The organism is Gilliamella sp. wkB72, from assembly GCF_001693745.1.
GTDB classification, from domain to species: domain Bacteria; phylum Pseudomonadota; class Gammaproteobacteria; order Enterobacterales; family Orbaceae; genus Gilliamella; species Gilliamella apicola_E.
Genome location: NZ_LZEI01000006.1, coordinates 288,358 through 346,028, shown reverse-complemented (window position 1 = coordinate 346,028; position 57,671 = coordinate 288,358). Strand labels below are relative to the sequence as shown.

General features: G+C 37.3%; 48 protein-coding genes and 1 CRISPR repeat array (2 of these 49 only partly in view). Of the genes, 23 read left to right on the top strand and 25 right to left on the bottom strand.

The features are described from left to right. Window positions 1–1,813, top strand: partial view of a pyruvate:ferredoxin (flavodoxin) oxidoreductase gene (nifJ, locus tag A9G07_RS02880; protein WP_065733949.1) — the 3' portion only. Its footprint begins 1,724 nt before the window's first position; the window shows 1,813 of its 3,537 coding nt (coding positions 1,725–3,537); the start codon falls outside the window, past its left edge; it ends in the stop codon at window positions 1,811–1,813. 122 nt (window positions 1,814–1,935) lie between these two features. Here nifJ and A9G07_RS02875 read toward each other — a convergent pair whose 3' ends face one another. From A9G07_RS02875 to zapB, 4 genes are all read right to left on the bottom strand, one after another. Continuing rightward, entirely contained in the window at window positions 1,936–2,460 is a 525-nt protein-coding gene (locus tag A9G07_RS02875; RefSeq protein WP_081299493.1) for a C40 family peptidase, read from the bottom strand. Next, complete coding sequence (locus A9G07_RS02870; protein ID WP_065733948.1) at window positions 2,408–3,766, bottom strand: DUF3482 domain-containing protein; 1,359 nt, start codon at window positions 3,764–3,766, stop codon at window positions 2,408–2,410. Before A9G07_RS02870 ends, A9G07_RS02875 begins: the two co-directional genes overlap by 53 nt. A gap of 1 nt (window position 3,767) precedes the next feature. Continuing rightward, window positions 3,768–5,069 carry a DUF2868 domain-containing protein gene (locus A9G07_RS02865; RefSeq protein WP_065733947.1) on the bottom strand — a complete coding sequence of 434 codons (1,302 nt, stop codon included), beginning with the start codon at window positions 5,067–5,069 and terminating at the stop codon, window positions 3,768–3,770. A 75-nt stretch (window positions 5,070–5,144) separates the two neighbouring features. Beyond that, a complete protein-coding gene (gene zapB / locus A9G07_RS02860) occupies window positions 5,145–5,390 on the bottom strand; it encodes a cell division protein ZapB (protein ID WP_065562652.1) in 246 nt (81 codons plus the stop codon). Between the two features lie 100 nt (window positions 5,391–5,490). Here zapB and tpiA point away from each other — a divergent pair, with 100 nt between their 5' ends. Next, window positions 5,491–6,255, top strand: a complete 765-nt coding sequence (gene tpiA / locus A9G07_RS02855; RefSeq protein ID WP_065733946.1) for a triose-phosphate isomerase — start codon at window positions 5,491–5,493, stop codon at window positions 6,253–6,255. Between the two features lie 64 nt (window positions 6,256–6,319). Here tpiA and A9G07_RS02850 read toward each other — a convergent pair whose 3' ends face one another. Further along, window positions 6,320–6,547 (bottom strand): helix-turn-helix domain-containing protein, encoded by a 228-nt coding sequence (locus A9G07_RS02850; protein WP_065562654.1) that lies wholly within the window; start codon window positions 6,545–6,547, stop codon window positions 6,320–6,322. A 155-nt stretch (window positions 6,548–6,702) separates the two neighbouring features. Between A9G07_RS02850 and A9G07_RS02845 the strand changes: the two genes are divergently transcribed. The 8 genes from A9G07_RS02845 (at window position 6,703) to A9G07_RS02810 (ending at window position 14,818) form a co-directional block, all read left to right on the top strand. Further along, complete coding sequence (locus A9G07_RS02845) at window positions 6,703–7,389, top strand: LexA family transcriptional regulator (RefSeq protein WP_065733945.1); 687 nt, start codon at window positions 6,703–6,705, stop codon at window positions 7,387–7,389. Window positions 7,390–7,601: 212 nt separating this feature from the next. Further along, entirely contained in the window at window positions 7,602–8,720 is a 1,119-nt protein-coding gene (mnmA, locus tag A9G07_RS02840) for a tRNA 2-thiouridine(34) synthase MnmA (protein WP_065733944.1), read from the top strand. A gap of 1 nt (window position 8,721) precedes the next feature. After that, entirely contained in the window at window positions 8,722–9,372 is a 651-nt protein-coding gene (gene hflD / locus A9G07_RS02835) for a high frequency lysogenization protein HflD (protein ID WP_065733943.1), read from the top strand. A gap of 28 nt (window positions 9,373–9,400) precedes the next feature. Further along, on the top strand, window positions 9,401–10,768 hold the full coding sequence (gene purB, locus A9G07_RS02830) for an adenylosuccinate lyase (protein ID WP_065733942.1): 1,368 nt from the start codon (window positions 9,401–9,403) through the stop codon (window positions 10,766–10,768). A gap of 112 nt (window positions 10,769–10,880) precedes the next feature. Continuing rightward, window positions 10,881–11,810, top strand: a complete 930-nt coding sequence (gene hemC, locus A9G07_RS02825; protein WP_065562659.1) for a hydroxymethylbilane synthase — start codon at window positions 10,881–10,883, stop codon at window positions 11,808–11,810. Further along, window positions 11,810–12,550, top strand: a complete 741-nt coding sequence (locus tag A9G07_RS02820; RefSeq protein ID WP_065733941.1) for a uroporphyrinogen-III synthase — start codon at window positions 11,810–11,812, stop codon at window positions 12,548–12,550. Before hemC ends, A9G07_RS02820 begins: the two co-directional genes overlap by 1 nt. 8 nt (window positions 12,551–12,558) lie before the next feature. Next, window positions 12,559–13,914 (top strand): uroporphyrinogen-III C-methyltransferase, encoded by a 1,356-nt coding sequence (locus A9G07_RS02815; protein ID WP_065733940.1) that lies wholly within the window; start codon window positions 12,559–12,561, stop codon window positions 13,912–13,914. 10 nt (window positions 13,915–13,924) lie between these two features. After that, window positions 13,925–14,818 (top strand): heme biosynthesis HemY N-terminal domain-containing protein, encoded by an 894-nt coding sequence (locus tag A9G07_RS02810; RefSeq protein WP_065562662.1) that lies wholly within the window; start codon window positions 13,925–13,927, stop codon window positions 14,816–14,818. Window positions 14,819–14,858: 40 nt separating this feature from the next. Here the strand turns inward: A9G07_RS02810 and A9G07_RS02805 are convergent, their stop codons facing one another. After that, window positions 14,859–15,182 (bottom strand): AzlD domain-containing protein, encoded by a 324-nt coding sequence (locus A9G07_RS02805; protein WP_065733939.1) that lies wholly within the window; start codon window positions 15,180–15,182, stop codon window positions 14,859–14,861. Further along, complete coding sequence (locus A9G07_RS02800; protein WP_065733938.1) at window positions 15,179–15,874, bottom strand: AzlC family ABC transporter permease; 696 nt, start codon at window positions 15,872–15,874, stop codon at window positions 15,179–15,181. The genes A9G07_RS02805 and A9G07_RS02800 overlap by 4 nt, the downstream gene beginning before the upstream one ends. A 163-nt stretch (window positions 15,875–16,037) precedes the next feature. On the opposite strand from A9G07_RS02800, the gene gmk reads away from it, so the two are divergent. Next, window positions 16,038–16,667, top strand: a complete 630-nt coding sequence (gene gmk / locus A9G07_RS02795; RefSeq protein ID WP_065733937.1) for a guanylate kinase — start codon at window positions 16,038–16,040, stop codon at window positions 16,665–16,667. A gap of 44 nt (window positions 16,668–16,711) precedes the next feature. Here the strand turns inward: gmk and gloA are convergent, their stop codons facing one another. Then, window positions 16,712–17,119 carry a lactoylglutathione lyase gene (gene gloA, locus A9G07_RS02790; protein ID WP_065733936.1) on the bottom strand — a complete coding sequence of 136 codons (408 nt, stop codon included), beginning with the start codon at window positions 17,117–17,119 and terminating at the stop codon, window positions 16,712–16,714. Window positions 17,120–17,341: 222 nt separating this feature from the next. After that, a complete protein-coding gene (locus A9G07_RS02785) occupies window positions 17,342–17,836 on the bottom strand; it encodes a glycine zipper 2TM domain-containing protein (protein ID WP_065733935.1) in 495 nt (164 codons plus the stop codon). 163 nt (window positions 17,837–17,999) lie between these two features. Here A9G07_RS02785 and A9G07_RS02780 point away from each other — a divergent pair, with 163 nt between their 5' ends. From A9G07_RS02780 to pgm, 3 genes are read left to right on the top strand one after another with little or no spacing between them, the layout of a single operon-like run. Then, the gene (locus A9G07_RS02780) at window positions 18,000–18,179 is read left to right on the top strand and encodes a hypothetical protein (RefSeq protein WP_065733934.1); all 180 of its coding nucleotides are present in this window, start codon (window positions 18,000–18,002) and stop codon (window positions 18,177–18,179) included. A gap of 21 nt (window positions 18,180–18,200) precedes the next feature. Then, window positions 18,201–18,713 carry a hypothetical protein gene (locus tag A9G07_RS02775; RefSeq protein WP_065733933.1) on the top strand — a complete coding sequence of 171 codons (513 nt, stop codon included), beginning with the start codon at window positions 18,201–18,203 and terminating at the stop codon, window positions 18,711–18,713. A gap of 57 nt (window positions 18,714–18,770) precedes the next feature. Continuing rightward, window positions 18,771–20,402 carry a phosphoglucomutase (alpha-D-glucose-1,6-bisphosphate-dependent) gene (gene pgm / locus A9G07_RS02770; RefSeq protein WP_065733932.1) on the top strand — a complete coding sequence of 544 codons (1,632 nt, stop codon included), beginning with the start codon at window positions 18,771–18,773 and terminating at the stop codon, window positions 20,400–20,402. A gap of 489 nt (window positions 20,403–20,891) precedes the next feature. On the opposite strand, the gene A9G07_RS02765 is transcribed toward pgm, so the two are convergent. The 4 genes from A9G07_RS02765 to ubiG all read right to left on the bottom strand — a co-directional run bounded on the left by A9G07_RS02765 (window position 20,892) and on the right by ubiG (window position 28,014). Next, window positions 20,892–22,205, bottom strand: a complete 1,314-nt coding sequence (locus A9G07_RS02765) for a hypothetical protein (protein ID WP_065733931.1) — start codon at window positions 22,203–22,205, stop codon at window positions 20,892–20,894. Between the two features lie 771 nt (window positions 22,206–22,976). Beyond that, complete coding sequence (locus A9G07_RS02760) at window positions 22,977–24,326, bottom strand: hypothetical protein (protein ID WP_141677459.1); 1,350 nt, start codon at window positions 24,324–24,326, stop codon at window positions 22,977–22,979. A gap of 642 nt (window positions 24,327–24,968) precedes the next feature. Continuing rightward, window positions 24,969–25,477: direct repeats of the CRISPR family, unit length 28 nt; unit sequence TTTCTAAACTGCCTACACGGCATAAACT. A gap of 246 nt (window positions 25,478–25,723) precedes the next feature. Next, window positions 25,724–27,187 (bottom strand): IMP dehydrogenase, encoded by a 1,464-nt coding sequence (gene guaB / locus A9G07_RS02755; RefSeq protein WP_065733929.1) that lies wholly within the window; start codon window positions 27,185–27,187, stop codon window positions 25,724–25,726. Window positions 27,188–27,309: 122 nt separating this feature from the next. Next, on the bottom strand, window positions 27,310–28,014 hold the full coding sequence (ubiG, locus tag A9G07_RS02750; protein WP_065733928.1) for a bifunctional 2-polyprenyl-6-hydroxyphenol methylase/3-demethylubiquinol 3-O-methyltransferase UbiG: 705 nt from the start codon (window positions 28,012–28,014) through the stop codon (window positions 27,310–27,312). Window positions 28,015–28,338: 324 nt separating this feature from the next. On the opposite strand from ubiG, the gene A9G07_RS02745 reads away from it, so the two are divergent. The 8 genes from A9G07_RS02745 to A9G07_RS02710 all read left to right on the top strand — a co-directional run bounded on the left by A9G07_RS02745 (window position 28,339) and on the right by A9G07_RS02710 (window position 39,409). After that, on the top strand, window positions 28,339–29,712 hold the full coding sequence (locus tag A9G07_RS02745) for a sodium-dependent transporter (RefSeq protein ID WP_218059985.1): 1,374 nt from the start codon (window positions 28,339–28,341) through the stop codon (window positions 29,710–29,712). Window positions 29,713–29,927: 215 nt separating this feature from the next. Beyond that, entirely contained in the window at window positions 29,928–31,796 is a 1,869-nt protein-coding gene (gene htpG, locus A9G07_RS02740; protein ID WP_065562674.1) for a molecular chaperone HtpG, read from the top strand. Between the two features lie 171 nt (window positions 31,797–31,967). Next, complete coding sequence (gene licT, locus A9G07_RS02735) at window positions 31,968–32,807, top strand: BglG family transcription antiterminator LicT (RefSeq protein ID WP_065733927.1); 840 nt, start codon at window positions 31,968–31,970, stop codon at window positions 32,805–32,807. Between the two features lie 185 nt (window positions 32,808–32,992). Next, window positions 32,993–34,861: a beta-glucoside-specific PTS transporter subunit IIABC gene (locus tag A9G07_RS02730; protein WP_065733926.1), complete on the top strand. Its 1,869-nt coding sequence runs from the start codon at window positions 32,993–32,995 to the stop codon at window positions 34,859–34,861. Window positions 34,862–34,864: 3 nt separating this feature from the next. Beyond that, entirely contained in the window at window positions 34,865–36,256 is a 1,392-nt protein-coding gene (locus tag A9G07_RS02725) for a glycoside hydrolase family 1 protein (RefSeq protein WP_065733925.1), read from the top strand. A gap of 66 nt (window positions 36,257–36,322) precedes the next feature. Continuing rightward, on the top strand, window positions 36,323–37,153 hold the full coding sequence (locus A9G07_RS02720; protein ID WP_081303325.1) for a histidine phosphatase family protein: 831 nt from the start codon (window positions 36,323–36,325) through the stop codon (window positions 37,151–37,153). Between the two features lie 136 nt (window positions 37,154–37,289). Beyond that, complete coding sequence (locus tag A9G07_RS02715) at window positions 37,290–38,630, top strand: OprD family outer membrane porin (RefSeq protein WP_065733924.1); 1,341 nt, start codon at window positions 37,290–37,292, stop codon at window positions 38,628–38,630. Between the two features lie 14 nt (window positions 38,631–38,644). Further along, window positions 38,645–39,409: a histidine phosphatase family protein gene (locus A9G07_RS02710; protein ID WP_065562679.1), complete on the top strand. Its 765-nt coding sequence runs from the start codon at window positions 38,645–38,647 to the stop codon at window positions 39,407–39,409. Between the two features lie 39 nt (window positions 39,410–39,448). Here the strand turns inward: A9G07_RS02710 and A9G07_RS02705 are convergent, their stop codons facing one another. Continuing rightward, a complete protein-coding gene (locus A9G07_RS02705; RefSeq protein WP_065562680.1) occupies window positions 39,449–40,732 on the bottom strand; it encodes an MFS transporter in 1,284 nt (427 codons plus the stop codon). A gap of 146 nt (window positions 40,733–40,878) precedes the next feature. Here A9G07_RS02705 and A9G07_RS02700 point away from each other — a divergent pair, with 146 nt between their 5' ends. Beyond that, window positions 40,879–41,403 (top strand): methylated-DNA--[protein]-cysteine S-methyltransferase, encoded by a 525-nt coding sequence (locus A9G07_RS02700; RefSeq protein WP_065733923.1) that lies wholly within the window; start codon window positions 40,879–40,881, stop codon window positions 41,401–41,403. Window positions 41,404–41,629: 226 nt separating this feature from the next. Here A9G07_RS02700 and A9G07_RS02695 read toward each other — a convergent pair whose 3' ends face one another. The 11 genes from A9G07_RS02695 to tsgA all read right to left on the bottom strand — a co-directional run. Continuing rightward, entirely contained in the window at window positions 41,630–43,015 is a 1,386-nt protein-coding gene (locus tag A9G07_RS02695; RefSeq protein WP_141677458.1) for a hypothetical protein, read from the bottom strand. A gap of 801 nt (window positions 43,016–43,816) precedes the next feature. Then, a complete protein-coding gene (locus tag A9G07_RS02690; RefSeq protein ID WP_141677457.1) occupies window positions 43,817–45,151 on the bottom strand; it encodes a hypothetical protein in 1,335 nt (444 codons plus the stop codon). A gap of 852 nt (window positions 45,152–46,003) precedes the next feature. Beyond that, window positions 46,004–47,335, bottom strand: coding sequence for a hypothetical protein (locus A9G07_RS02685; RefSeq protein ID WP_065733920.1), 1,332 nt, complete (start codon window positions 47,333–47,335; stop codon window positions 46,004–46,006). 906 nt (window positions 47,336–48,241) lie between these two features. Continuing rightward, a complete protein-coding gene (locus A9G07_RS02680; RefSeq protein WP_065733919.1) occupies window positions 48,242–49,144 on the bottom strand; it encodes a lysine exporter LysO family protein in 903 nt (300 codons plus the stop codon). A gap of 93 nt (window positions 49,145–49,237) precedes the next feature. Then, window positions 49,238–50,182, bottom strand: coding sequence for a VirK/YbjX family protein (locus A9G07_RS02675; protein WP_065733918.1), 945 nt, complete (start codon window positions 50,180–50,182; stop codon window positions 49,238–49,240). 206 nt (window positions 50,183–50,388) lie between these two features. Next, complete coding sequence (eno, locus tag A9G07_RS02670; RefSeq protein ID WP_065733917.1) at window positions 50,389–51,690, bottom strand: phosphopyruvate hydratase; 1,302 nt, start codon at window positions 51,688–51,690, stop codon at window positions 50,389–50,391. 46 nt (window positions 51,691–51,736) lie between these two features. Next, window positions 51,737–53,374, bottom strand: a complete 1,638-nt coding sequence (pyrG, locus tag A9G07_RS02665) for a glutamine hydrolyzing CTP synthase (protein ID WP_065563301.1) — start codon at window positions 53,372–53,374, stop codon at window positions 51,737–51,739. 196 nt (window positions 53,375–53,570) lie between these two features. Continuing rightward, entirely contained in the window at window positions 53,571–55,214 is a 1,644-nt protein-coding gene (locus A9G07_RS02660) for an IgaA/UmoB family intracellular growth attenuator (RefSeq protein ID WP_065733916.1), read from the bottom strand. A 246-nt stretch (window positions 55,215–55,460) separates the two neighbouring features. Beyond that, complete coding sequence (locus tag A9G07_RS02655; RefSeq protein WP_065733915.1) at window positions 55,461–56,132, bottom strand: IgaA/UmoB family intracellular growth attenuator; 672 nt, start codon at window positions 56,130–56,132, stop codon at window positions 55,461–55,463. 79 nt (window positions 56,133–56,211) lie between these two features. Beyond that, window positions 56,212–56,904 carry a Crp/Fnr family transcriptional regulator gene (locus A9G07_RS02650; protein ID WP_065734165.1) on the bottom strand — a complete coding sequence of 231 codons (693 nt, stop codon included), beginning with the start codon at window positions 56,902–56,904 and terminating at the stop codon, window positions 56,212–56,214. A gap of 150 nt (window positions 56,905–57,054) precedes the next feature. Then, window positions 57,055–57,671 carry the 3' portion of an MFS transporter TsgA gene (gene tsgA / locus A9G07_RS02645; RefSeq protein WP_065733914.1) on the bottom strand. The gene runs 556 nt beyond the window's last position, so 617 of the gene's 1,173 nt are visible here — the last part of the coding sequence; the start codon falls outside the window, past its right edge; it ends in the stop codon at window positions 57,055–57,057.

The window sequence follows — 57,671 nt, the reverse complement described above, 5'->3', positions numbered from 1 at the left end:
TGATTTCAGTATCACTCAACTGAAAGAAGTTATTGCCAAAAGTTATAGCAGTAAAGGGCAAGATATTGTTGAAAATAACTGGAAAGCACTTGATTTAGCCATCGCATCACTTGAACAAATTCCATTAAGTTGTGTTGATGAAAGTAGCCCATTGCGCCCATCAGTCGTACCAAGCAATGCACCTGATTTTGTTAAAATGGTTACTGCAACAATGTTAGCCGGCTTAGGTGATACTTTACCCGTTTCGGCGTTCCCGCCCGATGGAACATGGCCAGTTGGTACCACCAAATGGGAAAAACGCAACATTGCGGAAGAAATTCCAATTTGGAAACCCGAACTTTGTACCCAATGTAACCATTGTGTAGTAGCTTGTCCTCACGCGGCTATTCGAGCCAAAGTGGTTAGTGAAATAGTTAATGCACCAGAATCGTTAAGCTCACTAGAAGTGAAAGCGCGAGATATGAAAGGTCAACGCTACGTATTACAAGTTGCGCCTGAAGATTGTACTGGATGTAATTTGTGTGTTGAAGTTTGTCCTTCACGTGACCGCAATAACTTTGATATCAAAGCTATCAATATGCAGTCGCGCATTGATAATCTTGAAACACAGCGGACTAATTACGAGTACTTTACTGCACTACCAGATCGTGAAATAAAAACCCTCGAACGTATAGATATACGCACATCGCAACTATTAACACCATTATTTGAATATTCTGGTGCATGTGCGGGTTGTGGTGAAACACCTTACATCAAATTATTAACGCAATTATATGGTGATCATCTCGCTATTGCTAATGCCACTGGTTGTTCATCAATTTATGGGGGTAACTTACCGTCAACACCATATACCACCGATCATAATGGTCGAGGACCAGCATGGGCAAATTCATTATTTGAAGATAATGCCGAATTCGCCCTTGGCTATCGAATTACCTATAACCAACATAAAAAACGAGCATTACGTTTGTTGGAACATGTTGCAGGCGAAATTTCACCAGAAATTGTAATCAATTTACAATCTCCGGATCTTTCAATTGATGAAAAACGTACGCAAGTCAATTTACTTCGTCAACAATTAGCTCATTTAACCTCAGCGGAAGCTAAAGAGCTAATACAAGATGCTGACTACTTAATTGATAAATCAGTATGGGCAATTGGTGGTGATGGTTGGGCATATGATATTGGGTTTGGTGGATTAGACCATGTAATGAGTCTCACTGAAAACGTAAATATCTTAGTTCTTGATACTCAATGCTACTCAAATACTGGTGGTCAACAATCGAAGGCTACACCAATGGGTGCTGTATCAAAATTTGCTGATTTAGGTAAAAATAAAGCCCGTAAAGATCTAGGTGTGAGTGTGATGATGTATGGTCACGTTTATGTTGCTCAAGTGGCCCTAGGCTCACAACTAAATCAAACCCTAAAAGCATTACAAGAAGCTGAAGCCTATAACGGCCCTTCTCTCGTTATTGCTTATAGTCCTTGTGAAGAACATGGTTATGATTTATCTAAATCTCATGAACAAATGAAAGATTTAGTAAAATCAGGTTTTTGGCCACTATACCGTTATGATCCTCGTCGTATGCAAGAAGGAAAACCGGGTCTAGTGCTAGACTCAAAAGCACCAAACAGTGAATCATTAACTGATGTGTTACTCAAAGAACAACGATTCCGTCGTTTAGAAACACTTGAGCCAGTGATTGCTAATACCTTGCATGAACAATCTGCAAAAATGGTTAATTCCAAATTTAAATTCTTGCAGATGCTAGCAACCTATTCCGATATAGAAACGCCAGCTGACAGCTAAATCTAAAAACGGATTAATTGGTTAAATTAATCCGTTTAATCTCTTTAATGAAGATCCAATTTTTGGGAATAAAAAAAACTCTCTAAATATAGAGAGTTTTTTATTATATTTATTAAACTTTTTTAACGACCAGTCACACGACGTGTCATCCAGTAATGTTTTTTCCAGTAATCTTCATTCAGATTTGAATAGATAACACCTTTTGAAGTTGAAGCATGTAAGAATTTACCATCTGCATAATAAATACCAACATGTAATCCGCTACGACTACGTCCGGTTTTGAAGAAGACTAAATCACCCGCTTTAGGCGTGGTAACTTTATAACCTAATTTAGCTTGTTCAGCAGCACTTCTTGGAAGGGTCTTTTGTAATCTATTTTTGTAGAAGTTCATAACTAAACCAGAACAATCACTACCAGCTAAAGTAGTACCACCATAACGGTAAGGTGTTCTCTTCCATTTTGAGTAGTGCTGTTCAATTTTGGCTAACATCACAGGATCAGATTTAACTGATACTTGGCTATGACTGCTACTACAACCAAATAATACGAATAATGATAAAATTAGTGAGCTTACTAATAATCGCTTTTTAACGCTACCGCAGCTGCTGCGCAACTTCGTTAATAATCGATTGTCTTTTCTTGTCATTTCTTCTTGTTCCTTTATTCAACGTAGACCACTGCGAATAACGTCTTGCTACCTTTAAACTTTTAGGTAAAACGCCTTTTTGCCACTTATTCTCATCAAGTTTAGACAACTTAATTGGGCTAAGGTTCGCGTGGCTGCGAAAATTTAAACTCTCTTTAAGCTGAACTAATCGTAAAGAAAGAAAACAAATGATCACATCATCAACACTTAGTTTACTAAATCCAGAAAGCTGATAGCGCATTCTCGATCCATAATGCTTAGCAGTTTGCATTAAACTACCAACGGCTGCACCTATTAACGCAGCTGAACCAAATGATAATCCACCAGTTGCTAAATCAATGCTAGCACCGATTGTAGCGCCCGACACAAAACCTTTGGTCAAGTGAACCCCCATCGTTTTTAATGCATCAAGATTAAACAAGTCTGCATTATAACGGCCTTTGATTAAAGGCAAATTCTCTTCACTCTCTTGAGTTGAATCGAATTGATAGAGCTTCAATAAATCATTAATTGCTTTCTGTTCACGTTTCCTGACTTTATTTTGCATGTCAGCGACAGCTTGCTTATCATCAGATTTTGCCATTTCATAAAAAGCAGTCACATCAACTAATGCTTCTGCAATGATTTGGTTAGCTGTACGATTACGTGATTCACGAGTTTCAGCAATATTAACTAGCCAATTATCCAATATTTTTTTTGCTGGTTCAACCAATAACGCCAAGCTATTGTACAATTTTTCTTCACCGTCTAAGGGTGGAAAAACAGCGTTGAACCCAATGATAGCATGAATCCCCATTCTTGAAAGCAATCTTTTCCATTCCTTTTCATTCTGTTCCTCAGCTGAAATGAAGTTAAGTACTGCAAGAATCGGTTTATCGCTATTGGCTAAGATAGCTAATTCATCGTGATATTTAGGTAGAACGGGCTCTCGCACGTCGATCACATAGATAGCAGCATCACAATTTAACACCTGTCGGATTACTTTTGCTTCTTGATTGAAGAGGTTTTCAGCTTCTGGACTTTGTAAAAAAATCGTTAATTTATCGACTCCATCAAGCTTACTATTTGGCGATACAAGTTGATTGATATAGTCATAAAGCGCCAAACTGTCTTCAAATCCGGGTGTATCATAAAAAGTAATGTCGGTGTTATCCGCTAGAGGGAGTTTGATTGACTCTACATGTCTAGTTGTCCCTGGCTTATCAGAAACATCACCAAAATGACTATCTCTTATTAATGCACGCAAAAGTGAAGTTTTACCAAAATTTGCATGTCCAACTATCGCTAATTTCAATGAAGTTATCATATTAATTATCCTGATCTAACCAGCTAGGATTAGCTAACGGTAAAGATAACGATTGCCAATTATGTAATTGTTTACCATGATTAATAAACCATATTCGACTTTGCTGTGATTTATTCATTAATTGTTGAACAAAATTTAATACCCCGCGATCTGGTGCTCGATCAGTATCGATTGCAATTAACACTTTATACGCGGGTTTTAATTGCAAAAGATCTAATATTGCATTTCGCTGCTCACGAGTATTTAAAAATCCGTAAAAATGCCCGTCATGCGGTGGATTCCAACTCTCATCTACATCCACAGCCACTAAATAGACACCACTTCCTTCTTCAATCTGTGAGATTGGTAGTTGCCATTTAGGTTCGCCTAACTTATCTTCATCCACCATTTGGGTTAAAAGTGGCTGTAATTGTTGGGATAGGATTTGAAAGTCAGGATCATCCAAATTTAATTTAATTTTTCGGCTACTCACAATCCAAGCGATGCCACAAAACGTCATTAATAGAAATCGAACGGCTAATCCATAACAGATAAAAACACCTAATAGCCAAATTGCCCAAGAAGAACGAATGTCACCCTCACTTAAAGCGTGTTCACTAAGCTTAATCACATCATCATTTGGAATCGGAAAACCAAACAAAGATGGAACATAACCTAAATAATGCGTTAACTTAATAATGGTATCAGAACTTAATAAAGTAGTTTTCCACTCAAAACTGTAGTGCTGAGTTGAAAATAGCATCAATAAAACGAATAAAGCACTACATAAAATAACGACCCAAAAAAGATTCAGAACAAAACCAAGCAACCAACGGATTGAAGAACCAAATAAAGTGATAAAAGCCGGTACAAGCTGTTGCACGGTCTTTTTTTGATAAAGCTTTTGGGCTATCCATAACCAACAATGGATTAATAAACTACCACCAAAGCGAGAAAAGAAAAAAAATGAACCAATCCAAATAATGAGCGTAATAAAATGAACACCTAATAAGCACAATAGCGCCCAATACAAATTGATTGGATTTTGACTCAAAGCGCTAAATGTTAATGAACCACCTAAAAAAATCGAAATTAACAGTAATAAACAGAAAGAAATTTTAATAGAACGTAAAATAACCTTTTGCGCAGAATATAAACCATTTTGTTTAGACAGTATTGTTGCGCGGGTAATGATACGGTTAACCAAAGAGGTTGGCATAGCTTTAACTTGTCGATTAATATCTTGATCAGCAAATCGACCTGATTCGGATTCTATTAAATGGATGGTTTGAGTAAGCCACAAAGATTTTAGCTGTTCGCGCATTTAAATATCATCTTCACATTAATTAGTCGTCATAAAAGAAACGCGACCTAAGTCGCGTTAAAAAAATTGAATCATTTACTGGGTTATTTCACCAATTTTGCTTAAAAGGGTTTGAATACGTTGTTGCCAAACTTGTTGATCTTGTTTTAACTTCTCATTTTCGTCACGTAATGCTTTCATCTCATCTGAACTATCATTAATTAATTGTTCAAGTTCATGATTGCCTTGCTTTAATCTCGAAATCTCTTCTTTCAAGGTATTAATAGTGTTTACAGTGTTTTGAATTTTAGTTTCTAATTGATTCAATATTTCTAATGACATATTTTTCCTCAAGCTCAATTTATTTGGTGTATAATAAGGAGTATTATAACGAATTCATTCTGAAATCAACACCATTTTAAATCTTAAGTTGGAGAAAATTATGCGAAAACCACTCGTAATGGGTAACTGGAAACTCAATGGAAGTATCGAAATGGCTAAAGACTTAGTTGCAGGACTAAGAGCTGAGCTATCAACTGAAGCAAACTGCGATATTGCAATTGCACCACCGACTGTGTACTTAGATTTCGTTAAACATCAATTAGGTGGCTCAACTATTCTTTTAGGCGCACAAGATGTTGGTGTTCATCTTTCAGGTGCTTATACTGGTGAAGTCTCAGCCACTATGTTAAAAGAAATCGGTGTGACTCACGTGATCATTGGTCACTCTGAACGTCGTACTTATCATAAAGAATCAGATGAATTTATCGCTCAAAAATTCGGCGTATTAAAAGAAGCTGGACTTGTTCCTGTACTATGTATTGGTGAAACAGAAGCTGAAAACGAAGCCGGTCAAACTCAAGCAGTATGTGCTCGACAAATTGATGCAGTAATTAATGCATTAGGTGTTCAAGCATTTAATGGTGCAGTAATTGCTTATGAACCAGTTTGGGCAATTGGGACTGGAAAATCTGCAACTCCAGCTCAAGCGCAAGCAGTACATAAATTTATTCGTGACCACATTGCAAAACAAGATGCCGCTGTCGCTAAACAAGTTATCATTCAATACGGTGGTTCTGTAAATGACAAAAATGCAGCAGAACTATTCACTCAACCAGATATTGATGGTGCATTAGTTGGTGGAGCTTCATTAAAAGCTGATGCTTTTGCAGCGATTGTTAGAGCAGCAGAACAAGCTAAAAAATAAGCATTAAAATAAAAAAGACGCCTATAAAAGGCGTCTTCTTTTTAACTAAATTAAATTTTGTAACTTATTTTTTAACCTTATTTTCATACCTAGATGGCCAAATTTTCTCAACAGGCACTTGCAAATATTCAGAGATAATACGTTCATATTTAGGACAATGACGATATAAAGCATTACGTAAAGTATCAGCCTGTAAACCACTTGATCGTGAAAGCGCCCTTAAATTTCCGCCTCGAATTTTAATTTCACCTACAACTCTTGATGGTGTCCAGTCTTGATCTTGTTCTCTCATTATGAGATCCTCTATTGGTTAAATTTTTTGCTATTGTAAAGATTATCGGTGTTACGATTCTAGATCGATAAAAAGTTACCGGCAAAGAATAGCACATAAAAAAACGAATTAAAACAATAAAAACAAAAAAACAGCCACAAATGGAATAAAATATAATGGAAACGAAAGAAAAAAAACCTAAAACCAAAGAAAAAACACGAACTTTTAACGATACTTGTGTTGAAACTTTTAAAAACCGATTAACGCTCCTATTAGAAGGTCGTTCAGGCAATGCATTTGCCAGAAGTGTTGGTATGTCCGAAGCGGTAATCCGTGATTACTTAAGTGGAAAAACCTATCCATCACTCAGTCGATTAGCTACTATCGCAGATAAATGCGATGTATCAATTGAATGGTTAGCAACAGGTAAAGGTGAATGTCGCTTACTACCTGAAACGCTAAGCCGAGGTACAGTGAATGTTCCGTTTCTTAATAAGAACGAAACTATTAACGCATTCACAATTTTAGATACGATCCCATTTGATCTCACCTTAACTAAACATCAAGGTTGTGAAGCAGATGATCTTGCTGCGGTTTGGGCTAAAGGTGATTGTATGGAACCAACTATATCCAACCATGATATAGTCATTATTAATACAGCAAATAATAAACCAGTTGATGGTTTCCTTTATACTGTACAATATGATGATCAAATTACTATCAAACGAATTCAAAATCAAGGTTCAAATCTGTTATTGATTTCAGACAACCCAAAATACCCGACTATTACGAAAGCTAAAAATGAGCAAAAAGATTTTAAAATAATTGGTCATGTAATCTATTTATTGAAAAATCTCAATTAATATTGCCATTGTGCTTTTTTTATTTTTACTCCATTGATGCAAATCAATGGAGTTTTTTATCACTTGATATTGCATTTTTTTCTGCGAACAACATAAAAATGTCATTAACAAAATTAAGCAATCTAATCACATTCCATACAGCATAACCTTATACATTTAGCCTTAATTATGCTAAAATCACCACAAAATTTTTGCCCATTAATTTAGTTATTATGCCAAATGTAAACACTCGAAAAAAAGTCGTTGTCGGCATGTCTGGCGGCGTAGATTCTTCCGTTTCTGCTTATTTATTACAACAACAAGGCTATGATGTTGTTGGTCTATTTATGAAAAATTGGGAAGAAGATGACACAGAAGAATATTGCTCTGCAGCTATCGACCTCGCTGATGCACAAGCAGTCTGTGACAAATTAAATATCAAACTCCATACCATCAACTTTGCTGCAGAATATTGGGACAATGTCTTTGAACATTTTTTATCTGAATACAAAGCAGGCCGAACGCCGAATCCAGATATTTTATGTAACAAAGAGATCAAATTTAAAGCATTTCTCGAATATGCAGCAGAAGATTTAAATGCCGATTATATTGCAACAGGTCATTATGTCCGTAAACGCGAAAATGGTGACAAGGTTGAATTACTCCGTGGAATCGACAACAACAAAGATCAGAGTTATTTTTTATATACGCTTAGTGAAGACCAAATTCGTCAAAGTTTATTTCCTGTTGGCGAACTTGAAAAACCACAAGTAAGAAAGATAGCAGAGCAACTTGGCTTAGCAACCGCAGCCAAAAAAGACTCAACAGGTATCTGTTTTATTGGAGAACGAAAATTCAGTGACTTCTTAGCGCGTTATTTACCTGCACAATCAGGCGTTATTCGAACCGTAAATGGTGAAGTTATTGGTCAACACCAAGGATTAATGTACCACACATTAGGTCAACGCAAAGGGCTTGGCATTGGTGGTCTAAAACAAGCCGACGACACTCCATGGTACGTAGTTGATAAAGATATTAAAAATAACGAATTAATTGTTGCTCAAGGGCATGACCATCCAGCACTATTTTCAAATGGTTTAATTGCCCAACAACTGCACTGGGTTGATCGTAAAATTGTTACCCAACCATTTCATTGCACAGTTAAAACGCGCTATCGTCAACAAGATATCTCTTGTTGTGTTACACCACTAGGTGAAGATAAAATTGAAGTCATGTTTGACAAACCTGTTGCATCTGTCACACCAGGACAATCAGCAGTGTTTTATCAAAATGAAGTTTGCCTTGGCGGTGGAATTATCGAGGAACGAATTATAAGCAGTAAGGAGCATTAAAGTGAACAATAAATACCATCATATTGCAATAGCTCTTGCCGGCGCGACACAAAGCGCAACACTTATCCCCCAGCTTGCTAATACTGGGGTTTGTAATACGACAATTTATCAAGTATCGATAAAAAGCATATTCAACACATCACCAAAAACCACTGATGATGTTTATGATGGTATAAACAATATCAAAACAGGGTTAGAAACACTGATTACCCTACTCTCCTCTAACCAAAAACAACATGTTGAACTGATTCGTTACCTTTTTGGTACCTTAAGTATTACCAGCAAATTATTAAAAAATAATGAAGCGTTAGATAAAATAGATCAACGTTTACAACGAATATCAGGCTTGTATCCTGAAATGAATAATGAAACAATCGACAATCATATTGACGATCTCTCTTATTCATTAGCTGGAATCTATTCTGATATCATCAGCCCGTTAGCAACAAAAATCAAAGTGGTAGGTAAAGCTGAATATCTACAAAATTCATTAGTTCAAGCCAAAGTCAGATCTTCACTATTGAGTTGTGTTCGCTCTGCCATTTTATGGTATCAAGTTGGAGGAAGTCGCTTCCAATTCCTATTAAGTCGCAAACGAATAGCTAATGCAGCGCAAGAGTTATTAAAAGAAATTAATCAACAAAGTTATTAAATTAAAAAATAGCAACGGAGTAAAACCGATGGAATTATCTGCTCTAACCGCCCTATCACCAATTGATGGTCGTTATGGTGACAAAACAACAGAATTACGCACAATTTTTAGTGAATATGGTTTATTAAAATATCGCGTTCAAGTTGAAGTACGTTGGCTACAAAAATTAGCTAGCCAAGCAGATATTCTGGAGGTTCCAGCTTTAAGTGAGCTTGCCACTAAACACCTTAACCAAATTGTAGAAAACTTTGATGAACAAGATGCATTACGCATTAAAACCATCGAAAAAACCACAAACCATGATGTTAAAGCGGTTGAATATTTCCTAAAAGAGAAAGTAAACAGTAACGAAGAGCTACAAGCTATTAACGAATTTATCCACTTTGCCTGTACCTCAGAAGATATTAACAATCTATCTTACGCATTAATGCTAAAAACAGCGCGAGATACAGTAATCGTTCCTTATTGGAATAAATTGATTGATATTATCACCGCTCAAGCTAAAGCTTATCGTGACCTTCCATTGCTATCAAGAACGCACGGACAACCCGCTACACCATCTACCATTGGTAAAGAGTTTGCTAATGTAGCCTACCGTTTAAAAAGACAACTTAAACAACTACAGTCAATTGAAATACTAGGTAAAATCAATGGTGCGACAGGTAATTATAATGCACACATGGTGGCTTACCCACAAATCAATTGGCACAAATTTAGTGAAGAATTTGTCACATCATTGGGATTACAATGGAATCCATACACCACGCAAATTGAACCACATGATTATATTGCCGAATATTTTGATTGTGTAGCGCGTTTCAATACCATCATGATCGACTTTGATCGTGATGTTTGGGGTTATATTGCACTAAATCATTTCAAACAAAAAACCATCGCTGGTGAGATCGGCTCTTCCACCATGCCACACAAAGTGAACCCAATTGATTTTGAAAACTCTGAAGGTAACTTAGGTATAGCTAACGCTATTATGAGTCACTTGGGTAGCAAACTACCTATTTCTCGTTGGCAACGAGATTTAACTGACTCAACAGTATTACGTAACCTTGGTGTAGGTATTGGTTATGCGATCATCGCTTATCAATCGACCCTAAAAGGCTTAAACAAGCTTGAAGTCAATCAAGAATATCTACTTGAAGAGCTTAACCGTAATTGGGAAGTGCTAGCCGAACCAATTCAAACCGTAATGCGCCGTTATGGTATCGAAAAACCATACGAAAAATTAAAAGAACTCACTCGCGGTAAACGTGTTGATGCACAAGGAATGCAACAATTCATTGACTCGTTAGCTTTACCTGAACATGAAAAAGCACGATTAAAACAATTAACTCCGGCAAATTATATTGGTTATGCAATTAGTTTTGTCGATGAACTTTAAGCGTCACATTTAAACCGTAAAAAAATAAAAATGTCTTCATGCCTAAAGCACTCAAGACTTTAGGCAAATCGACTCAAGAGTTAAAGAAAAGATAAACAAAGATTTGAAAGGAATGGAAACACCATTGAAAATTCGCATCGCCACACGTAAAAGCCCCTTAGCACTTTGGCAGGCTAACTATGTAAAAGAACAACTGACAGCTATCCATAGCGATCTGACTGTGGAACTGCTTCCTATGGTAACCAAAGGAGATGTGCTTTTAGATAGTCCACTGTCAAAAATTGGTGGAAAAGGATTATTTGTAAAGCAACTAGAGCAAGCCATATTAAACAACGAAGCTGATATTGCTGTTCACTCAATAAAAGATATTCCCGCCCAATTCCCGGAGGGACTAACCCTATCAACCATCTGCCAACGCGATGACGTACGTGATGCACTCATATCAAACCAATATCAAAGCTTGGACGATTTACCGCAAGGCGCCATTGTAGGCACCTCAAGTCTAAGACGCCAATGTCAATTGCGAGCAAAATATCCACATCTCATCATAAAAGATTTACGTGGAAATGTAGGCTCTCGTCTAGCAAAATTAGACGATCAACAATACGATGCAATCATCCTCGCTGCTGTCGGTTTAAAGCGATTAGGATTACAAGAACGAATCAAACAATATATAACAACAGATTTAATCTTACCGGCGGTTGGGCAAGGTGCGGTTGGCATTGAAACCCGATCAAATGATGACACGATTCTTAAATTACTTGCACCTCTAGACGATAAAAACAGCCGAATTTGTATCCAAGCAGAAAGAGCAATGAATCAAGCCTTACAAGGTGGTTGCCAAGTGCCAATCGCCTGCTATAGTCAATTAACGAATGATTTATTAACTTTAACCGGGTTAGTTGGTAGTATTGATGGGAGCAAAATCATTAAAGCGACGCTAACCAAATCAGCAACCGAGCCTGAAACCTTAGGTCAACAACTGGCATCAGAATTGTTAGCCAAAGGAGCTGATAAAATTTTAGCGGAAATAATTGATTGATGATTTATATTACTCGCCCTTCCCCCGAAGGGGATAAGCTAACCCAGCAATTAAATCAAGCAAATATTCCGGCAACCCATCTCCCATTATTCAAAATCTTAGCAGGTCACGGACTAAATAGCCTTCAACAACAGCTCAACCAACTTGCGCCATCAGATATCGTAATTGTGGTATCGCCACAAGTCAGCTATATGATAAAAGAACATCAACCTAATCTAAGCTTTCCTAAACATCTACGCTATTTTGCCATTGGCAAAAAGTCAGCTCTATTGTTTAGTCAACAAGCTGACGTTCACGTTGATTATCCAAATGAAGAACATAGTGAGGGATTATTACCACTATTGACTGACTTGCAAGGCCGTTCCGTTTTAATTTTGTGTGGAAACAATGGACGGCAATTTCTCTCTCAAGAGTTGCAACAAAAAGCAAACGTGACCTCAATACAATGTTATTTTCGTCAACCAATTCAATATCCAGCCAACATACTAACTGATGATATTGCTCAACAAATCCTACTCGTAACAAGTGTCGATCACCTACTCCAACTCGACACATATTGCCAAAATAAACATAAATATGAAGCACAATTGGTGGTAACTAGCCCACGGATATTCGAAAAAGCCAAGCAACTAAATTGGCATAACGTTTTACAAATTGTTAGCGCAAATAATGAATTTTTATTTAAAACAATGATAACTCTATGTCATAATGCGGAAAATATTTCTCAAAAATCTAAATGAGGTAATTTATGCCATCTAGATATTATGGTGCCAATGCAACACTATCAAACATCAGCACCACTTCATTTAGCCAAATAAAAAAGACAGAAGCGAATAATATGATGAATATAAATAAAAAAGAGCCAAAACCTTCTAGTCCTCAACCTGAGCCATCAGTCAATACGCTAAAAGCGCCAGTATCAAAACTCTCAATACTCGCCATCGGATTAACAGTTTGCTTAGGTGGATTGATCTATTTTCAAGGTTATAGACAGCTCCAAAACCAAACACATGAAATCTCAACGCTACAAACTGAAATTGCCAATTTAAAACAAAATACCAAAGCAAGTATAATTAAAGATCTTCAAAGTAATATTGATGATGCCATCAATAAACAAAACCAACAGTTTTCATTATTAACACAACGCGTTGACCGTCAATTAAGCGACAACCAAAAAGCTCAACAGCAACTTACTGAACAAGTTAATGATACTAATAAATTAAACGAGCAAAATCTAAATAGCCTTAACGAACGTTTAGCAGCCGTATCGACTCTGGATAACAACGTTTGGCTCATCTCGCAAGCAAACTACCTAGTGCATTTAGCCGGTAGAAAAATCTGGAGCGATCAAGACTACACCAGCGCCCGTTTATTACTCAAAAGTGCAGATGAAAGCTTAGCGAAAACAAATGATCCAAGCTTACTCCCTGCTCGACAAGCCATCACCAAAGATATTAACTCACTATCTCAAGTCACTTTTGTTGACGCTGATGGCATAATCCTAAAATTACTTGGTTTAACTGAATCAATAACAGAATTACCATTAGTTGGAAACTATAAAGATATCGATCTGGGCATGAATCAATATGACGATACTCTTGCTAACAACGCCAATACTTCAGCAGATAATGTCACCCATTCAACAGATGATTGGTCAGATAATTTACTTGCTAATGCTTCAACATTTATGGATAAATTCATCAAAATTGAAAAATTAGATGTAAAAGATAACCATTTTTCTGAGTGCCTAGACAAAGCTGGAAGTGACGAAAAGCAAATTGTTAAATGCCAGATCCTAAAAACACCACTTAGTGCAGAACAATCACTTTACCTGCGCGAAAATATCCGTTTCCGTCTATTAATTGCTGCTCAAGCAGTACCAAGACATCAAGAACTCATTTATCAACAAGCGCTCAATGATACAGCAATTTGGGTCAATGCATATTTTGATGGTAATGCCCCAGGCGTAAAAGCATTCATAGATGAGCTTGAAAACTTACAAAACCAACCAATCAGTAACCAAAATATACCTGATAAACTCGACAGCATTACTGAACTTGAAAAATTAATGCAAACCCGCGTTAAATCGATATTAGGTAAATAGGAGAATAATAATGTTCAAAATACTCATTATATTCCTAGTATTAGTTGGTGGATTTTTCCTTGGGCCATTGTTTGAAGGCCACCAAGGTTCTGCGGTATTCGAAGTTGCCAAATATCGTATCAGCATGTCATTTAACTCATTTATGATATTGCAAATCATTGGCTTGCTCTGCCTATACCTAATCTATAAATTATTCTCTAAAATCTTCAATACCAAATTAGGTAATTGGTTTAGATTACGATCGCCAAAAAAATCAATTAAACGTATTGAACAAGCGCAATTTTATTTATTAGAAGGTGATTACCGACAAGCAGCAAAACTATTTATGAAAAGTGCCAAAGGAGCAAAAAGTTCGACACTATCTTATTTACTTGCTGCTCAAGCACAAATTGATGATGATCAACTTATTGCCGCTAATCAATCTTTAGAGCAAGCAGCTAAAAGTTGCCAACCAAATGAATTATTTGCTTTTCAGCTTGTACAAATTCGGTTACAAATCAAAAATCACGAATATAGCTCAGCCAAAATCACAATCGAAAAACTGCTAAACGAAAAACCGCGTAACATTGAGCTCTTAAAATTAGCAGACCAGCTATATTACGAATCACAAGATTATCAAGCGGTGATAGAACTGTTACCAATCTTATACAAAACCAAAGCTTACCCTGATTCGCAACTCGATCAGTTCAAACAAGCAGCTTATATTGGTCGTATAAAACAGTTATCTACGGATATTGATCCTTTAGCTTTAATAAAATGGTGGAAAAAACAACCAAAATCTATCATTAACAATCTTGCCAATCAAAAAGCAATGGCAAACTACCTAACTCAATTAGGTCAAACGGCCGAAGCTGAAAGACTAAAAAGAAACATCATGCGATTAGAGCAAAAAGAACAATGTTGACATAAAAAAACAGGGCAATCGCCCTGCTTTTTATTTATCGCTAGAGAATAAAATACCGAATCAAAGCCATACAACTCATACCCGTAATCACCACCCACATCAGATTTCGTGTCAATATCGCCACGACAATAGTTGGCACAGCGGCTAAACAATATTCCAAATTAAAAGTAGGAAACTCACCTTGCTTAACAATAAACAAATTTTGCACAAATAACGCAGTTAAAATACAGATAGGAACATAAGATAAAAAACGAATCACGATTTCAGGTAATTGCAATTTTCTAACTAATAAAAATGGTATAACTCGCGGTAACCAAGTCACCACGCCACTACCCAAAATAATCAAAAAACTATATAAACTCATGCCTTACGCTCCACAATAATACCTATAAAGCAGCCAGCAAAAGTACTAAATAATATTGCCATTTCTGACGATACAAATCGCAATAAAAAAACCAGCACCACAGTTACAGTTAACATTGCAATAATCAGATTTCTAATGGTTTTGGTTTTATCTCCAGTTAACTGCAAATATAATAAACCAATAAACATCGCAACTAATGCATAATCTAAACCAAACTGAGCAGGATTTGGCAACCACTCGCCAATCAATGCACCGACTAAACAGGACAAAATCCACGCCAAATAAGCAGTAACATTCAGCCCATGCATCCAAGGTGGATTGATCGGCGTTTTATTGGCAATAGCATTCATCGCAACCGCGAAACTCTCATCGGTTAATAAGCTACCAATCCCAATATTATTTAAAAGCGAAAAACGCCGAAAAGCAGGCGCAGTAGCCATACTCATCAAAAAATGGCGTGAATTAACCAAAAAAACAGTAAATATCACAGCCGAAATCGGGGTCGCGACAATCATTAAACCCGTAATAATAAATTGTGATGCACCTGCATAAATAATAATAGCCATCAATGTAACTTCTAACACTGACAAATTAGAGGCTTTACCCACTACACCGGCAGCAATACCAATTCCAATATAACCCAATAAAGTGGGAATACAGGCGCGCACACCATCTTTAAATGTTAATGACATCTTTCTTTCCTTCCAACTGCCATCTTAGATAAATATGAAGAGTAGATTGCAGATAATTAAATCGACCTAAAATAATAAGCCACATTCTATAATCAAATTTTGGTATAATAGCGCTTAACAACACGATATTAAAATCATTAATTGTATTACGGTAAAATTATTTATGTATACAGGCACTTTATTTATCATTTCAGCACCAAGTGGTGCAGGCAAATCAAGCCTGATCCGCGCCTATTTAGCGCAAACTAATCACCATCCGGCTAAAGTATCAATCTCTCATACAACCAGAAACCCAAGACCGGGCGAAAAACAAGGTGAACACTACTATTTTGTAGACAATCAAAAATTTGAATCACTTATAAAACAAAATGCCTTTGTTGAATATGCTCACGTCTTTGACCACTACTATGGCACATCCAAAGCTGAAATCGAACAATCATTGCAGCAAGGAATAAATGTCTTTCTTGATATCGATTGGCAAGGTGCACAGCAAGTAAGACAGCAAATGCCTGAATCAAAAAGCATCTTCATTTTACCGCCATCACTAAAAGAGCTTGAAAATCGACTGATTAAACGCGGTCAAGACGACGCGAATATCATCAGCAAAAGAATGCACAAAGCCCAATCTGAAATATCGCATTATAACGAATATGACTACATCATAATAAATGATGATTTTGATGAATCATTAACAGCACTTAATGCCATTATGACAACAGCGAGTCTTGAGCAAGCAAAACAAACCATCACACACCAACATCTTATTGATGACCTGCTTGCACCAAAATACTAATCGATTTGAAAAAAATATCGCCGAAAAATCGGCGATATAACGTATTAATTACCTAACGCTTCAGACGCTTGGCTATTTTGAATTAACTCCAGCTTATAACCATCTGGATCTTCAACAAAAGCAATAATCGTCTTACCACCTTTAACCGGCCCCGCCTCACGAGTCACACGACCACCCGCTTGACGAACGTCTTCGCACATCTTAGCCACATCATCAACCCCGATAGCAATATGACCAAACGCCGTACCATGATCATATTTATCCGTTCCCCAATTATAGGTCAATTCAATCACCGAACTGTCAGACTCATCACTATAACCAACAAAAGCAAGAGAGTATTGATATTCAGGATTCTCACTTGTTCTAAGCAACTTCATTCCCATTATACGAGTATAAAAATCAATTGAACGTTTTAGATCACCGACGCGGATCATAGTATGTAAAATACGCATTGCAGTACTGTTCCTTATTACAATTAAACATCTAACTTGAGTTTATCTATTTGCACCAAACCAAGCAAATTTTTATGCTGACAAAATAATCAATTAAGAGAATTTAAAAATAGGTAAAATGGGAAAAAAGGAAAAAATGGAAGAAAGAGAAGAAAAAAAATGCCTTCACGAATCATACAATAAGTGAAGGCGAACAAATCAGTAAGATTTGAAAAGGAACCTTTAATATCTTGAATTATATTTTGGTGCTGCACTAATACGTTTACCGTTAGAGATCAGTTTCACTTTTTGACCAGGATAAAACTGCTTAGCATCACCTTTTTGAACAATAACAATCGTTGAACCTTTATCTTGTTTGATTTCTAATTCAACCGCTGCAGCTTGGCTTGCTTTGTTTTCAATAGCATCACCTAAAATTGCACCACCTACAGCACCGGTAGCTGCAGCTAAAATTCGCCCAGTACCATTACCAATTGTATTACCTAATACTCCTCCGATGACTGCGCCGCCTAAAGGACCCGCAACATTGCCACCATTTTTGCCATCAGAGTTAGCTTGAATCTTAACCGCTCTTACAGCAACAACTGTACCATAACTTACTTGTTGAACTTGTTTCGCTTGATCGGTTGTATAAACATCGCCAGAATAAATATCACTATTACTGCACCCAGATAAAATTGCTGCTAGTATAGTTAATGTGACGATTTTTTTCATAATTTATTCCTCATATATTGAGTATAAAATTTTATACCTCTAATAGCATAATATTCTTTTGCAAAAACGACAACATCATTTTCACAATTTTATCATTTGATAATACAATTTATAATCAACTTAGGTTATACTCAGCTCAATAGTTAATCTACCATACAATAAGTACATGAAACGGTTATTTTTTCCTTTAATATTATCAGTTATGATAACTGCCTGTCATGATGAAAATCAAAAAGCAACGACGAAAAATGAAACCGTCACTCATCAATCTAAGCTTGATTGTATGAATGACAAACCGAATTTAAATCTTGACGCCATCGCAGCTGATGGATGTCCAGTAAAATAATTTTATAGGCAAAATAACAGCATGAAAACTATCGAAATCGACGAAGAACTTTATAACTTTATCGCAGGCCAAACTAAATATATCGGTGAAGATGCCTCAAGTATTTTAAGACGATTATTAAAGTTTAACCAATTGTCAGCAATCGAAATTGCCCCATCAGAACTCATTGAAAACAATTATTCAGTTATTGAAAACCTGATTAAAAGTGAAAGATTTACTAAAGAAAGATCCACCATCAGTCGATTTTTAATGGTATTAAACGCGCTATACAACTACAACTCTGCACTATTCTCCATTGCAGCGACCTCACTCCATGGTAGAAAGCGTCAATACCTAGCAAAAGACCCAACAGCACTCGAAACCTCAGGTAAAAACACCAAACCACGAGAAATCATTGGAACCCCATATTGGGTCATTAGCAACACCAATACTGCTCGTAAAATACTCATTATAGAATCGATTATGAGCGACATGGGAATATCAGAAAGCATGATAAACCAAGTGACTCATGCATTCTCACCATCAAGTAAATAAAAATTCACTCAATGAACACAAAAGTGAATAAAACGAATTGTGAAAGAGGAGTAAAAAATGGATAAGCCAAGTCGTGCGGGATTGTTAGCGCAACCGACAGACCTAATAAATGTCGAAACATTAAAAAACAATTACTACCAAATCAAACCAGATACAGACAATATCAGCCAACTGGTCATCTTTGGTACATCGGGTCACCGTGGTAGCTCAAACAAAGGCACCTTTAACGAAGCTCATATTCTAGCCATTGCACAAGCGGTGGCGGAATACCGCAAAGCTAACAACATCACTGGTCCTTGCTTTATTGGCCAAGATTCCCACGCCTTATCCGAACTTGCGCTAAAATCCGTATTAGAAGTCTTTATTGCTAACGAACAAACCGTAGTCATCGCTCAAAACTGGGGTTACACACCAACGCCGGTAATATCGCACGCCATCTTAACTTACAATAAACAATCACAATTAGCTGACGGCATCGTTATCACGCCATCACACAACCCACCTGAAGATGGCGGAATCAAATACAACCCAACTAACGGCGGGCCTGCTGATACTGACATCACCAAACAGATCGAAAATCGCGCTAACGAACTACTCAAAGCCAACCTAAATGGTGTCAAACGCGTCACGATCGAAAAAGCGATAAAATCTGACTACCTGCATACTAAAGAATATGAAACCGATTATGTTAATGACCTACAAAACATCGTCGATCTATCGCTTATCAAATCATCATCACTCAAAATTGGGGTTGACCCGCTGGGTGGCGCCTGTATTACCTATTGGCCACGCATTGCTGAAAAATATGGCCTAAACCTTGAAATCGTTAACAACAAAATCGACCCAACATTTAGCTTTATGCATCTTGACCATGATGAAATTATCCGCATGGATTGCTCAAGCCGTTGGGCAATGGCAGGATTACTAAATCTAAAAGACAAATTCGATCTGGCCTTTGGCAACGACACCGATGCTGACCGCCACGGTATCGTCACCCCAAAAGGACTAATGAACCCAAATGCCTACTTATCAACCTGTGTAAACTACCTATTCCAAAACCGCCCACAATGGCACAAAGATATCGCAATCGGTAAAACACTCGTAACTAGCTCAATGATCGACCGCGTAGCTAACAGCTTAAACAAAAAATACCTTGAATATCCGGTTGGTTTTAAATGGTATGCTGATGGACTCTATCACGGCAAACTCGGATTTGCTGGTGAAGAAAGCGCAGGCGGATCATTTTTAAGAACCAACGGCAAAGTCTGGACAACTGATAAAGATGGCATCATCTTATGTCTGCTTGCTGCAGAAATGACGGCCAAAATTGGCAAAAACCCACAAGAACAATATCAAGAGCTTGAAGACAAATTTGGTGTCTCATACTATGGACGCATTCAAGCTTCGGCTACATTTGCTGAAAAACAAAAACTGGCCAAACTTGATGCAAGCCAATTAACCACAGACAAGCTAGCCGGTGAAGAAATAACCCAATGCCTCACCACCGCGCCAGCAAATAATGCGCCAATTGGTGGATTGAAAGTGATCACCGAAAACGGCTGGTTTGCAGCTCGCCCATCGGGAACGGAAGACGCATATAAAATCTATGCCGAAAGCTTTATCAGCAACGAACACCTTGCCACCTTACAGCAAGAAGCTCAACAAATAGTGGCAAAAGCAATAAAATAAAAAGCTGATAAGTTAACAGATAAACGGGGTAATAAGGCTAAATATAATTATTTATTAGCCCCAAAAACCCCGCTCCTCAATTTTTTTGATGGAAAAACATCTAGTAAAAAACGCCATAGTTTAAAGCGGAATTATTTATTTGAGATAACATTGCAAAGCAGAATTTAAAACCCCAAAAACCCCGTTCCTCAACTTTTTTTGATGCAAAAAAACAGCTACTAAAAAGCGCTACAGTTTAAAGCAGAATTATTTATTTAAGACAACATTGCAAAGTAGAATTTAGAACCCAAAAACCCCACTCCTCAACTTTTTTTGCGATAAAATACCTAAAAAATAAACCCACCTAAGCGGGTAATTCAAACGTCGCTTAGCCACAAAATCGCTTTTTATGGCTAAACGACGTTGACTCCTTGAGTCAGCTTGCTTTTAATCACCTAATACTATTTTTTATCACCCCCGCCCTAAGGATTAAGGACGAAGAAATAAAAACTAAGGATGGGAGCAAAGTCCGTAGGAGCCGTCGGAGGTGTAGATCCTATACACGTAACCGTCGTCAGTGCTCAGGACATACTGGCTACTACCATAAGAAGGGTCACTAGTCCAGTACCACTGGGTGACGAAGCCAACGCCTGAATAATCAGGCATATTACCCCACTCAGTGAAAAAACCTGAACCTATATGACGCATGTAATAATTACCAGACGAGGAAGGGGTGGCGCCTAAATTATATTCTTTTGTATTTGTTAAATCCTTTACGCGAGGCATTCGATAACCAAGACTATTACACCAAGATAATGTATTAGAATAATCTTTATACACAGAACCACGGTTCACGAACCACTGCTTCAAAGTAAAACCATATTTGACGACTGGAGCACCATTACTATCACGACCGACCAACTCGAAGGTCTGAGGCAAAGTAGGTCTGGAAATAAGACCAGGACTGGATGAATCCTTCTGGGATTGAGTAGCAGCAGGACCTGTTAAAGTAACACGTACCCCTGTATTAAATGGTAAATTTGTCATGGTAGCAGTAATACCACCATGAGATACCGGAGACCAAAACAATGGCTGACTGACACCACTAATGAGTAAATCAAAGTACAACCCATTAGCGCCAGTTGTAGGAAAGTTTCTACCGTAAAGTGACGGGTCAGTTGACTGAGGGATAAAACCATTACGAAGGTCCCACATTGAAGCTGGGCCAGCAAAATAACCTGTACCGTAATTAAAACTAGGTCGAGCAAAACAAACCACAGGCCCAACCTTAGGATTGACGTAATAAGTCACGCTACTTTCACGGAAAGTACTACGATTAGGAAAACCATAACGTGTAGATAATGTACCGTCAGTACTAGATAACGTAACCTCATAAGGTGCAGAATCAGTACATGTCGTTAACACTGTATCACGTGATACAGGCCGATTGTATTTATCGACGATAGATAAACTTAAAGAACCTGTAGCAGTAACGCCAGAATCTCCATCATCATCACCCCAATAATTATTAGGAGGACCGATAAGAGTACTCAAAGCGACTGAAGTAGTATCAGTAGGAACGAACATACGAATATCAGCAAAACTCTGACCCTCAACGGGCAAGGAGATTGGGGTTGTAGATGATAAATTGGTAGAAGGCGTGTACCTAGTTCCGTCAGATAAAGTAATCCCAAGCAGACCGTTAGTATCAACCGCACGTGTACGACCACCGTCGAAAGTCAGATAAGGCGGAGTACCCTGTATCGCATTCCTAGTTGTCTGTGATGTCAATGCGTGACCCGAAAAAGGAAGAAAAAAAGCCACGAAAAAAACAATCTGCCGGGATAATTGGGAAAAGGATCGAAAACCTGATCTGAAACAGGATCCGGAAAACGATCGGAAAAAGAATCGAGAAGAGGATCGCGGAAGCGATCGCGCGAAAATTCGCAGAATTTCACTTGATTGCGTGGAAAAATAAGTTTCAGTGAAAAATTTAAACTGGGTGTTGGACTTAGACGAATTTAAAAGATAGGTTGGCCAGGTTGCCTGTTGCCTGTTGAAAATTATAATGCATTTTGGACTACCCTGTCAAGTAATTTTTTGATTAATTTACAATTTTATACTTTTCTATCAAATTTTAGCCTTGTAGCTAAAACCGTGTAAAAAGTATAGTGATTGGAAAAACACGATGCAACACTTTTTTTCGCTCATTTACGTTAGCTTTTGTAAATAGGATCTAAAAAGGATCTAAATTATAACCTATTAACTATTGTTTTAATAAAATATATTGCAATTACAAATCTTTAAAATTAGAGAGATTGATCCTTGAAAATTTTATTTTAGGGCTTTGAATTAGAAATTTAGTGATTTGGATCATTTAAAACCTCAAAAACCCCGCTCCTCAACTTTTTTTGCGATAAAATCGCCTCAAAAATAAACCCACCGAGGCGGGTAATTCAAACGTCGCTTAGCCCCAAAATCGCTTTTTATGGCTAAACGACGTTGACTCCTTGAGTCAGCTTACTTTTAATCACCTAATACTATTTTTTATCACCCCCGCCCCCGCCCTAAGGATTAAGGACGAAGAAATAAAAACTAAGGATAGGCGCAAAGGCCGGAGCTGTAGTAGTCGTAGTCCCAAAGCACGTGACCGTTGTCTGCGTGCACGAAAAACTGGTAACTACCATGCGGGTCACTAGTCCAGTAAAAAGTGTCGTAGAAGCCAACGCCTGAATAATCATACATACGACCCCACTCAGAGAAAAAACCAGAACCTATATGACGAATGTAATAATTATTAGGCGAGGAAGGGGGGGCGCCGACTGAACCCTGACACCAAGTGCCTGAATTTTGACCACGACAAGATGCGTTGGTTAAATCCTTTACCTTAACAAGACGATAACCAATACGACTACACCAAGATAAGGCTTGAGGATAAGTTTTCTTCACAGAACCAGTGTTCACGAACCACTGCTTCAAAGTAAAACCATATTTGACGACTGGAGCACCATTACTATCACGACCGACCAACTCGAAGGTCTGAGGCAAAGTAGGTTTAGAAATAGGAATAGGATTGTCTAAACTATGCTGGGATGGAGTAGCGTAAGGACCAGTTAAAGTGACACCAACGCTTGTAGCAGTAGGATTAGACATTGTGACTGTGATACCACCCAGAGAAACTGGAGACCAAGACAATGGCTGACTTACACCACTAATGAGTAAATCAAAGTACAGCCCATTAGCACCAGTTGTAGGAAAGTTTCTACCGTAAGAGGATGGGCCAGTTGACTGAGGAATAAAACCATTAGCAGGGTCCCACATTGAAGCAGGGCCTTGGAAATCCACACCCCAACCATTCTCATTAGGCTTACCATTCCTTAAATTAGGTCTGGCGAAACAAACCACCGGCACAGCCTTAGGATTGACGTAATAAGTCTCACTACGGGCACTGAAAGTACTACGATTAGGAAATCCGTAACGAGTCGATAATGTACCGTCAGTACTGGATAACTTAACCTTATAAGGTGCCTTACAAATCTCTGGCACGGTACTACGTGATACCGTTTGACCACTTTTATCGACGATAGATAAACTTAAAGAACCTGTAGCAGTAACGTCAGCATCACCATCATCATCACCCCAATAATTATTAGGAGGACCAATAAGAGAACTCAAAGCGACTGAAGTAGTATCAGTAGGAACGAACATACGAATATCAGCAAAACTCTGACCCTCAACCGGCAAGGAGATTGGGGTTGTAGATGATGAATTGTTAGAAGGCGTGTAATTAGCTCCGTTAGATAGTGTAATCCCAAGCAGACCGTTAGCATCAACCGCACGTGTACGACCACCGTCGAAAGTCAGATAAGGCGGAGTACCCTGTATCTGATTTGCTGTTGTCTGTGATGTCAATGCGTGACCCGAAAAAGGAAGGAAAAAGACCACGAAAAAAACAATCTGCCGGGATAATTTGGGAAAGGATCGAAAACTGGATCCGAAAAAGGATCGCGGAAGCGATCGCGCGAAAATTCGCAGAATTTCACTTGATTGCGTGGAAAAATAAGTGTCAGTGAAAAATTTAAGTTGGGTGTTGGACTTAGGCGAATTTAAAACATAGGTTGGCCAGGTTGCCTGTTGCCTGTTGCCTGTTGAAAATTATAATGCATTTTAGACTACCCTGTCAAGTAATTTTTTGATTTATTTACAATTTTATACTTTTCTGTCAAATTTTAGCCTCGTAGCTAAAACCGTGTAAAAAGTATAGTGATTGGAAAAACACGATGCAACACTTTTTTTCACTCAATTACGTTAACTTTTGTAAATAGGATCTAAAAAGGATCTAGATTATAATTGATTGGCTATTGTTTTAATTGGATATATTATCATTACAAATCTTTGAAAATATGATTAAAGATCATCGGAAATTTTATTTTAGGGCTTAGAATTAGAAATTTAGTAAGTTTGATCATTTAAAACTTTTTAAGTGAAATTTAAAACCTCAAAAACCCCGCTCCTCAACTTTTTAAGAAACGGGATATTATCTGCACTGAATAAACTGACTGATGTTAATTGATTCGAAAATTATATTTTATTAACTGCCTACACGGCATAAACCTGCGCACCTCGGAGTTCTGTCAATAACTGTACTTTCTAAACTGCCTACACGGCATAAACCGGTTTCCGTTTTGCGTTGATGCGTTGTTTTTGATTTCTAAACTGCCTACACGGCATAAACCTGTTACAATTATGTTCTTTAGCAATTTTATCATTTCTAAACTGCCTACACGGCATAAACCACAAATTATCATTGTATTCAAAATACCCATTTTTTCTAAACTGCCTACACGGCATAAACTGCTTTTTTGTAGCGAGTGAATCCATAAGCAAATTTCTAAACTGCCTACACGGCATAAACTACCCCGTTGGCGACCGCGGGATATGAGCCATCTTTCTAAACTGCCTACACGGCATAAACTCTGCGATTTGGTTTGCTATTCGATACGTCACCTTTCTAAACTGCCTACACGGCATAAACTTAACATTTTGTTTTATTTCATCATCCAAATTTTTTCTAAACTGCCTACACGGCATAAACTTAGAACAAGACATACTATAATCGTTGTTTGTAAAAAGGCAAAGGGCATTTGGCGTTTTAAAAACCCTTTTTTTTATTATCTTTTTAAAATAATGATTTTTAATTATTTTATTTTTTGATTAAAAAAGGGTTATAAAAATAATATTTTTTGAGGCTTAGAAAACCCCGCTCCTCAACTTTTTTTAAAGCAAATTTTATTCATAAAAAAAGGATTACACTGAATCCTTTTTTTATTTATATTTATTGATTAACCCGCTCGATAATTAGGTGGCTCTTTAGTGATTAGAACGTCATGAACATGACTCTCTTTCATACCTGCGCCAGTAATGCGGTAGAACTTCGATTTTGTGCGTAACTCATCGATAGTTCCACAACCCGTTAGCCCCATACATGAGCGTAATCCACCCATTTGTTGGTGGATGATTTCTTTTAATAAACCTTTGTAAGCAATTCGGCCTTCAATACCTTCTGGCACTAGCTTATCGGCAGCATTATCTGATTGGAAGTAGCGATCCGATGATCCTTTTGCCATCGCACCGAGTGAACCCATACCGCGATAAGATTTATAAGCACGGCCTTGGAATAGTTCGATTTCGCCAGGTGCTTCTTCAGTTCCGGCAAACATTGAACCAACCATAACGCAAGATGCACCAGCGGCAATAGCTTTAGCAATATCACCTGAAAAACGAATTCCACCATCAGCAATAACTGGAATATTGTGTTGTTTAGCTACTTCAACAGCGTCCATAATGGCACTAATTTGCGGTACCCCTACCCCAGTGACGATACGCGTGGTACAAATTGAACCCGGTCCAATACCCACTTTTACCGCACTCACGCCTGCATCAATTAGCGCTTTTGCGCCTTCACCCGTAGCAACGTTGCCACCTATAATTTGTAAATTTGGATAGGCTTGTCTTGCTTGGCGAATGCGTTCAAGTACCCCTTCTGAATGGCCATGTGATGAGTCGATAAGTAAAACATCAACGCCGGCTTCAACCAAAGCAGCAATACGCTCTTCGTTACCCGCACCCGCACCCACTGCTGCGCCGACACGTAAGCGACCTTTTTCGTCTTTACATGCATTAGGTTTTTGTTCTGCTTTATTGTAATCTTTAACGGTTATCATGCCTTTTAAGTGGAATCTATCATCAACCACTAAAACCTTTTCAACACGATGTTCATGCATTTTTTGCAGTACACTTTCTCGAGATTCGCCCTCTTTAACGGTGACTAAGCGCTCTTTAGGTGTCATTACCGCAGTTACAGATAGTGATAAGTCAGTTGCAAATCGAACATCTCGAGCAGTGATAATACCGACTAACTCTTGTGATTCTGTCACAACCGGAAACCCTGCAAAACCATATTCTTTAGCAAGATCGATTACTTGTTGAATAGTTGCTGTTGGTAGTACTGTTACGGGATCTTGAACAATTCCGCTTTCATGTTTTTTAACACGCTTTACATGCTCAGCTTGAACTTCAATTGGCATATTTTTATGGATAAAACCAATGCCACCTTCTTGAGCAAGGGCAATAGCCAGTTCAGCTTCGGTTACCGTATCCATGGCAGCAGATAGCATTGGAATGTTTAATTTGATGGTTTGCGTTAGTTGAGTTGTAATATCAGCAGTATTAGGTAAAACAGTTGAATGGGCTGGAACTAATAAAACATCATCGAACGTGAGGGCTTCTTTAACTATACGAGACATGACAATATTCACCATTGAGTTGGATTGTTGATAAAATATTGCCGATGTATTCTACTCACATTCGATATAAAAGACTAGTAGAATTTGATATTTATTTTTAGGCGATAATCAATCGCCCACTTTTAATTGAGCTCGTCTTTTTGTGCCATCAAGATGTAGTTAACATCAACATTACGACCTAATCGGAACTGATTGCTGAGTAAGTGATATTCCATTCCAATAATATCTTTAACCGTTAAATGCGCTTGTTCAACCCAAGTCATTAATTCAGAAGGACGGATAAAGCGATTAAAATCATGAGTCCCTTTTGGCACTAAGCGTGCAATATATTCAGCGCCATAAATCAACATAAGTTTTGCTTTATGGTTACGGTTGATGGTCGATAAGTAGAGTTTTCCATTCGGTTTGAGCAGTTTTGCGCAGGCATTAATAATAGAAAATGGGTCAGGCACATGCTCTAACATCTCCATACAAGTTATCACATCATAGTGTGATGGATACTGTGTGGCGTGCTCTTCAACGGTTTGTTTTTGGTAGTTGATAGAAAGACCATTTTGCTCGGCATGTAATTTTGCTACTGCTAATGATTCATCAGCCAGATCGATAGCGGTTACATTTGCACCTAACTTGGCTAAACTTTCAGACAATATTCCCCCACCACAACCAACATCTAATACATTTTTTTGATTCAAATCGTTTGATTTAATGTAATCAACTCGCAATGGATTGATGATATGCAATGGTTTGCATTGGCCATTTGGATCCCACCATTGTGCAGCCAACTTAGCAAACTTATCTATTTCGTTTAAATCGATGTTTTGTGTCATGGGTATTCTTATCAAAAAGGGGAATTGATGTAATATATGCGATGAGTTGATGATTAGCAATATCAAACCGTTTTAAAAACCCCGCTCCTCAACTTTTTTTATTACTCATAATTTCTATACTCAACCACTCAAAAATTCCGTTTTACTTAGCGATATAGGCTAAATTTTTTCATTGGCTATAACTATAAATCGTAATGTTTTCTTGTCTATAGGCTTAATTCATGGCATGATTTAGCACTTTATTTATCTAATAAAAAAATAGTTCAGCCTAGGCTGATGCTAGAAATTAAATATTTAATCAAAAACTCAAGGGAAAATATATTCATGAGTACAGGTACTATGAAGAAAAGTCATTCACAGTGGAGCTCTCGCATGGGATTCATGCTTGCAGCTGCGGGTTCTGCTGTGGGTTTAGGTAACATTTGGAAATTTCCATACATGGCTGGAGAAATGGGTGGTTCAGCATTCGTGCTTACCTATTTGCTATTTATGTTTGTTATTGGTCTGCCTATTCTAGTTTTAGAGTGGTTAATTGGCCGTCGCGGGCAAAAAAATCCAATTCATACCATGGAAGATGTTGCTGTTTCAGAAGGTCGCTCAAAATTGTGGCGCTGGGTTGGGATTATCGGCGTACTTGGCTCATTTTTAATTCTCTCGTTTTATAGTGCAATTGGCGGTTGGGCTACCGATTATATCTTTTTAGCTATCAATGGTACATTTAATGGTGCGAATGGTGCCGTAACGGCGCAAATCTTCAAAGGTTTTCTTGGTAATACCTCTAGCTTGTTGATTTGGCATACGGTGTTTATGGCAGCCAATACCATTATTGTTGCGATGGGCGTTGGCGCTGGTTTAGAGCGTGCTTGTAAGGTAATGATGCCTGGCCTTGGTATTTTATTATTGGTTTTAGTTGCTTATGCAGCCATCGTTAGTGGATCATCATTTGGTCAAGCGTTTGACTTTTTATTCACACCAAACTGGTCAGCATTAAATGGTACTGCCATTTTAGCGGCTTTAGGTCATGCATTCTTCAGCTTATCATTAGGTATGGGGATTATGATGGCTTACGGTTCATATCTTGGTAAAGATGTGAACTTAATCTCTACTGCTCGCACCGTTGTTATCTTAGATGTTATCGTTGCGATGTTGTCAGGTATGGCGATCTTCCCATTAGTATTTGCTAATGGTTTAGAAGCAGGTTCTGGTCCTGGTCTGATCTTTGTAACGTTACCTATTGCTTTTGGTAATATGGCAGCAGGTTCAATTTTAGGTTGTTTATTCTTTATCTTCCTAACTTTTGCTGCGTTAACCTCATCAATATCATTACTTGAGCCTACGGTAGAGTTATTAGAAGAAAAAACGCACATGGGTCGTAAAACCGCAACAGTGGTTAGTAGTGTATTAATTTGGGCATTGGGTATCGCTTGTATTTTATCATTCAATGAATGGGCAGACCTGAAACTATTTGATAAAAATATTTTCGATCTGCTTGATTACCTCACAAGTAAGATTATGTTACCTGTGACAGGATTAGGTACTGTTATCTTTGGTGCTTGGATGATGAACCAAAAAGTCATTCGTAAAGAGCTTAACTTAAATAGCTTCTGGTTTGGCGTTTGGACGATTTTAACTCGCGTAATTATTCCGGTTGCCGTTGTTCTTATTTTAGTTTGTGGCTTTTTACCAGAAACTCGATAATTAAATTATCATCAATAGCCCTGATACATTATCAGGGCTTTTTTTAATCAATTAAAAAATCACCAATCAACGGTTTATCATAACCTCTCCTCTTGAAATTCTTTTTTTAATTCCCATATAGCAATACAACAATTAATCAAAACATTATGTCAAAGTTAATCAATTAAAATGTATCGATCACTTTTAATTGGTAAAAATAGTTGAGGTATTAGTCAATGAGTAAGCAAGGAACAGAAACGCGTGGATTTCAATCCGAAGTTAAACAAATTCTGCATTTAATGATTCACTCTTTGTATTCAAACAAAGAGATTTTTTTAAGAGAACTTATTTCAAATGCATCTGACGCAGCCGACAAGCTCCGTTTTAAAGCACTTGAAAATGCAGATTTATATGCGGGTGATGCTGAGCTTGGTGTTCGCATTTCAACAAATAAAGAAGCTGGCACATTAACCATTGCAGATAATGGTATTGGGATGACTCGTGATGAAGTCATTGAAAATTTAGGTACGATTGCCAAATCAGGTACCAAAGCCTTTTTAGAATCCATTGGTAGTGATCAAGCGAAAGACAGCCAATTAATTGGTCAATTTGGTGTTGGATTCTATTCTGCCTTTATTGTTGCCGATAAAGTGACAGTAAAAACCCGCGCTGCAACAGCTAAAGCCGATGAAGCAGTGATGTGGGAATCAGCTGGTGAAGGTGAATACACGATTTCTGATACAGAAAAAGAGAGTCGCGGTACTGAAATCATTTTACATTTAAAAGAAGATGAAAAAGAGTTTTTAGATGATTGGCGTCTACGTTCAATTATTAGCAAATATTCAGATCACATCTCATTACCGGTTGAAGTCCAAACTACTGAAGAAAATGAAGTTAAGTGGGAAAAAGTCAACAAAGCTCAAGCACTTTGGACACGAAGCAAATCAGAAGTGAGTGATGAAGAGTATAAAGAGTTTTATAAACATATTTCACATGATTTTGCCGATCCACTAAGCTGGAGCCACAACCGTGTTGAAGGTAAACAAGAGTACACTAGTTTGCTCTATATTCCATCTAAAGCACCTTGGGATATGTGGAATCGTGACAATAAACACGGTTTAAAACTCTATGTACAACGTGTGTTTATTATGGATGATGCTGAACAATTTATGCCTAATTATTTACGTTTTGTAAAAGGCTTAATTGATTCAAATGATTTGCCATTAAATGTATCACGCGAAATATTACAAGATAATAAAGTGACACAAAACCTTCGTAATGCATGTACTAAACGTGTTTTACAAATGCTAGATAAACTTGCCAAAGATGATAAAGAACAATATCAACAATTTTGGAGTGAATTTGGTTTAGTCTTAAAAGAAGGTACTGGTGAAGACTATGCTAACCGTGAAGCGATTATGAAATTATTACGCTTTACAACAACACAAAGTGATAGCGAGGCGCAAACTGTATCATTAGACGATTACATCAGCCGTATGCAAGAAGGCCAAGAGAAGATCTATTACATCACTGCTGATAGTTATGGCGCAGCGAAAAATAGTCCTCACCTTGAGCTATTCCGCAAAAAAGGCATTGAAGTCTTATTATTATCTGATCGTATTGACGAGTGGATGATGAGCAATTTAACTGAATTTGATGGTAAACAATTCCAATCAATCAGTAAATCTGACGAGTCAATCGAGAAGTTAGCTGATCAAAATAGTGATGAGCAAAAACAAGTCGAAAAAGAACTTGAGCCATTTATCGAACGTGTTAAAAAAGTATTAGGTGATAAAGTTAAAGAAGTTAAATTAACACATCGTTTAACTGATACGCCAGCAATAGTCACTACCGCTGCCGACGAGATGTCTACGCAAATGGCAAAACTCTTTGCAGCAGCAGGACAAAAAGCACCAGAGATAAAATATACCTTTGAAATCAATCCTGATCATCAATTGGTTAAACGTGTCGCTGACACACAAGACGAAACCGCATTTAGTGATTGGATTGAATTACTATTAGATCAAGCATTACTAGCTGAAAAAGGATCATTAAATGATCCAAGTAAATTTATTCAAACAATGAATAAACTACTTGCACAATAATTAATTTATTCACCCAAACCCGATATGGCTCGCCTATCGGGTTTATTTTTTGAGAAAAATCAATTTATTTTTCTCAAAATTATGAAGTCAGTCACACTTTTTTATATTCCTCCTTTCCATTTTCGTTTTGCGATAGATAATAAATTAATCTTAAAATTTAGACAGAGTCAGATGAAAGTTCATAAAATATTAAATAATAATGTTGTAGTGACTTTGGATTCCAAAGGGAATGAATTGATTGTTACGGGTCGAGGAGTGGGATTTAAAAAACGGGAAGGTGATGAGATCGACCCAAAACTTATCGAAAAACAGTTTTCTTTAAATAACCAAGAAATACTGCCCAAATTTGCTGAACTGCTTTCTGAAATTCCAATCGAAGTTCACACCACATCCGATATTATTATCAATCATGCCAAACAATTTTTAGGCAGTAAATTACAAGATAGTATCTATATTTCATTAACTGACCATATCTATTTTGCCATTGAACGGCATAAGCAAGGATTTGATATTCCGAATAATTTTATTTGGGAGATAAAAAAATTCTATCCTAAAGAGTACGAAATCGGATTATATGCTTTAGATGTCATTAAAAAACGTCTGGGTGTTGAGCTTCATGAAGATGAAGCGGGGTTTATTACGTTTCATATTGTCAATGCTGAGCTTAACGATACCATGCCCAATATTGTTAATATGACCAAAATCATGCGTGAAATTTTAAATATCGTAAAATATCATTTTCGGTTCGAATATGACGAAAACAGCCTTTCTTATCAACGATTTGTTACCCATTTAAAGTTTTTTGCACACCGCATTTTGAGTAAAGGTAAATCCGCACAGCAAGATACCTCGTTGTATGAGATTATCCGTGAAAAATATGAACAAGCCTATCTTTGCACTAAACAGATAGACCTTCATTTAATCCAACAATATCAACATCCGCTATCTGATGATGAAAGTTTATATCTCACTATTCATATTGAACGATTGAGGTCGGAATTAAAAAAATAATTATGTGATATACATCACAAATTAACGAATGAATTGTCAACAAGCTAATTTATTTTATGTTAATTTAATAAGGAATCTTTTTTTGGATTGTTATTGCATTGGTTAATTTTATCGATGCAAGCAAAACCTAAATCCCGTATTTATTGGGGTTTAGGTTTTTTTTTGCGCTTAAATAAGGATAAGCTATGAAAAATAAACAACTTGCTGAATCAATTATTGAGAACGTAGGTGGTCAAGATAACATCGTCAGTCTAGTACACTGTGCTACCAGACTTCGCTTTGTATTGAAAGATGAATCAAAAGCAGATGCCGAAATAATTAAAAAACAAACTGGCGTCATTACTGTCGTTCAAAGTGGTGGACAATTCCAAGTCGTTATCGGCAATAATGTTGCTGACGTATTTAATGCAATTATGGATATCACTAGCCTTAATAACACCCCCGCCCCTCAAGAAGCGGGACCTAAAAAAGGGATTGTGTCACGACTGATTGATTTAGTATCAAGTATTTTTATTCCAGTTTTAGTGGTACTGGTTGCTGGCGGTATTTTAAAAGGGATTGTGTCTCTATTACAAGTATGTGACATTGTTCAGGAAAAAACGCCAACATTTACTTTTTTAAACGCTATTGCTGATGCGCCATTTTATTATTTACCGATCATTTTAGGTTTTTCAGCGGTTAAAAAATTTGGTGGTAATCCTTATGTTGGAATGGCGATAGGTGGCGCATTAGTCTATCCGGATATCACCGAGATGCTAGGAAAAGCAATTGAATTACAAACTGAATTTTTCAATATCCCTATTAAATTAATTCCTTATAAATCTTCAGTCTTCCCGGTAATTTTAGCAGCATGGTTTTATTCATTGCTTGAACGTAACTTCAACAAAATCATGCATGACTCATTTAAAAAATTCATTTCGCCACTACTCGGTATTATCATTACTGTGCCATTAACGTTTGCGCTTATTGGTCCAGTCGTTGCATTTTTATGTAACATTGTTGCTAGTGGCATTATTTATGTTTATGAACTTAATTCTGTTATTGCCAGTATGATTTTAGCAGGACTTTGGCAAATAATGGTTGTGTTTGGTATCCATTGGGGCTTGGTACCTTTTGCGATAAATAATATTACCGTATATCAGCAAGACTTTATGTTACCAATCTTATTCCCAGCGGTATTTGCCCAAGTCGGTGCGGTATTGGCGGTGATGATGCGCAGTAAAGATCCGCAAGTTAAAGCGTTGGCAAGTTCGTCAGCTCTCTCAGGTGTATTTGGGGTAACAGAACCAGCAATTTATGGCGTTAACTTACCATTAAAACGCCCATTTGTGATCGGTTGTCTCTCAGCCATGGCTGGCGGTGCAATTATTGGTTATTTCAAATCGGTTATCTTCTCATTTAGCTTCACCAGTATCTTTGCATTTTTACAAATGATTCCAAGCGATGGTTTGGATGATAAATTCTTTGCTGCCATAATCGGTTCGATAGTCTCATTTATCATTGCATTGGTGGTAACTTACCTATTTGGTATCCCTAAAGATAAAAAAGCGGATAATGCCGATCAGGCGTCAATAAACAGTGAAACACAAATCGATACTATCTCAAGTCCAATGACCGGCAAACTTATTGATTTAAATCAAGTCAATGATCCAACTTTTGCCAGCGGATTGATGGGTAAAGGTGCCGCAATTATTCCAACCATTGGCGAAACTGTCGCGCCTGAAGATGGTGAAGTTGTTTCGCTATTTAGAACTAAACACGCCATCGGATTTCAAACTCAATCAGGGGCAGAAATCCTTATTCACATTGGTATCGATACAGTTAAATTAGATGGGCAACATTTTGAAGCGCATGTTGAAGCCGGCCAAAAGGTGAAAAAAGGTGATCGACTTGTTAGCTTCGATATCGACGCGATTAAACAAGCTGGCTTTGAAGTCACCACGCCAATTATTATTACCAATAGTGATGACTATATCGATGTGCAGTGCATATTTAAACAAGATGACGTTCAACAAGGTGACGCGCTATTAGCGTTAAGTGCAAAAAAGGAGTAAAACATGGCAAATACATTTCCTAGTGATTTTTTATGGGGTGGCGCTATTGCTGCCAATCAAGTTGAAGGTGCATATCGTGAAGATGGCAAAGGGCTATCAACATCTGACTGCACGCCTAATGGTCTATTTGGTGATATTGTCGATCGCAATAAAGTCGATATTACCAGTATTAAAGATCGGGCAATCGACTTTTATCATCGCTATCCAGAAGATGTTGCCCTGTTTGCTGAGATGGGATTCACCTGTTTACGAACATCTATCGCGTGGACCCGAATCTTTCCAAATGGTGATGAAGAGCAACCAAATGAAAAAGGACTGGCGTTTTATGACAAACTATTTGACGAAATGTTAAAACACAACATTACGCCACTTGTCACCTTATCGCATTATGAAATGCCCTACTACCTTGTCACAGAATATGGTGGATGGGGAAATCGTAAAGTCATCGAATTTTTTACTCGTTATGCCAAAACAGTATTTGAACGCTATAAAAATAAAGTGAAATATTGGTTAACTTTCAATGAAATTAATATGTCACTCCACGAACCTTTTACTGGCGTTGGTCTAGATCGTAACAGTACTAAAGCCGAAATTTATCAAGCGATTCATCATCAATTAGTTGCCAGTGGCCGTGCGGTAAAATTGTGTCATCAAATCATTCCAGATGCCAAAATCGGTAATATGCTACTTGGCGCTATCGCCTACCCGCTTACGCCAAAACCAGAAGATGTTTGGGCGACACATGTAGAAAATCATGGTTGGTTATTCTTTGGGGATGTTCAGGCTCGTGGTTACTACCCAACTTATATGAATCGTTACTTTAAAGAGAACAATATTGAACTAACCATTACCGATCAAGATCGTGAAGATTTAAAAGAAACCATCGACTTTATCTCATTTAGTTACTATATGAGTTGTTGTGGCACAGCCGACGATTCACTCCGTCAAAAAGGTAATATTCTTGATATGGTCCCAAATCCTCACCTTAAAGCATCTGAATGGGGCTGGCAGATTGATCCGGTTGGTATTCGTTACTTATTAAACCTACTTTATGAGCGTTTTCAAAAACCACTGTTTATTGTTGAAAATGGTTTAGGCGCCAAAGACAAACTTGAAGCAGATGGCACGGTTAATGATGATTATCGTATTAACTATATGAACGATCACTTAGTGCAAATTCGCGAAGCTATTAACGACGGCGTTGAAGTAATGGGATACACCAGTTGGGGACCAATTGACCTCATTAGTGCATCAAAAGCAGAAGTCACCAAACGTTATGGTTTTATCTATGTTGATCTAAACCAAGATGGCTCAGGCTCATTAAAACGCTATAAAAAGAAAAGCTTTTATTGGTATCAGTCTGTGATTTCATCCAAAGGTGCAACTTTAAAATAATGATCATGCAGGTAATGTCTGCTCGGCATTACCTGCAAATGTACTGAGCAGATTACGAGGATAAAGATGATTAATAAAATAATTAAAATCATCACCAGTTTACTGTTGCTAACCGCACTCTCGACTGGATGTAGCAATCAACCAAGCAGTAGGTTTAATGCTAATCGTGATGATGTGGTTACCATCTATTTTGCAAGGCATGGTAAAACGTTATTCAATACCTATGATCTAGTACAAGGCTGGGCCGATTCACCCTTAACCGACAAAGGAATAGAAACGGCGCGTTATTTAGGTGAAGGCTTTAAAAAGAAATACATCAAATTTGATGCTTATTACACCAGCGATTCAGGTCGTCAACGGGAAACCATGCAAGTGTTGTTAGCTCAAAAAGGGGTAAAAAACTACAAAATACAAGAGTTAAAAGGTCTACGCGAAGTTTTTTACGGTGGATTTGAAGGCGGTACTAATGCGAAAATGGTATCCGCAGCCATGAAATCACTGGGTTACAAATCGGTTGATGCCTTTTATAAAAGTTATGTACAAGGGCATATCCCAGTAACAACACTAACCGAAGCGATTGCCAAAAGTGACCCTAGACACGAAGCGGAAAACTTTACCCAAGTTAAAGAGCGCACTCAAAACGCACTCCACACTATTGTAGAGACCGCACTGGCTAAGCATCAAAAAAATATATTGGTGATCTCATCAGGCATGTCGATTCAAGCAATGATTTATGACTTAACTGATAATCCTGTTAAAAACAGACCATTAGCGAATGCAACTGTCGTCAAAATTGTTTACCAAAATGGTAAATATAAGGTCGTTGAAATTGGCAGTATGGACTATGTTAATGAGGGTAAATCATCATTAAATATCGGTGAAAATCGTCAAAATTAGAAACAATTAGTAAAATTTAGTCGAATAGGATTGTTACTGCTTTTGCAGGCAAAACCTAAATATGACTCAAGCTGGATAGCTTGGGTTGTGTTTAGGTTTTTTTTGGAAAAAAAATTTATAAAAATAGGAAATAATAATGAAAATAAAGTACGTCTCCTTAGCATTACTTAACATCATGTGTTTTTCAGCTATTGCCGCTGATTCAAATTCAATCAATAGTGAAAATGGCTTTTTGAATAATGCCTTTTTCAAAGATACTAAATTTGAATTTTCAACACGTAACCATTGGAAGTATTTAAAAGAAAACGCATCCCAACCTAAAGAAGTACATAGTGCATGGGGTCAAGCATTTACGCTCAATTATAAATCGGGTTATTTATTCGATACCCTAGGTTTTGATTTCACCTATGATAACGTTATAAAACTTGGTGCTAGTGACTACTTTGCAACTCGTAACCTACTCTATAACTCAGGCAAAAAACCAAACAAACACAATGCGCATGGTTTTAACAAATTTACTCAACGTTATGCCAAAGTCAAACTCGGTGATAAAAATATCAACTTTAATGGTAAAGTCGGATGGCATAGCTTAAAAGATACGGGGGTAATGAGTTCATCACAACATTTAACTCGTTATAGTTATTTGGGGTACAGTGGCGTATTAAAATATTCAAACTTAGCGCTACAACTTGCTTACATCGACAGCGCCTTCCCGCGTGAATCATCGAAAAAAGTGCATTTTTATAGCTTAGATAGAAAACACGTCATTGATAATATCAAAACGGCCGGTATTGCGTATAATGACAAAATAGTAAAACTTGATTACTCCTATGGCGTTGCTAAAGACTACATCAAACGTCATGCAATCGAGTTCTCTTATAAACCGATGGATAAACTTATTCTTGGTTCACAAATTTACGGTAGTACCGCTCTTAAAAACCATGACAAAATGAAAGCTAATGTCCGTGATTTTGATGATTCAGCATGGCATTACGCCACTGACATTGAATGGAAAGAAGCCGACTGGAGTGCTAAATTCGGTATCGCCTATACTGACGCTAACCGCAAAGGTGCTATCGGTTACTATGGCCGTCATATTGGTAAAAACAATCGTGGACGTTATAACGGTATGGCAGCAGCTGGGGCCGACTATATGCGTGATGGCGAACTGGTATTTTCAAGCGTATTGACTTACGACTTCTTTAAAGACAATACCACAGGTTTATATCTCAACTACGGTGAATTTAACTACAAACATGAAACCTTAAAAAATGGCGAAATCAACGTGTTTAATATCTTTAAACCAACAAGTGGTACATTTAAAAATCTATCTATTTTGTCAAAATTTGGTTATGGTTGGTCTTATAAAACCTTAAGCAGTAAAGACATTACGCCAAAATTAAGAGACGGCAAAGCTCAACGTTCACCAACACTGTCAGCCGAAACCGTTATTGATTATCGATTTAACTTATTATAGAAAAGGACGAAACTATGAAAAAACTCATAAAACTTATTGGATTAACCGCTATCCTTACCGCATCAATTGCACAATCATTTGCTGCCGAAGTGAATATCTATTTTACCCGTCATGGTAAAACCATGTTCAACAACGTCCATCGTGCTCAAGGATGGTCTGACACGCCACTAACAAAACCGGGAATTGAAGTGGCACAGCAACTTGGTCGTGGCTTAAAAGGTATCGACTTTATTTCGGTCTATTCAAGCGATTCAGGCCGAGCAAGACAAACTGCGCGCATTGTTCTTGAATCTAAAGGTGACACAAAATTAAGCATCAACGAAATGGAAGGATTACGAGAAACGTGTTTTGGTGATTTTGAAGGCGATCTTGATCCCAACATGTGGAACCCCGCAGCACAGCACCTAGGTTATGAGTCTGACAAAGCATTAATGGCTGATTTAGCTAAAGGTAAAGTCACCCTTAAAAAAATGATGGATGCGATCAAAGCCGTTGAAAAATCAGGCGAAGCAGAAGACTACAATGCCGTTAAAACACGTATGCAAGCATCATTAAGAGCAATTGCAAAATCAGCCCAAGAACAAGGTGGCGGTAATGTTCTTGTTGTTTCTCACGGCATGGCAATTATGGCTATGGTTGAAGAAATGTTAGATAAACCAATCACAAGTGGACTAGGTAACGCGAGCGTCACTAAAATTCGTTACACTGATGATGGCAAATTCATTGTTGAATCATTAGGTGACATGAGCTATGTCGAAAAAGGCAAAGCAGTAAAATAATCGATAAAAAAGGCTCACCGAAGTGAGCCTTTTAACTTTTTACTCAGAAAAATCACTATTTAATGTCTCTTTAATCAACCATGTTGCGATGATACTAATGATTGACGCCACCGCCACATAATAGCCTACCCACGTCAAACTACCATGTGCCACTAAATAATTAGCAATAATTGGCGCAATTGATGCCCCTAAAATCCCACCAATACTATACGCTGCTGACGACCCGGTATAACGAATATTAGTCGGAAAAATCTCGGGTAAAAATGCCCCCATAGGTGCAAAAATAATCCCCATCAAAAATAGTGATAAGCATAAATAGGTCATCACCAATAATTCACTACCACTAGCCATAAATTGAGTCATCAACAGACCAGATAGCGCAACAAGCATTAAGCCAACAATTAAAACCGGCTTACGCCCGTATTTATCGCTAAGTCGAGCAGAAATCGGGGTAGCGATCGCCATAAATACAATCGCTACACACAAAAATCCTAAAAAATGACCTTTTTCAATGCCCAAGTATTTAGTGCCATATTGCAATAAAAAGGCTGTGGTTATATAAAAAAGCGTATAACAACCTACCATCGAAAATGAGCCTAACGTCAACGCTTTCCAATGGTGAACAAACATATTCATTACTGGCATTTTAACTTGTTTTTTATTGGCTAAAGCTTGAGTGAAAATGGGGCTTTCAACTAATTTTAATCGAACATACAAACCAATAACCACAAGAACCGCACTAAGAACAAAAGGAATACGCCAACCCCAATCTAAAAACTGCTCGTTACTCAGCGAAAGCGTAACACATAAAAATACCCCATTAGATAATAAAAACCCAATCGAAGGGCCTAACTGAGGAAACATCCCAAACAGAGCGCGTTTATTTTTTGGCGCGTTTTCCGTTGCCAATAATGCTGCACCACCCCACTCACCACCAAGACCTAAGCCTTGTGCCAAACGTAAAATACACAACAAAAATGGCGCCCAAAAGCCAATCACACTATACCCAGGTAACAAACCAATTAACGCCGTAGCCACGCCCATCAAAATAAGCGATACAACTAGGGTGGACTTTCGACCAATGCGATCACCAAAATGACCAAACAAAATCGCCCCAATAGGCCTTGCAACAAAAGCTATACCGAACGTTGCAAATGATTGCAACGCTTGAGCCGATGGCGAACTATCAGGAAAAAATACCGGCCCAATCACTAGCGCAGCAGCGGTGGCGTAAATATAAAAATCATAAAATTCAATTGCAGTGCCGATAAAACTAGCTAACGCTACGTTCGACATTGAATTGGCTGGTTTAGTATTCATCATTCATTCCAAAATTATTTTATTTTTAAATAAGTGCAAATATTATAGTTGTTAACAATCCATTTACCATCATAAATAAAAAAAGTAATATCCCTATTCTCAATATAAGAACTCGCTATAATAATATAACCGACTAAAAAGGATTTTATATGTATTACATCAGTCATTATTCATCACCACTGGGGCAAATCACCCTAGCAAGTCAGCACAATAAATTAGTGGGTGTTTGGATTGAAGGACAAAAATATTTTGGCCAAATGCTAAGCGCCCAAAAAGAAGAGGCGCCAAATTTAGCCATATTTAATCAAACCAAAAAATGGTTGGATGACTACTTTGCCGGCAAAAAACCGGCTATCACAAAATTGGCTTTAGCACCACAAGGTAGCGAATTTAGACATAAAGTGTGGGATATATTGGTACAAATCCCTTATGGTAAAGTGATTACCTATGGTGATATTGCTAAACAAATCAGCACCAACATGTCCAGCCAAGCAGTCGGCGGTGCCGTTGGCCACAACCCCCTTTCCATCATTATCCCTTGCCACCGCGTAGTAGGCACAAATGGCAACTTAACAGGTTATGCAGGTGGAATTGATAAAAAAGTGTGGTTGCTAGAACATGAACAAGTTGATATAAAAGATTTTTTTGTCCCCAAAAAAGGAACCGCTATTTAAAGATAAATATTTTTAGCCCAAAAAATCAAAAAACCCCGCTCCTCAACTTTTTTTCTGAGATAAAACACCTCAAAAATAAACCCGCCTAGGCGGGTAATTCAAACGTCGCTAAGCCACAAAATCGCTTTTTTTATGGCTAAACGACGTTGACTCTTAGCTTGCTTTTAATAACTTAATATTATCTTCCCCTTCGCGGCCCTAAGGATTAAGGACGAAGAAATAAATACTAAGGATAGACGCAAAGTGTGAGGTTTGGAAGCGCTATACCATGCCAACCCACAAAACCGTTGTCTGCGCGCACAGTAAAGTTCCAACCATTAGGATTATAAGAAACTGTATCACTAGTCCAGTAGTAATACTGGTAGGAGTCAACAACTAATGAGTAATTAGGAATATTACCCCACTCCGTGAAAAAACCAGCACCTATATGACGCATGTAATGATTATCGGATGAGGGAGGAGTGGCGCCAGAGATAGGGTCATCCCCTCTACGAACTGCATTGGTTAAATCCTTTACCTTAGGCATTCGATAACCAAGACTATTACACCAAGATAAGGAAGGAGAATAATAGTCATTCTCCTCGCGCCATCGCACATTATTTCGCCCCGTATAACCTCTGTGGACAAACCACTGCTTCAAAGTAAAACCATATTTGACGACAGGAGTACCATTAGTATCACGACCAACCAACTCGAAGGTCTGAGGCAAAGAAGGTGTAGGAATACTACCAGGAGTAGCTGAACGCTGTTGGGAGTAAGTAGCGTAAGGACCCGTTAAAGTAACACGTACCCCTGTAGTAACTGGTGAATTTGTCATGGTCGCAGTAATACCACCATGAGATACCGGAGACCAAGACAATGAACCTCCACCACCAATTTCTAAATCAAAGTACAATCGATTAACGCCAGTTGTAGGAAAATTTTGACCGTAAGAAGATGGGCCAGTTGGCTGAGGAATAAAACCATTAGCAGGTTCCCACATTGAAGACGGACCAGCAAAATCAAAAGATGGGTTATCCCTATCTGCACCAAGCTTACCATACGATAAGTTAGGCCGAGCAAAACAAACCACAGGCGAAGCCTTAGGATTGACGTAATAAGTCACATTACTGGCACTGAAAGTACTACGATTAGGAAATCCGTAACGAGTTGATAATGTACCGTCAGTACTAGATAACTTAATCCTATAAGGTGCGTTACAAATTGTTAACACGGAATTACGTGATACAGACTGGTTGTTTTTATCGACGATAGATAAACTTAAACGACCTGTAGCACTAACGCCAGAATCTCCATCATCATCACCCCAATAATTATTAGGTGGACCGATAAGTGTACTTAATTCGACTGAATTAGTATTAGTTGGGACGAACATACGAATATCAGCAAAACTCTGACCCGCAACCGGCAAGACGATTGGAGTTGTAGATGATAAATTGGTAGAAGGCGTGTAATTAGCTCCGTTAGATAGCGTAATCCCAAGCAGACCGTTAGCATCAACCGCACGTGTACGACCACCGTCGAAAGTCAGATAAGGTGCACTACCCTGTATCGCATTCCTAGTTGTCTGTGATGTCAATGCGTGACCCGAAAAAGGAAGGAAAAGAACCACGAAAAAAACAATCTGCCGGGATAATTGGGAAAAGGATCGAAAACAGGATCTGAAAGAGGATCCGGAAAACGACCGGAAAAAAGGTCGAGAAGAGGATCGCGGAAGCGATCGCGCGAAAATTCGCAGAATTTCACTTGATTGCGTGGAAAAATAAGTTTTATTGAAAAATTTAAACTGAGTGTTGGACTTAGACGAATTTAAAAGATAGGTTTGGCAGGTTGGCTGTTGGCTGTTGGCTGTTGAAAATTATAATGCATTTTAGACTATCCTGTCAAGTAATTTTTTGATTAATTTACAATTTTATACTTTTCTGTCAAATTTTAGCCTATTAGCTAAAACCGTGTAAAAAGTATAGTGATTGGAAAAACACTATGCAACACTTTTTTTCGCTCATTTACGTTAACTTTTGTAAATAGGATCTAAAAAGGATCTAAATTATAATTAGTTAACTATTGTTTTAATTAAATATATCGCAATTACAAATATTTAAAATTAGAACAATTGATCCTTGAAAATTTTATTTTAGGGCTTTGAATTAGAAATTTAGTGATTTTGATATTTGAATAATTTTTTAAGTAAAATTGAGAACCCCAAAAACCCCGCTCCTCAACTTTTTTTGCGATAAAATCGCCTCAAAAATAAACCCGCCTAGGCGGGTAATTCAAACGTCGCTTAGCCGCAAAATCGCTTTTTTTATAGCTAAACGACGTTGACTCCTTGAGTCAGCTTACTTTTAATCACCTAATACTATTTTTTATCACTCGCACCCCCGCCTAAGGATTAAGGACGAAGGAATAAGAACTAAGGATGGGAGCAAAGGCCGTAGAGGTTGTTGTAGGTGTGTTGCCCAACCACGCAACCGTCGGCTGTGAACACGATAAACTGGTTACTACCACTCGGGTCACTAGTCCAGTACCGAAAGTCGACGAAGCCAACGCCTGAATAACGGTACATTATTCCCCACTCCGTGAAAAAACCAGAACCTATATGACGCATGTAAAAATTATTAGGCGAGGAAGGGGTGGCGCCGACTGAACCGCGACACTCAGTGCCTGAATTTCGACCACGACAAGATGCATTGGTTAAATCCTTTACGCGAGGTACACGATAACCAAGACTATTACACCAAGATAATGTATTAGGATAAGTGTCATACTTAGAACCTCGGTTGACGAACCACTGCTTCAAAGTAAAACCATATTTGACGACTGGAGTACCATTAGTATCACGACCGACCAACTCGAATGTCTGAGGCAAAGTAGGTTTAGAAATAGGATTAGGACTGTCTGAATTATGCTGGGATGGAGTAGCGTAAGGACCCGTTAAAGTAACGCGTACGCTTGTAGCTGTAGGATTAGACATTGTGACTGTGATACCACCCAGAGAAACTGAAGACCAAGACAATGGCTGACTTACACCAGTCATGAGTAAATCAAAGTACATTCCATTAGCGCCAGTAGTAGGAAAGTTTCTACCGTAAAGTGACGGGTCTGTTTCTTGAGTGAGAAAACCCTTAACAAGGTCCCACATTGAAGATGGACCATTTAGGCTAGAATTATAGTGATACGTATTTGGTTTGGCAAAACAAACCACCGGCGCAGCCTTAGGATTGACGTAATAAGTCACATTACGAGCACTGAAAGTACTACGATTAGGAAATCCGTAACGAGTAGATAATGTACCGTCAGTACTAGATAACTTAATCCTATAAGGTGCGTTACAAATTGTTAGCACGGAATTACGTGATACCGTTTGACCGCTTTTATCGACGATAGATAAACTTAAAGAACCTGTAGCACTAACGCCAGAATCACCATCATCATCCCCCCAATAATTATTAGGAGGACCGATAAGAGTACTTAAAGCGACTGAATTAGTATTAGTAGGAACGAACATACTTATATCAGCAAAACTCTGACCCGCAACCGGCAAGACGATTGGTGCTGAAGAAGATGAAGTATTGGTAGAAGGCGTGTACCTAGTTCCGTCAGATAAAGTAATCCCAAGCAGACCGTTAGCATCAACCGCACGAGTACGACCACCGTCGAAAGTCAAATACGGCACATTACCCTGTATAGCATTCCTAGTTGTCTGTGATGTCAATGCGTGACCCGAAAAAGGAAGAAAAAGAGCCACGAAAAAAACAATCTGCCGGGATAATTGGGAAAAGGATCGAATAAAGGATCGCGCGAAAATTCGCAGAATTTCACTTGATTGCGTGGAAAAATAAGTTTTAGTGAAAAATTTAAACTGGGTGTTGGACTTAGACGAATTTAAAAGATAGGTTGGCCAGGTTGCCTGTTGCCTGTTGCCTGTTGAAAATTATAATGCATTTTAGACTACCCTGTCAAGTAATTTTTTGATTTATTTACAATTTTATACTTTTCTGTCAAATTTTAGCCTATTAGCTAAAACCGTGTAAAAAGTATAGTGATTGGAAAAACACGATGCAACACTTTTTTTCACTCATTTACGTTGACTTTTGTAAATAGGATCTAAAAAGGATCTGGGTTATAATTGTTTAATTATTGTTTTAATTGAATATATCGAAGTTACAAATCTTTAAAATTAGAGCAATTGATCCTCAAAAATTTTATTTTAGGGCTTTGAATTAGAAATTTAGTGATTTGGATCATTTAATAATTTTTAAGTGAAATTTAAAACTTCAAAAACCCCGTTCCTCAACTTTTTTTAATGGAAAAATACAGCTACTAAAAAGCGCCACAGTTAGAGCGGAATTATTTATTTGAGGCAACATTGCAAAACAAAATTTTGAACCCCAAAAACCCCACTCCTCAACTTTTTTTGCTAAAAAACACCTCAAAAATAAACCCGCCTAAGTGGGTAATTCAAACGTCGCTTAGCCGCAAAATCGCTTTTTATGGCTAAACGACGTTGACTCCTTGAGTCAGCTTACTTTTAATGACTCAACACTATTTTTTATCACGCCCACCCCCGCCCTAAGGATTAAGGACGAAGGAATAAAAACTAAGGATGGTAGCAAAGCCCGGGGTGGGGGAAGTCGTTCCAAGACACAGAACCGTTGGGTGCGCCCACGATAAACTGGTAACCACCATACGATTCAGTAACCCAGTACCAACCGTCTTCGCTGAGGAAACCGGCTGAATAATCACCCATTTTGCCCCACTCTGTGAAAAAGCCAGAACCAATTCTACGTTGGTAATAATTACCAGGTGAGGGAGGAGTTGCGCCAGAGATAACTCCATGGGATGTACGAACAGCATTGGTTAAACTCCATACGTCAGGCATTCGATAACCAATGCGAGCACACCAAGATGAAGTATTATAATAAGTATCTTTCTTAGAACCACGGTGGACGAACCACGTCTTCAAAGTAAAACCATATTTGACGACAGGAGTACCATTAGTATCACGACCAACCAACTCGAATGTCTGAGGCAAAGTAGGTTTAGAAATAGGACTAGGACTGGATGAATTACGCTGGGATTCGGTAGCGTAAGGACCTGTTAAAGTAACGCGTACGCTTGTAGCAGTAGGATTAGACATTGTGACTGTGATACCTCCCTGAGAAACAGGAGACCAAGACAATGGCTGACTTACACCATTAATGAGTAAATCAAAGTACAATCCATTAGCGCCAGTAGTCGGAAAGTTTTGACCGTAATAGAGAGGGTTTGTTTTTTGTGTGAAAAAACCATTATCCGGGTCCCACATCGAAGCTGGACCTTCGAAATGCGAAGCCCATCTATCATCATCGAACTTACCATATTTTAAATTAGGTCTGGCAAAACAAACAACCGGCACAGCCTTAGGATTAACGTAATAAGTAACACTATTTGCACTGAAATTACTACGATTAGGAAAACCGTAACGAGTTGCTAAAGTGCCGTTAGTACTAGATAACTTAACCCTATAAGGTGCCTTACAAATCTCTGGCACGGTACTACGTGATACCGTTTGACCACTTTTATCAACGATAGATAAACTCAAAGAACCTGTAGCAGTAACGCCAGAATCTCCATCATCATCTCCCCAATAATTATTAGGCGGACCGATAAGAGAACTTAAATCGACTGAATTTGCATTAGTTGGGACGAACATACGAATATCAGCAAAACTCTGACCCTCAACCGGCAAGACGATTGGAGTTGTAGATGATAAATTGGTAGAAGGCGTGTAATTAGCTCCGTTAGATAGCGTAATCCCAAGCAGACCGTTAGCATCAACTGCACGAGTACGACCACCGTCGAAAGTCAGATAAGGTGCACTACCCTGTATCGCATTCCTAGTTGTCTGTGATGTCAATGCGTGACCAGAAAAAGGAAGAAAAAAAGCCACGAAAAAAACAATCTGCCGGGATAATTGGGAAAAGGATCGAATAAAGGATCGCGCGAAAATCCGCAGAATTTCACTTGATTGAGTAGAAAAATAAGATTCAGAAAAAAATTTAAGCTGGGTAGTGAACTTAGACGAATTTAAAAGATAGGTTTGGCAGGTTGGCTGTTGGCTGTTGGCTGTTGAAAATTATATTGCATTTTAGACTATCCTGTCAAGTAATTTTTTGATTAATTTACAATTTTATGCTTTTATGTCAAATTTTAGCCCTGTAGCTAAAACCGTGTAAAAAGTATAGTGATTGGAAAAACACGATGCAACACTTTTTTTCACTCATTTACGTTAACTTTTGTAAATAGGATCTAAAAAGGATCTAAGTTATAATTGGTTATCTATTGTTTTAATTGAATATATCGCAATTGCAAATCTTTAAAATTAGAGCGATTGATCCTCAAAAATTTTATTTTAGGGCTTTGAATTAGAAATTTAGTGGTTTTGATATTTTAATAATTTTTTTAGTAAAATTTAAAACCTCAAAAACCCCGCCCCGCAACTTTTTAAGAAACGGGATATTATCTGCACTGAATAAACTGACTAGTGTTGATTGATTCGAAAATTATATTTTATTAACTGCCTACACGGCATAAACCTGATTTTATGAATTTTGCGCCTTCATCGATGATTTATTAACTGCCTACACGGCATAAACCTAGAACAAGACATACTATAATCGTTGTTTGCAAAAAGGCAAAGGGCATTTGGCGTTTTAAAAACTCTTTTTTTCAGTATCTTTTTAATATCATGATTTTTAATTATTTTATTTTTTGATTAAAAAAAGGGTTATAAAAATACTATTTTTTAGGGCTTAGAAAACCCCGCTCCTCAACTTTTTTACTCTAATATCAATTTTTAACCATAATTAAACAAGGTCATAAAAATCGGCATGATTAAGGTTAATAGAAAGCCTTGGACGATTGCGGGTGGTACGATGCTGATACCGGCCCCTTTTTGTAGCATAGGTAGCGTAAAGTCCATCGATGTAGCACCACATAAGCCTAACGCTGTGAGTTTGTATCGTTTGATTAGGGTTGGGATTAGGATGATGGCGCATAATTCGCGTAGGATGTCATTTAGGAAAGTGGCACTGCCTATAATTGGGCCATGAGCTTCGGTCATGAGTATTCCTGATAGTGAATACCAGCCAAAGCCTGATGACATTGCCAGCCCTACTCGTACAGGTTGTGATAATATGAGTGCTGCAATAATCCCGCCTAAGAAGGTACTTAGTACCACAATAATAGTGGTAACTATACCGACTTTGTTGAGTAGGATCTGTTTTAGTGAGATGTTGTTACTTCGTAATTGTATACCAATAAGTAGCAATAAAAAGACGAGTACCACTTTGGTGATGTCTTCACTATATTGCCAAATAAAGAGTGGAAAGAGTCCGGCAATAAAGCCGGCGATTAGCGCAATACACACTCGCAGTGATTCTAAGATCATTTTGAATCGTGATTCATAATTTTGTTTACTATGGGTGGTGCGCCACGGTAAAAATAGGTCAATTAGCGCTAAAAAGATGAAATTGCCACCAAAGGTACAAACAAAAATGATCGCGGTGTAAAATAGGATAACTTTTATGTTAGAAGCTAGATTATCTAAGTGAGCCAACTCGGTTCCCATGATAAATAAAATAAAATAGACCATCCAACTTAAGATTAGGTTTATTTTGATGATCCATTTTTGCTCTTTGAATTTAATCAAATAACCTAGACATAACGGCACTAAAGCAATAAGAATACCAAAATACATGTTTTATTCCTTTATTTTCATTTTTAAAAGTCAAATTTTTTATATCGCTTGCTAATTTAAACAAGCGATTTTTTTTGTCGTTAATCCATACCATTATGTTAATGCTGCTAATTGAGTTTCAATTTTATTTTGCAGTTCATCTAATAATGCATAACGATTTCGATACTCAGAACGTTTTTTACTGGCAATATCTTCAATGGCTTTTCGGTTGATTTGGGTGGGTAAAATAAATAACGATCTTTCGTCTTGTTTACCGTCAATAGTTAACCAAAAATCATCATAATCAGATAAGATTCTTTCTTGTCGGCTGTTGTAGCGCCAGTTGTTGTAAACATGGGTTTTATTGCCCACAGCAATAATTTGTTCAAGCTGGAAATAACGAGCAATAATTAATGCGGCTTCCACCACCACACGTTTAGGAAATAGTCCATAACACTGTTTTGTTGCTTGCTGAACTCTGGTGCGAGCGTCTTGATGCCCTGTTCCTTGTAATCCTGCTATAAACAGTGTTGGTTTTTGTTGGTATTGGTTAATGGTGAAGGTTAACGTGGCTAAATCAATGCCATCATTGTCATAAAAATATAAGCTTAGCTCACCTTCACGAGCAAACTTGTTACGCGCTTGGATGGCGATTTTTATGTTAGCTTCGTTCTTAGCCATAACACTTGCTAATTCAAATGATGAATCTGGATTGTAGAAAGCTTTAGTCATGCTATCAGGATGATTTGCTAAAAAGTCATAATGATAGGCTAAGGCTTCATAGCGCTCTTGTTGACTTAAACAAGATGCTAAATAAGGTCGTTGTAATTTACAGGGTAAATTGGTTTGGCATGATAGATAGTATCCAAGTAGTGGGTATTGTCTTAATTTATCTAGTAATTTAAGCGTTATTGGGCTTAAAAATAGGGTCCTGAAAAAAAATTTATAACGATAAGTCGGTTTAAGCCATAGTTCATTAAGCGGTAGTTTACCTGTACAAAGCCAGTTAAAAAGTTGCCATTTACTTTTAGGCTGGGACATATTCGTAATATTATTCATAAGCAGAAAAATGTGTTCGTAAGTTTGTAAGAAAATTATATGTGGCTAAATTATTAAATATCAATTTAATATTAACGTTAAATTTAAATGTTTTAAGTAAGCTGATAAGAGTACAACACAACCTTAGTCAACGCAACCCTTGAGGTGTGATGAATAAAAAAACGGTGAACTGTGTCACCGTTTTTATGATCGTTTAAAAAAACGAATTATTGACCTTTAACTTCTTTTAAACCGTTGAATGGTGCTTTTGAACCAAGCGCTTCTTCAATACGGATTAATTGGTTGTATTTAGCAACACGGTCAGAACGGCTCATAGAACCAGTTTTGATTTGACCAGCAGCTAAACCAACAGCTAAATCAGCAATTGTTGAATCTTCAGTTTCACCACTACGGTGTGAAATTACTGCTGTATAACCAGCATCTTTCGCCATTTTAACTGCTGCGATAGATTCAGTTAATGTACCGATTTGGTTAACTTTAACTAGGATTGAGTTAGCGATGCCTTTTTCAATACCTTGTTTGAAGATTTTGGTGTTAGTTACAAATAGATCGTCACCAACTAATTGGATTTTGTGACCTAATGCTTTAGTTTGGTATGCCCAACCTTCCCAATCGCTTTCATCTAAACCATCTTCGATTGATACGATTGGATACTGATTAGTTAAACCTTCTAAATAGTGAGTAAATTCTTCAGCAGTGAATTCTTTGTTTCCTTCACCTTTTAATACGTATTTACCAGTTTCTTTGTTGTAGAATTCAGATGCAGCACAGTCCATCGCTAAAGTGATGTCTTTACCTAGTACATAACCTGCTTTTTCTACAGCTTCTTTGATACATGCTAATGCTTCAGCGTTTGAACCTAAGTTAGGTGCAAAACCACCTTCGTCACCAACAGCAGTATTCATGCCTTTAGCGTGAAGTACTTTTGCTAAGTTGTGGAATACTTCAGAACCCATACGGATTGCTTCACGAACTGTTTTAGCACCAACTGGTTGAATCATGAATTCTTGAAGGTCGATGTTGTTATCAGCGTGTTCACCACCGTTGATGATGTTCATCATTGGTAATGGCATAGAGTATTGACCTGGAGTACCATTTAGGTCAGCGATGTGTTGATAAAGTGGTACACCTTTCGCTGCTGCTGCTGCTTTAGCTGTTGCTAAAGATACTGCTAGGATTGAGTTAGCACCTAAGTTAGATTTGAAATCAGTACCGTCTAAATCAAGCATGATTTGGTCGATTGCAGCTTGATCTAACGCATCTTTACCAATAACTGCTTTAGCGATTGGTCCATTTACGTTTTCAACAGCTTTAAGTACGCCTTTACCTAAAAAGCGAGATTTGTCACCATCGCGAAGTTCTAACGCTTCACGTGAACCTGTTGATGCACCAGATGGAACGATTGCAAGACCAACGAAACCACCTTCTAAATGAACTTCAGCTTCAACAGTTGGGTTACCACGAGAGTCGATGACTTCACGACCATGTACTTTAACGATTTTTGCCATGTTATTTTCCTCTATATGACAGATATATACCTAATGTAAACATAAATTATTTTTGCTGCTGATCTTGATAATCTTTGGCAGCTTTAACAAAACTACTAAATAATGGATGTCCATCACGTGGAGTTGATGTAAATTCTGGATGGAACTGACATGCAACAAACCAAGGATGGTCTGGAATTTCAATAATTTCCACTAATTTTTTATCAGTTGATAACCCTGTCACTTTTAAGCCAGCCTTGACAACTTCTGGTAATAAGTTGTTATTGACTTCGTAACGGTGACGGTGACGTTCGGTTATCGACTCTTTTTTATACATTTGAGCGACTAATGAATTTGGCTCTAAATGACAGATTTGCGAACCTAAACGCATGGTACCACCTAAGTCGCTATTTTCATTACGTTGAACCACATTACCAGACTCATCACTCCATTCAGTGATTAATCCAATAACAGGGCTTGCACAATCTTTTACAAACTCTGTAGAGTTGGCATCTTTAATACCCGCTACATTACGTGCATACTCTATCATAGCAACTTGCATTCCGAGGCAAATTCCTAAATAAGGTATTTTGTTTTCACGTGCATAGCGCGCAGCAATAATTTTACCTTCAACGCCACGATAACCAAATCCACCCGGTATTAAAATCGCATCTAAGCCTGCAAGTAAATCGGTACCGCGTGATTCGAGGTCTTCTGAATCAATATAACGAATATGAACAGTTAAACGGTTTTTTAATCCACCGTGTTTTAACGCTTCATTTACTGATTTATATGCATCAGGTAATTCGATGTATTTACCTACCATGCCAATGGTCACTTCACCTACTGGATTAGCTTCTTCATAGATGACTTGTTCCCATTCAGATAGATCGGCTTCCTTACATTCAAGATGGAAACGATTGCACACGTAGGTATCTAAATTTTGTGATTTCAATAATGCTGGGATTTTATAAATTGAATCGACATCTTTAAGTGAAATCACCGCTCGTTCAGGCACATTACAAAATAGTGCAATTTTCGCTCTTTCGTTAGCCGGAATTGCGCGATCTGAACGACAAATGAGTATGTCAGGTTGAATACCAATTGATAATAACTCTTTAACTGAGTGTTGGGTTGGTTTGGTTTTAACTTCACCTGATGATGCAAGATAAGGCACTAATGTTAAGTGCATAAATAAGGTATGTTCACGACCAACATCAACCGCTAATTGGCGAATTGCTTCTAAGAATGGTAGTGATTCGATATCACCCACTGTGCCACCCACTTCAACGATAGCAACATCGTAACCTTTGGCACCATCAATAACACGATCTTTAATCGCATTGGTAATATGAGGGATAACTTGGACTGTCGCGCCTAAATAGTCTCCACGACGCTCTTTTCGTAAAACGTCAGAATAAATACGTCCAGTTGTAAAATTGTTTTTTCGGCTCATTTTGGTGCGAATAAAACGCTCATAATGACCCAAATCGAGATCGGTTTCGGCACCGTCTTCAGTCACAAAAACTTCACCATGTTGAATTGGGCTCATTGTTCCCGGATCGACGTTGATGTAGGGATCAAGTTTTAGCATGGTGACTTTTAAATTGCGGGCTTCTAAAATTGCAGCTAATGAGGCTGCGGCAATGCCTTTACCTAAAGAAGAAACGACACCGCCTGTAACAAAAATATAATTCGTGACCATTAATACCAGACCATTATTAATTTAATTGAACAATATCACATTAGTTTAAATGATAAATGCAATATATGATGAATCAGACGGGAAATTAGTATAACAGAATATGGTTTCTCTCACAATTGAATAATTGAGTTTAATTACTCAGTTTGTTTACTAACTTGGTGTCTATTATTTAATTACTGGTATTAACCCCGAACAGTTAATCGTTATATTCAAGAATTTTATCTTGATAATGACTAATAATTTTTTCGAGCCTAAATTGATTGGCGGCTTTTTTCCATATATAAATAATACTATTGATTAAGGCGATTAAGATAACAAACAGAAAGACAAAATTGTTGATCAAAATTGGCGATGAAAATAACTGATTTTTATCGATATCATTTCCATAATCAGTTGAAAGTGTTAGTTTCGAAATTTCTCCATTATGATAGCTTTCTTTGCTAACTTGATCCATAATTTTGTTACTATTACCTGATGAAATACCCTTTATTTTATCACATTGAAGGTGTTGAGATTTGATATCTTGCGTATTTTCAATATCACATAAAATACGAGATAGATCCAAATTAACTCGCTCCAAAGAGTGAATGGCGGATTGCTTCAAACTTACTTTATCATCAATATTCCACGTAGTGTCTGGCGCGGTTAATTGCTGATACGTAAAATCAAATTTTTCACCCGCATGAGTAAAAAAGAAAATTAAGATAGCCAATATTAATCCCGTAATGGCTAATATAATATTATGATGAACAAATTTCGGTGCACCATAATTTTTTACTTCTTCGCTAATCGATAAATATTCACCACAACTAAGCAATTGTTTAGTTTTAAGTTCGACCTGCATATCAATCGGTATATCGGTGTTATTTGGGAGAAACATTTTCCAGTATGCAGGATAGTAAACATCAATGTTCGAATCGATAAACAATCGGCAATAGCTAGGCTTGTTAAGCCTTATTTCAGCTTTGATATGATTAACATATTCGGTCGGCAATTCTCGTTTTATACGCGATGCTATTAGGGAAAAAATAAAACAGATGATTGAAAAAATAACCAAGGCAATCGACTGAAAATGTTCTAAAGCTAATAAAAATATTACGCCTAAAACAAAAAAAACTGTCATTAATTTGCCAGAATTGCTTCGGTCTTGAAGCGCGGTTTCAAATTGATTTTTTTCTCGTTTGCTAAGAATTTCAAAAGGCGGTTTTTTTTCAGATGTCTCTGTTACTAGTTGTGTTAAGGTCTCATTAGATCTTTCTATACTATTCATACGAATAGGTTTAATTTTTCCCGTCTGCCAAAAATCATTGAGTTGTTCCTGTTTACGAGATGGCAGTTTTAAACTAGCTTGCAATAAATCATAACTGTTTATTTTAACAACGATTGCATAACTATTAGTAAAGACAATTTCAACCGTATTGAGAATTTTAGTCTTGGTGATAAATTCCCCTTGATATCGAGCTTCAAAGCCCATAATACCGATATCCATATTATAAGGAAAAAATAACTGAATATTGCCTATCTTGTAATAATATTCATAACTGATTGCATCAGTAAATTCTTTTTCAATATACCCTTTAATTGTCGTAACATCAGAATTAATTAGTGAGCTTTCCCATTGATAAGGCGGCGTAATTTTTTCTTTATCATCAAGATAAGGCTGAAGAAAAGTAGCTTCTTCTTCAGTTAGTTGTCGAGTTGCATTTTCACGGATAAAGGTTTCTTTTTTAGTGAGCCTTTTTTTATTTAAATCTCTCTTTACTTGTCGTATCAAGATGATTGAACAAACCATCACGAATACGAAAAAAATAGTGGCTAAAGCGGCTAAAATAGTTAACATAATTTTAAGATCTTTTTATTTAAACTTTATATTAAAACGGTTTATTCAAGATTAATGATAGTACCTAATCTATTTTCATAATATTTTTTAATTTCTTTAATTCGGTGTTGATTAACTTTTTTTATTAACTCTTTTAACACCGTTAATCATCGTGGTTAATGACATGACAATATCAATAAAAACATTGCTAATAGCAAATGGTAAATAATTTCTAAATTTGCTTCGAATTGTGGCTTCCAATGGTGTTTATTGGTAGAGTTTTTTATTAATTAAATCGTCTGAATTTACCTCATCGAGGTTTTTCAAATCATTTTTTTGATCAATTTGCGTGTAATCGCGCTCACCATCATAAATAGTGAGTGACTCAATATCAAAAGCATCTATATTATCGTTGCGTTTTTCATAAAATTTGTCAACATGGTCTTTTAAGTGCCCAAAATCGTTGAATTCATATTCCTCGTTTGGATCATAGTTTTCTTGTGCTGTCTTAATATCGTGATTATTAATGTTAACGACAATCCCATACCGTTTGGTAAATACAACTTCTATGATATTAAATTGATCAATATGCTTATCCATATTATATGGAAAGAACAGCTCTATATCGTCTATTTCATAATAATAGTCAATTTCATCAGTATTTTTGTTAAGACTATGACGACAACAAATCCCTTGAAGTTGTGATACTTTGTTATCAACTAGTGAGGATTGAAATTTATAGGGATAAACCGCCATTTTACTGGTTAAAAACGGTTGTAATAGGTCTAGCTCTTCATCCGTTAGATCTCTTATTGGTTCACGTAGGCTCAAGTGGTCGTCTAAATTATCCTTATTTATACTGCGCTCGCCTTTAAAAAGAATAAAGCTAACCATTCCAAAAATTAAAATGCCCATTTTTACAAGCGTAAACCAATCCATAGTCATTCCTTAATCCAATAATTCTTTTATTGACAAACAGCGTTTTTAAAAGCGACTTTATTTTTAATCTATTCCTACTCTATTTAGCGAATTTTCCTCTGAATTCGATAAAATCTTTTAAATTATCAATATCCTTAATTTCCAATTTACCAGCAACTTTATGAATTATATCTAAATGAATTAATTCATTAACGGCCCGACGATAGACACGATCGGTAGTGCCAAAACGTTCTGCTTCTAAGTAGTTTTTTTGAAAATTATTAACAGGATGAATATTTAGATGATGCTGATATATATCATAAGCAATGTTATAACAGATTGAATATAAAGTTCTTTTTAAGAAGATATCTAATGTTTCTTGATAATCAAAAGCAATAGCACTAGCAAAAAACAGTGCTAATTTAGGATATTTGAGTAATGATTGATATAGTTTATCAATGCTGACGATAGCGACAGTTAGGGCTTCTTCGGCAATGATATCAAATTGACATAAATAGTCGGTAAAAAACTCCATTTCACCAAATATATGCTCATCACAATCTACTGTACCAAGATGGAATCGACGACCATTATTGGCCTGATAGCGTATCGAAATCGTACCATTATAAACAACAACTAAATTATCGACTTTACATCCTTGATGAAAAAGCGTGGTTTTTTCATCGACAATTTTCTTTTCTACAATGCATTGTTCTATAATTGATTCGAGTAATTTATTGTTTTCCTGCCAATAACGGCTAAATCGACCTTTATTTAATGATTTTAATTGCATATCACCGAAGTTTTTAACCACAAAATATATACCCCATCAGAATCGATAACATATTGATAGTTAATTATCTATCGCGTTATCTCATTCTGAAGAGGCATCATTATAGTCAACCATTGTAATAAAAGCGATATCCTAAGTTAATTTCATTGATTACTTTTTTAGAGCTCTTTTCTTTAAGAACATTGATATAGCCAACATAACGATAATAACAGCATAATATATTGGTATGGTATTCATAATAACTTGAATGTCTAAATAGTTATGCAGTATTGAGCTAATAGCTGGGCTAAACATCGCCCCTGCACTGCCACTGATTAAAATAAATGAAACATTTTTGCTTGATGCATTTTTTACAAAGGTTACACCATAAGCGACAAAGGCATTATATAAAGCAGAGCAGACGAATCCATATCCATAAGTTAAGTAGCCAATGCGATCAAGGCTATCGTTATCACTGTATTCGGTGTTGACGATCATCAATGTCATAATAAAAGCTAATAAAATAATTGAGATAAAAAAGTGTTCAATTTTAACTCGCGTCACGATCACCGTTGAAACTAATGCCCCAATTAAAGCTGCTGCCCAATATTGGGTAATAATATTGCCAGCCAATTCAAACGATATAGAAAATTTTTGGCTAACAAATAACGGGGCCCACGTTAAGAAGGTATATAATGCTAACATTGCCAAAAATAATCCAATACCAGCAGATAATATCCCAAAATTCCACTCTGATGGCTGAGACTGTTTGACTGTTGGATGACTAA

Bases quoted from the DNA above. Each gene is read 5' to 3' on its own strand.
- A9G07_RS02875 (WP_081299493.1), bottom strand. From the start codon at position 2,460: ATGACAAGAAAAGACAATCGATTATTAACGAAGTTGCGCAGCAGCTGC.
- A9G07_RS02870 (WP_065733948.1), bottom strand. From the start codon at position 3,766: ATGATAACTTCATTGAAATTAGCGATAGTTGGACATGCAAATTTTGGT.
- A9G07_RS02865 (WP_065733947.1), bottom strand. From the start codon at position 5,069: ATGCGCGAACAGCTAAAATCTTTGTGGCTTACTCAAACCATCCATTTA.
- zapB (WP_065562652.1), bottom strand. From the start codon at position 5,390: ATGTCATTAGAAATATTGAATCAATTAGAAACTAAAATTCAAAACACT.
- tpiA (WP_065733946.1), top strand. From the start codon at position 5,491: ATGCGAAAACCACTCGTAATGGGTAACTGGAAACTCAATGGAAGTATC.
- A9G07_RS02850 (WP_065562654.1), bottom strand. From the start codon at position 6,547: ATGAGAGAACAAGATCAAGACTGGACACCATCAAGAGTTGTAGGTGAA.
- A9G07_RS02845 (WP_065733945.1), top strand. From the start codon at position 6,703: ATGGAAACGAAAGAAAAAAAACCTAAAACCAAAGAAAAAACACGAACT.
- mnmA (WP_065733944.1), top strand. From the start codon at position 7,602: ATGCCAAATGTAAACACTCGAAAAAAAGTCGTTGTCGGCATGTCTGGC.
- purB (WP_065733942.1), top strand. From the start codon at position 9,401: ATGGAATTATCTGCTCTAACCGCCCTATCACCAATTGATGGTCGTTAT.
- hemC (WP_065562659.1), top strand. From the start codon at position 10,881: ATGGAAACACCATTGAAAATTCGCATCGCCACACGTAAAAGCCCCTTA.
- A9G07_RS02820 (WP_065733941.1), top strand. From the start codon at position 11,810: ATGATTTATATTACTCGCCCTTCCCCCGAAGGGGATAAGCTAACCCAG.
- A9G07_RS02815 (WP_065733940.1), top strand. From the start codon at position 12,559: ATGCCATCTAGATATTATGGTGCCAATGCAACACTATCAAACATCAGC.
- A9G07_RS02810 (WP_065562662.1), top strand. From the start codon at position 13,925: ATGTTCAAAATACTCATTATATTCCTAGTATTAGTTGGTGGATTTTTC.
- A9G07_RS02805 (WP_065733939.1), bottom strand. From the start codon at position 15,182: ATGAGTTTATATAGTTTTTTGATTATTTTGGGTAGTGGCGTGGTGACT.
- A9G07_RS02800 (WP_065733938.1), bottom strand. From the start codon at position 15,874: ATGTCATTAACATTTAAAGATGGTGTGCGCGCCTGTATTCCCACTTTA.
- gmk (WP_065733937.1), top strand. From the start codon at position 16,038: ATGTATACAGGCACTTTATTTATCATTTCAGCACCAAGTGGTGCAGGC.
- gloA (WP_065733936.1), bottom strand. From the start codon at position 17,119: ATGCGTATTTTACATACTATGATCCGCGTCGGTGATCTAAAACGTTCA.
- A9G07_RS02780 (WP_065733934.1), top strand. From the start codon at position 18,000: ATGAAACGGTTATTTTTTCCTTTAATATTATCAGTTATGATAACTGCC.
- A9G07_RS02775 (WP_065733933.1), top strand. From the start codon at position 18,201: ATGAAAACTATCGAAATCGACGAAGAACTTTATAACTTTATCGCAGGC.
- pgm (WP_065733932.1), top strand. From the start codon at position 18,771: ATGGATAAGCCAAGTCGTGCGGGATTGTTAGCGCAACCGACAGACCTA.
- guaB (WP_065733929.1), bottom strand. From the start codon at position 27,187: ATGTCTCGTATAGTTAAAGAAGCCCTCACGTTCGATGATGTTTTATTA.
- ubiG (WP_065733928.1), bottom strand. From the start codon at position 28,014: ATGACACAAAACATCGATTTAAACGAAATAGATAAGTTTGCTAAGTTG.
- A9G07_RS02745 (WP_218059985.1), top strand. From the start codon at position 28,339: ATGAGTACAGGTACTATGAAGAAAAGTCATTCACAGTGGAGCTCTCGC.
- htpG (WP_065562674.1), top strand. From the start codon at position 29,928: ATGAGTAAGCAAGGAACAGAAACGCGTGGATTTCAATCCGAAGTTAAA.
- licT (WP_065733927.1), top strand. From the start codon at position 31,968: ATGAAAGTTCATAAAATATTAAATAATAATGTTGTAGTGACTTTGGAT.
- A9G07_RS02730 (WP_065733926.1), top strand. From the start codon at position 32,993: ATGAAAAATAAACAACTTGCTGAATCAATTATTGAGAACGTAGGTGGT.
- A9G07_RS02725 (WP_065733925.1), top strand. From the start codon at position 34,865: ATGGCAAATACATTTCCTAGTGATTTTTTATGGGGTGGCGCTATTGCT.
- A9G07_RS02720 (WP_081303325.1), top strand. From the start codon at position 36,323: ATGATTAATAAAATAATTAAAATCATCACCAGTTTACTGTTGCTAACC.
- A9G07_RS02715 (WP_065733924.1), top strand. From the start codon at position 37,290: ATGAAAATAAAGTACGTCTCCTTAGCATTACTTAACATCATGTGTTTT.
- A9G07_RS02710 (WP_065562679.1), top strand. From the start codon at position 38,645: ATGAAAAAACTCATAAAACTTATTGGATTAACCGCTATCCTTACCGCA.
- A9G07_RS02705 (WP_065562680.1), bottom strand. From the start codon at position 40,732: ATGATGAATACTAAACCAGCCAATTCAATGTCGAACGTAGCGTTAGCT.
- A9G07_RS02700 (WP_065733923.1), top strand. From the start codon at position 40,879: ATGTATTACATCAGTCATTATTCATCACCACTGGGGCAAATCACCCTA.
- A9G07_RS02680 (WP_065733919.1), bottom strand. From the start codon at position 49,144: ATGTATTTTGGTATTCTTATTGCTTTAGTGCCGTTATGTCTAGGTTAT.
- A9G07_RS02675 (WP_065733918.1), bottom strand. From the start codon at position 50,182: ATGAATAATATTACGAATATGTCCCAGCCTAAAAGTAAATGGCAACTT.
- eno (WP_065733917.1), bottom strand. From the start codon at position 51,690: ATGGCAAAAATCGTTAAAGTACATGGTCGTGAAGTCATCGACTCTCGT.
- pyrG (WP_065563301.1), bottom strand. From the start codon at position 53,374: ATGGTCACGAATTATATTTTTGTTACAGGCGGTGTCGTTTCTTCTTTA.
- A9G07_RS02660 (WP_065733916.1), bottom strand. From the start codon at position 55,214: ATGTTAACTATTTTAGCCGCTTTAGCCACTATTTTTTTCGTATTCGTG.
- A9G07_RS02655 (WP_065733915.1), bottom strand. From the start codon at position 56,132: ATGGATTGGTTTACGCTTGTAAAAATGGGCATTTTAATTTTTGGAATG.
- A9G07_RS02650 (WP_065734165.1), bottom strand. From the start codon at position 56,904: ATGCAATTAAAATCATTAAATAAAGGTCGATTTAGCCGTTATTGGCAG.